Consider the following 56268-nt stretch of genomic DNA (forward strand, 5'->3'; position numbering starts at 1 on the left):
CGAAGTCGTAGAGCACCTTCGCGACCTGCAGACCGCCGACCTCAACACGCTCAGTCATGAAATGACTCACCTTCCGCTATCGGAGCACCGGACGGGTGCCATGAACCGCGACCAATGTTACCCGCTGGTAGGGATGCGGTGTGGCAGATGTCCGGCGGCTTCTCGATCGGGCGGAGGGTGAGGTGAGGTCAGGCCTTCTCGCCGGTCGACGGCTCCAGGGGCTGCGCTTCCGGCTCGCTGGGAGTGTTGATCTCGGCGTCGATCCGGTGCAGATCGCCCGCGGCCTCTGCGGCGCTGAGACGCGAACGGCGCCAGGCGACGACCAGCAGTCCGGCCCACACCGCCACGAGAGCGGCGTAGCCGAGGACGGCGACGGCCCCCGTCACGTCGAACGTCTTGAACAGCTTCTGCGCGTTGGTGATGATGATGATGCCGCCGACACCGGTGCCCAGCAGGGTCGCAGGCACCCGGCTGACGAGCCACGCGGCGACCGGTGCGGCGATGATTCCGCCGAGCGCCAGACCCGCAATGATCGGGATGTTGTCGAAGAAGTCGCTGCCGAGCCCGAAGATGAATCCGATGCTGGCCGCGGCGGACACCAGGAACTCCGACGCGCTGACCGAGCCGATGACGGTGCGCGGCGCGGTCTTGCCGCGCGAGAGCAGCGTGCTGGTGGTGATCGGTCCCCAGCCGCCGCCACCGCTCGCGTCGATGAATCCACCGAACAGTCCGAGCGGTGAGAGGAACTTCGCCGTGTGCGGCGACGTCCGGGCGTCGTTGACGGCGGGAGGGCGGATCGAGAAGCGGAGGAGGACGTAGACGCCGATTGCCAGCAGGATCGTGGATGTCACGGGGACGGCGGCGGCTGTCGACAACTGCGACAACACCGTCGCGCCGAGGAATGCGCCGATGGCGCCGGGAACGCCCAGGCGAAGGACGAGCGGCCAGTCGATGTTGCGGAACCGCCAGTGCGACGCGCCGGAGGCGAGCGTGGTGCCTACCTCGGCGAAGTGCACGGCTGCGCTGGCGTGGGCAGGCCCGACGCCGCTGAACACGAGCAGGGTGGTCGCAGTCACGCCGAACGCCATGCCGAGGGCGCCGTCGACCAGCTGGGCACCCACGCCGACCAGCGTGAAAATCAAGAGCTTGAACATCGAGACTCCGACCGAGAGAGCGAACCGTCAGGACAGCAATGACCAGCGAGCAGGCTGGTCAGCAACATCCCTGGTCGAAGGCATGGCCTCGGCGGGAGGGCCAGAAGGGCATGAGGGCGAGCGAGGCCGCGGGGCCTGCCTGCGCGCTCGTGCCGTTCACTCGAACTCCCGAATCTCTCGTCGTGTGCACGGCTGTCCGCGCACAGGGTTCGACATTAGCGGCAGGGGTGGGCGCGTGTCATCTTCACACGCGCCCGACCGCTCACAGTTTTCGCGCAGAGATCTCGAAGCCCGCGTCGCGCAGCCGAGTAACCAGCACGTCGCCGAGCGCCGTCGCCGGAGTGAGGACGCCCGCCGCGTCCGGCAGCGCGGCGCCGCCGAGGACGAGACTCAACGCGGATTCGCCGAGCATCACTGCGGTGGCGCGGTAGCCGGGGTCACCTTTCGCCTTCACCCGCGACGTGTAGTGCGCGCCCGTGGTGGTGGTCGTGTACACGTCGACGGTGAAGTGGCCGTTGCGTTGCGCCTCCTCGCTGGGACCGTCGCCCGGTGAGGGCAGGACGCGGTCGAGGACGTACCGGGTGGGCGGGAGGGCCATGCCGGCGATCAGCGCGCCGAGGCCGGCCGTCACCGCACCCGCGATCACCGGCGTGATCGGGGAACTGCCGACACTCATGACCTCGCGGTACTTGAATTCCCGGCCGTACGCCCAGTCGCGGAGCGCGTTGCTCCGCCGCACGACCCGCGTGTTGTAGGGGCCCATGAAGAACGGTGCCTTCCAACCCTTGACGCCGGGCGCGATGGTCTTGCCGTCGACCACGCCCATGTCGGTCTGCTTGCCGAGATCGGGTTCCTTCGACCGGTCGGGGCTCAGCGAGTACGGAGAGGCCGCGAGACGGCGCGACGCCGCGTCCTTCTTGGACACGTCCACCTGAGTGCGCAGCGAATCGATCGTGCCGCCGCTGACGCCGCCGCGCAGCGACGTGACCACCAGGGTGGTGTCGGTGAGTTCGCCGGCGCCGTCCTCCCGGACCTTCGCGTGCAGGACGTGCACCCCGAGGTCGGACGGGATGGAGTCGAAACCGCAGGAGTGGACGATCCGGGCGCCGGTCTCGCGGGCCCGTTCGTGGTTGGCGTCGATGCTCTCGCGGGCGAACAGCACCTCCCCGGTGAGGTCGACGTAGTCGGTGCCCGCCTCGGCGCAGGCGGCGGCGAGTGCGTGTCCGTACTTGGCGTAGGGCCCGACCGTCGTCGCGACCACGCGGGTGCGTCCCGCCAGGGCGGCGAGCGACGCGGCGTCGTCGGAGTTCGCGACGATGACGGGCCAGTCTGCCGCGCGCGGACCGAGCGAGGACCGCACCGCCTCCAGTTTGGCGGCGGTCCGTCCCGCGAGCGCGATCCGGACACCGTCCGGGGCGTGCTGAGCGAGATAGTCGGCGAGCAGTTTGCCGACGAAGCCGGTGGCCCCGTAGACGACGAGATCCAATTCACGCGTGTTGTCTGTCATGGCACGACCCTACTCGTCGGTAGGGAAGGGTGGGGTCAGAGTCCGGCACCGCCGGGGCGGGTCGGTGCGAGGGGTGTCCGGGTGCGGACCCGCAGCACGACGTAACCGGCCCACGACGTGACGACGCCCAGCGCCACGAGTGTTTGGATCGCTCCCGCGGCGGATTCCGGGTAGACCACGCCGGTGAGGTAGTGGGAGATGAACCCGGACGAGGGGAGCGGGTCCTGCCCGGCGCGGACCCGGGCCCAGCTCTCCAGATGCGTCAGCGGGCAGTCGATGCCGACGATCAGGCCGGTGAATCCCCAGGCGACCGCGGCCAGGTGGAGGGCGATGGTCCGCGGCCACCGCCAGGCGAGAAAGCCACCGCACACGACGTAGAGGATGAAGATCAGGTGTGCGACGACCGTCGCGCCGGCGACGACCTCGTAGAAGACCACGCTCCCCATCGATGCACCCCTGACCTTCGAAGTGTCCCCCCAAACGCCATCGTAGGCGCGGTCTGCCGGGTTCACGGGGTAACGGGCTCGGCGGCGGGATCAGGCCGAGCCGCGCGCCTCGTCCTTGACCACCAGGATCGGAATGTCGACCTCGAGCAGGAGCCGCTGCAGCCAACGTTCCAGGAGGAACTTGCCGACCGGGGACATGCGCCGGGTGCCCACGACGAGCAGGTCCGCGCCGCTGCTGTCGACCAGCGCGCGCAGTGCGCTCACCTGATCGCCGTCGTGTTCGCTGGTGCGCAGTTCCCACGACGACTCGCCGACCCCGCCACTCTCGAGCGTCGCCTGGATCTCGGCGCGCAGAGCGGACCGGTCGGACTCGGCATCCTGACCGGGGTCGTCGTCGAGGACGTGGAGGACTAGTAGCTGTTCCCGTCGTTGCACAGCCTCGCGGGCGGCGTGGACGATGGCCGCCCGGCCTTCCGGGCTGTCTCGGTGGACAACGGCTATCGCCATGAAGCGCCTCCATATTCAGGGATCGGTACCACGTCCATTATCCCCGTGCCGGAGAGTGCTCCTGCTGTGTCGATGCTCTCGAACGGGGAGCCGCGTGGTGCCCGATCACCAGGGTGAGGGCTCGTAGTCCTTCAGGAAGCAGCCGTGCAGATCGACGCCCTGCTCGCCCTGGACGATGGGGTCGTAGACGCGGGCGGCGCCGTCGACGAGGTCGAGGGGGGCATGGAAACCCTCGTCTGCCAGGCGCATCTTGGTGTAGTGCGGCCGCTCGTCCGTGATCCACCCGGTGTCCACCGCTGTCATGAGGATGCCGTCCTCGAGCATCTCCTTCGCGCTGGTGCGCGTGAGCATGTTCAGGGCGGCCTTCGCCATGTTGGTGTGCGGATGCCCCGGACCCTTGTAGGCGCGGCTGAACTGGCCCTCCATCGCGGAGACGTTCACCACGTACTTGCGGCGGGCACCTGCCGCCGACATCGCGGGACGCAGCCGGGAGACGAGGATGAACGGGGCGACCGAATTGCACAACTGCACTTCGAGCAGCTCGATCGGGTCGACTTCCTCGACCGTCTGGACCCAGCTGTTCGTGTGCGCGAGATCGGGCAGCAGACCGCCGGCGTCGATCGCGAGACCCTGGTCGATCCGGTCGGGAGACGCCGACTTCGCGACCAGCGCGAGCGAACTCACCGCGTCGGGGGACAGCGCGGCGCCCGCCATCACGGACACGTCGGACAGCGACCCGGCGAGCGCCGCCGGGTGGGCGTCGCTCGTCTTGCCGAACGTCAGGACGTCGGGAAGGTCGCCGGAGGGAAGTGCACCGGATTCGGCGTCCGCCAGCGCGCTGTAGGCGCCGGGCGAGCGTCGCACCGTCTGCGCGGCATTGTTGATCAGGATGTCCAGCGGGCCCTGGGCGGCGACGGAGTCGGCGAGCGCGACGACCTGCGCCGGGTCGCGCAGATCGATGCCGACCACGCGCAGGCGGTGGATCCACTCGCTGCTGTCCTCCATCGCCTTGAAGCGGCGGATGGCGTCGTTGGGGAAGCGGGTCGTGATGGTGGTGTGGGCGCCGTCGCGCAGCAACCGCAGGGCGATGTACATGCCGATCTTGGCGCGACCACCGGTCAGCAGCGCGCGGCGTCCGGTGAGGTCGGCGCGCGCGTCCCTCTTGGCCCGGCTCTTCGCCGCGCACTCGGGGCACAACTGGTGGTAGAACGCGTCGACCCGGGTGTAGCGCTGCTTGCAGATGTAGCACGGGCGGGGCCGGATCAGGGTGCCCGCGGACGCGCCGTCGGCGTTCGACGTCAGCAGAATGCCCGCGGTCTCGTCGTCGATCCGGTCGGGGGAACCCGTCGCGGTGGCGGCGACGACCTTGCGGTCGGCCTCGGAGACGGCGTCGCGGGCCGCGATGCGCCTGCGCTTTTTCAGCTTCTTGAAAAGGTGACCGACAGCACGCTGGACCGTGACGGAATCGGGATCCGCGTCGTCGAGGTCTGCGGCCAGATCGAGAACTTTCAGGCAGATCTCCAGATCCGCCGGATCGATCGTCGTTGTTTCGCCCATCGAACTTCGCCCTCTCACGAAGAAAGCCCCGGTTCAGTGAACCGGGGCTTTTTCGTCTGTCTCAACTCAGAGTGTCCGAGGGGGGACTTGAACCCCCACGTCCGTTAATAGGACACTAGCACCTCAAGCTAGCGCGTCTGCCATTCCGCCACTCGGACTTGCCTGCCCCCATTTCCTGGGTGCTGCAAAAGATTAACCGATGAACCGCCACGGCCCAAATCGCCCCTCTCACCTGAGCGTTTCCGCCTGACCGGTGGTAGGAAAGTGGAGTGCCAACTACACAGGAAACCCCAGGCCAGGGTCGCGCCGAAGCCGAGGTCGTGGATCTCGTCAGTTCACTGATCCGCTTCGACACGTCCAACACCGGAGAGCTCGCGACGACGAAGGGCGAGCGCGAGTGTGCGGAGTGGGTGGCGTCCCAGCTGCAGGAAGTGGGCTACGAGACCGAATATGTGGAGTCGGGCGCACCGGGCCGCGGCAACGTCTTCGCGCGGCTGAAGGGTTCGGACCCCGACCGCGGCGCACTGTTGCTGCACGGTCACCTCGACGTCGTCCCCGCCGAACCGGCAGACTGGCGCGTCCACCCGTTCGCCGGAGCCGTCGAGGACGGTTACGTGTGGGGTCGCGGCGCGGTCGACATGAAGGACATGGTCGGGATGATCCTGGCGGTCGCCCGCCAGTTCAAGGCGGAGGGCATCGTTCCTCCCCGCGACCTCGTGTTCGCGTTCGTCGCCGACGAGGAGGCCGGCGGCAAGTACGGCTGCCAGTGGCTGGTCGAGAATCGTCCCGATCTGTTCGAGGGGGTCACGGAAGCCGTCGGCGAGGTCGGCGGGTTCTCCCTGACCGTCGCCCGCCCGGACGGCACCGACCGCAGGCTCTATCTCGTCGAGACCGCGGAAAAGGGTCTCGGATGGATGCGGCTGACCGCGAAGGGCCGGGCCGGGCACGGTTCGTTCCTGCACGGCGACAACGCCGTCACCATCCTGGCGCAGGCGGTCGCCCGGCTGGGGGCGCACACATTCCCGTTGGTCATCTCCGATTCGGTGGCCGAATTCCTCCAAGTGGCCGGGGAGGAGACCGGACTCGACTTCGACCCGACGTCGCCCGACCTCGACGGCACCCTCGCGAAACTCGGCACCATCGCCAACATCCTCGGTGCCACGCTCCGCGACACCGCGAACCCGACGATGCTGTCCGCCGGCTACAAGGCCAACGTCATCCCGCAGACGGCGGAGGCCGTCGTCGACTGCCGGATCCTGCCCGGCAGGCAGGCCGAGTTCGAGGCGACGGTCGACGAGCTCATCGGACCGGACGTCCAGCGCGAATGGATCACGAAGCTCGACTCCTACGAGACCACGTTCGACGGGCACCTGGTCGACGCCATGAACGACGCCATCCTCGCGCACGACCCCGGCGCGAGGACCGTGCCGTACATGCTGTCGGGAGGAACCGACGCCAAGGCGTTCGCGAAGCTCGGCATCCGGTGCTTCGGATTCGCACCGCTGCAATTGCCCGCCGACCTGGATTTCAGCGCGCTGTTCCACGGCGTCGACGAACGGGTACCCGTGGACGCACTACTGTTCGGTACACGCGTGCTGGAACATTTTCTGCTCCACAGCTGATCGAAAACCGATACGCGACACGAGAGGAACCGCATGTCACACGACCCGTACGAGGCCCTTCCCGACCTGCCGAGTTTCGAGCTGACCTCCACCGACGTCACTGACGGGCAGCCGCTGAGCAAGGAACAGGTCAGCGGAATCTTCGGCGCCGGCGGCTACGACAACTCACCCCAGCTGTCGTGGTCGGGGTTCCCCGCCGAGACCAAGAGCTTCGCGGTGACGGTGTACGACCCCGACGCGCCGACGGCATCCGGGTTCTGGCACTGGGCGGTCGCCAACATCCCGGTCGACACGACCACGCTGGTGAGCGGCGCGGGCGACGACGACGGCACCGGGCTCCCGGCCGGTGCGATCACGCTGAAGAACGACGCCGGACTGAGTCGTTTCCTCGGCGCCGCCCCGCCGGCAGGTCACGGGCCGCACCGCTACATCTTCGTGGTCCACGCGGTCGACGTGGAGACCCTCGACGGGGTCACGGCCGACTCGACGCCCGCGTTCCTGGGGTTCAACCTGTTCTCCCACGCCATCGCCCGCGCGAAGATCCAGGGGACGTACGAGCAGTAACTCCGGTGGTTCCGGAAGACACGGGTGGCCGGCGAATCCTCGGGATTCGCCGGCCACCGGTCTCGGTGCGGGTTCCGTCAGCGCACGGCGCCGGCGCCGACCGCATCGGCGATCGAGGAGTGGCCGGCCTCGCGCACCTTCCGGGCCAGCCCCTTGTGGATGCGGCGAGCCCAGAACGGGCCGCCGTAGATGAAGCCGGTGTACCCCTGCACGAGGGACGCCCCGGCGAGGATGCGTTCCCACGCCTGGTCGACCGTCTCGATGCCGCCGACGGAGATCAGCACCAGACGATCCCCGACCCGCGCGTGCAGGCGGCGCAGGACCTCGAGGGATCGTTCCGCGACCGGAGGTCCGGACAATCCGCCCGCGCCGATCGCGGTCACCTCGTCATCCGGGGTGTTCAGCCCGTCCCGGCGGATGGTGGTATTGGTCGCGACGATGCCGGCGAGGCCGAGTTCGAGGGCGAGATCCGCGACCGCGTCGACGTCGTCGTCGGACAGGTCCGGTGCGATTTTCACCAGCACCGGGACGGTCACGGTGTCGAGAACCGCACGCAGCAGCGGCCGGAGAGATTCGACGGCCTGCAGGTCGCGCAGTCCCGGGGTGTTCGGCGAGCTGACGTTGACCACCATGAAATCGGCGAGCGGGCCGAGCAGTTGCGCGCTCGCCGTGTAATCGGCGGGGGCGTCCGCGGCGTCGACGATCTTGGTCTTGCCGATGTTCGCGCCGATCGGGACACCGGCCCGGCGCTGACGCAGGTGATTGGCCGCGTTGCCTGCGCCGTGGTTGTTGAACCCCATCCGGTTGATCAGGGCGCGGTCCGCGGGCAGCCGGAACAGGCGGGGAGCCGGGTTGCCGGGCTGCGCCTGGGCGGTGACGGTGCCCACCTCGGCGAACCCGAATCCGAGAGGACCCCAGGCGTCGACGCCGGTGGCGTCCTTGTCGAACCCGGCGGCCAGCCCGAGCGGCGCCGGGAAGTCGAGTCCGAACACGGTGTTCCGCAGAATCGGATCGTCCACCACGAGAACCCTGCCGACGAGTGGGCGCAGCGGCGAGAACCGCGTGACCAGGCGCATCGCAGCGAAGGCCAGGTGATGAATCCGCTCCGGAGGAAGGCGGAACATCACCTGTAAGAGCAGGTGGTACAAGGAGGTCTCCCTAGATTGCGGGGTCGGGGACATGGTGAGCGGTCTTCCTTCGTTTGAGCAGTACCCGGCGGCTTCCGTCGGAGTACAGGCGGACCCGCGACAGCTCCCAGCCGCCGAATTCCGCCTGGAGGGCCAAGCGCATCGATGCGCTGACGCGGGTGACGTCGGGTGGCAGCCGAAGCGGCACGTACTCGTAGTCCTCGGATTCGATCTCCCACCCGGAGGGGAGTCGACGTGAATGCGATGCCATCTACGAACTCCTCGTCGGGATCTGCTGCAAGCCGTCTCCCGTCGCGGAACCGATCAGGAGGTCACCGTTCACGGTATCCACAGTGACAGAATTCGGCTGCCGGACGGTGGGATACCGGGCTGTTTCCACGCCGACACCGCTGGACAGGTCGAATCCGACCACCTCGTTGGTTCCGGTCAGCGTGACCCATGCCCGGTCGGCGGTGTCGTCGTAGGCGACGGCGTACGGGGCGAGTCCGGCCGGGAACCGCTGGCGGAGCATCAGCGTGTCGGTGGTGTAGGCGAGCAGTTCGTCGCCGGTGGTGTCGGTGACGAGGATCCGCCCGTAGTGGTCGGTGGTGAGTTGCGTCGCGCCTTCGCCGGCGCGCAGCGCGACGCCGAGCGCGGAACCGGGGACGTCGACGGCGGTGACGGACGTCTGCCCGCGGTCGAGGGCGGTCAGCGAGTCGCCGACGACGGCCAGCCCGTCGACGGAGGTGAGGCCGTCGATCACCTGTGACTCGTTCGTCTCGGTGTTCACGATGTGAATCTCGCCATTGCCCAGACCCATCGCCAGCCGGCCGTCGGACAACTGCGCGACCGAACGGACATCGCCGTCGGCGGGGACGAACGTCACCTCACCCGTGCGCAGGTCGAGCCGTCCCACCTGCGTATTCATCGCGAGAAGGGCCACACCGCCGGGAGCCAGGGACACTTGGGCGACGGCCCCGTCCAGCGGGATCGTCCGCGGAGCCGCCGTGAAATCGCCGGCCGGGAACAGCAGGATCTCGTTGCCTTCGCCGCTGAGGACGACGGTCGTGCGGGTCTCGGGGTCGAAAGTGGTCGACTCGATCGGCAGGCCGACGGGGTGGACGACACCCGCGGGCGCGGTGCCCTGCGCCGGGGACTGCGCGGCGGTCGCGGGCGCGATCGTGATCGCCTGATCCTCATCGGAGTTCGACGAACAACCCGTGACCAGTAGAAATGCCGCTCCGATACACGAGGCGACGACGCGCGCTCCCGGTCTACCCATCTGCTGCTCCTCGGGGTTCTCTCAACGACCTACACCTGCACAACTGTCCACTAGCATCCCTGATCCGCGAAACGCCCACGAATGCGGTCGGTGCCGAGCGGGTGCCGAGGCGATACCGTGAGAACCATCGACCCCGCGCCCGGTGGTCTCCCGACCGCCGGCCCAGGTCATCGAGGAGCAGACCGTGGAAACACCCGAAACGCCGACGTTCACCGTCGAAGACATCTCGGTCGGACCGCACGCGCACGGCTTCGGCCGGACCGCCGAAGGTAACTCCTACGCATTCCGCGTGCGCAAGAGCACGATGCACGTCGAGGTGTACCGCGCCGACGTCGAAACCGAGGTCCCGGACCCGGACGACATCGTGGCGTCCGCGCGGCGCTCGGTCCGGGAGATCGACCTGACCGACGAGCGCAGCATCGTCGCCGTCGTGCGGGACGCCGTGTCCCATCCCGATTTCCTGGCGGCGGGGTCGCCCGATTCCCGGATGGCGAGTACGGAGGACGGCATTACCGTTCGTGCTGTCCTCAGCCGTCTGGGCGCGGTTATCGACGGACTGTGACCGCCGGCCACTAGCGGTGGTCGCGGCGGGGGAGGACGAGAGTCGCGCCGGTCACCGGGTGCGCGATGACCTCGACGGGGTGCCCGTACACCCGGGTCAGCAAGTCCTCGGACAGGACGTCTCCGGGCGGCCCGTCGGCGGCGATCCGGCCCTGCTCGAGGACCACGATCCGGTCCGCGTACGCGGCGGCGAGCGCGAGGTCGTGGAGGACGACCACCACCGCCGTGCCCTGTTCCGCGCGGGAGCGCGCGAGGCGCATCACCGTCTCCTGATGGCCGAGGTCGAGGGCGGCGGTGGGCTCGTCCAGCAGGATCGTCTCGGTGCGCTGCGCCAGGACCCGGGCCAGCGCCACGCGGGCGCGCTCGCCACCCGACAGCGCGGTGAACGGACGTTCGGCGAATGCCGCGACGTCACAGATCCGCATGGCCTCGGCGATCGCTGCGGTGTCGTCGTCGGTGCGGGGTGTGCGCGCCCACGGGGATCGGCCCATCGTGATCACCTGGCGTGCGGTGAACGAGAATCCGACCGTGTTCTGCTGGGGGAGGACCGCACGCCGCTGGGCCATGTCGAGTGCCGTCCACTCGCCGAGGTCCCGGTCGTCGAGTTGCACGCTGCCCGCGTGCACGTCCTGATCACCGGACAGCGCCGCGAGGAGGGTCGACTTGCCTGCCCCGTTGGGGCCGACGAGAACGAGGACCTCCCCGATCCGCACGTCCACGGACACGTTTTCGAGCACAGGTCTGCCACCGCGGGTGACGGCGATGCCGTCGGCGCGCAGCGTCACGGCCCCAGAGGGCCGCGGCGGGGGCACCGGATCGGTTCGCCGGAACAGGTTCTGCTCGAGGGCCTCGCCGACGCGCGTGCGGAACGACGGACTCATGCCCACCCGCCCTGACTGGCCCGGGTGCGGCGCAGCAACCAGAAGAAGAAGGGCCCCCCGACGAGGGCCGTCAGCATGCCGAGGGGGAGGTCCGCGTTGGCCACGAGCGACCGGGCGCCCAGGTCGGCGAGCAGCAGCACGAGGGAACCGCACAGGGCGCTCGCCGGAATCAGGGCCCGGTGACCCGGGCCGACGGCGATCCGCATCAGGTGCGGGACCACCAGTCCGACGAACAGGATGATGCCGGTGAACGCCACGCTGGACGAGACGAGCAGGGCGACGATCAGCACCGCGATCTGACGCAGCCGTTCGACGTCGAGGCCGAGGTGACGTGCCGCGTTCTCGCCGAGCGAGAGCAGGTCGAGTTTCCCGGCGATCATCATCGTGGCCGCGATCCCGGCGACCGTCATCGGGGCTGCCACCGCGACCGCGCCCCAGGTGGCCCCGTTGAGGCTGCCCAGTTGCCAGAAGACGATCTGATCGCGCGCCGCGGGGGACGCGACGAACGTGAAGAACGCGATGAGGCCGCCGGCGAACGCGTTGACCGCGACGCCGGTCAGGACGAGGGTGACGACCTCGGTCCGGCCCTCGTGCCGGGCCAGGAGATACACGGCGACGGTGGTGACCAGTCCGGCGACGAAGGCGGCCGCGGCCACCGTCCACCCGGCCGCGAACGCGCCGCCGACGACGATCGCGGCGCTGGCACCGACCGCGGCACCTGCGGACACCCCGATGACGCCGGGTTCGGCGAGCGGGTTGGCGAACACACCCTGCAGCAACGCTCCCGCACATCCGAGTGCCGCCCCCACCAGGATGGCGAGGATCACCCGCGGGAACCGGACCTCCCACAGCGTCACCTCACCGCTGGGGTGCGCGGGCATCGGCCCGAGATCCAGCCCGATGCGGTGCAGGATGCTGCCGACGACCTCCCCGGGGCCGGTCGGCACCTGACCGATGCAGGCCGAGAACACGGCGGCGACGGCGAGGGCGATCAGCAGACCGCCGAGGACGGCACCGGTCCGGGTGCGTGACGAGGGCTTGGAAGGAGCGTCGAGGTCTTCGACCGTCATGGAGTGGCGGCCGGGTAGACGGCGTCGGCCAGGGCGCCGAGGACGCGACCCGTGTTGGGGCCGAAACTCAGCAGCACCCCGTCCTGCATGTCCACGACCCGCTGGTTCCGGCCCGCCGGCGTCTGCGCCACGCCGGGGATCCTCTCCAGGCCGTCGATCCCGCCGATCGATTCGAGCCCACCGGTCATCATGAGGAGCACGTCGGGGGCGGCGGCGATCGATGCCTCGCTGGTGATCGGGGCGAACTGCTGGGTGATCCCCGAGGCGGTACCGGCGTCGACGGCGCCGAGCGCGTCGATCAGGGAATCGGCACCCGATCCCGGGCCGCCGATCATGGTGATCGCGGTGCCGCGCAGATAGAGGAACGCGATCTTCAGCGGATTCTCGCCCTGGGGGGCGCGACTGCGGGCCGCCGCGATCTCGCTCTCCGTGCGGGCCGCGAGTTCCCGGCCCTGCTCGGGCACCCCGAGCGCATTCGCCACCGCGGTGATCTGGCCGGGCACACCGTCGAGGGTGCGTGTCGGATCGAAATAGACGACCGGCACCCCGGCGGCCCGCAACTGGTCCTGCACCGCCTGCGGTCCGATGCTGGTGTCGGTGAGGATCACCGTCGGCGCCAGGTCGAGGATGGCCTCGGCGTTGAGGGATTGGCCGCCCGGTGTGACCACCGGCACGTCCTGGGCAGCCGGGAACTCGGACGCGATGTCCCGGCCCACAACGTTGTCGCCGAGCCCGAGCGCGAACACCGTCTCGGTGAGCGTTCCGTAGCGGTCCGCGGTCACGATCCGGCTCGCGTCCGTGATCGTCACGTCCACCCCGTCGAAGCTGCGGACCGTGACGGGCAGCGCCGGTGTCGCCGAGGACGCGAGAGGCTCCGGATTCAGGTCGTCGAGGACCGCCGTGCGCGCGCCGCCCGTGCCGCCCGCGCTGTCGCCGGAACTGCACGCCGACACTGCCACCGCGGCCACCAGGAGCAGGACGAGAACGGTGAACAGCGACCTGTCCGCGCGGGCCCGGAACATCGATTTCATCGTGCGCGATACCGGTCGATGTCGGCTTCGAGGTCGGCGAACAGGGCGCCGTTGAGGCGGTACGCGAGGTTGACCTCGTCGATCACCCGCTGCTGGTCCTCCGGAGACAGCGGCGCGGCGTCCAGTTTCGCCCGGTAGGTGTCCTTGAAGACCTTCGGTTTCGGGATGTCGTCGAAGATGTAGAACTGCAGGCCGTCGGTGCTGTACCCATAGGCGCGTTCGAGCATGCGCCGGATGATCTGCCCACCGGACAGGTCGCCCATGTACCGGATGTAGTGGTGCGCAACGAAACCGGCGGGCGATTCGTACGCCACCTCGCGGAGCCGTTCCACGTACCGGGTGGTGGCGGGCAGCGCGGAGACGGTGTCCCGCCACGACGGCCCGCGCAGGAATGCGAGATCCGCTTCCAGTGACGGAACCCGCAACAGCTCGTCGTGGAGAAACGGCGACACGACGGGGCTGCCGGTGTGGGTGCGCCCGGCGTCCTCGAGTTCGCGGTAGACGAGGTACGTCTGCGCGAGCAGTTCGGCGTAGCCGTCCGAGGTGAGTTCGCCGGCGAGCAGGGCCCCGACGAAGCGGGACTGCTCGGTCTCCCGGTGAGCGGCGTCCGTGCCCGCCTTGATGCGCTCGGCGAAGCCGACGGTTCCGCGGTCGGCCGCGTCGGCCTCGTTCAGCGTGGTCATGGACTCTCCTGCGGATCTACGGACGTCGGCCGGTGGGCACCAGGTTAGCCTGCCCTGCACGTGAACTGCAGGTGCACGTCCGCCGGCTCCCGCGCGCTACGCACTGACGTCGTCGAGCGCCGCCGCGATCGCGGCAGGCAATTCCAGCTCCTCGGCGACGAGCACTCCGGTCAGCTGGGCGATATCCCTGGCCCCGACGACCGCGCTCGCGACGCCGGGACGGTCGCGCGCCCAGGCGAGTGCGACCGCCAGCGGGGACGTGCCGAGACCGTCGGCGGCGGTCACGACCGCATCGACCACCCGCACGGAGGAGTCGGTGAGGTAGCTCTGGACGTCCTGCGCGTGCGCTTCGTCGGCACCGCGGGAATCGACGGGGATGCCGTTGCGGTATTTGCCGGTCAGCACCCCGCGGGCCAGCGGCACGGCCGCGAACACCCCGACGCCGTGATGGGCGGCGGCCGGAACGAGTTCCTCTTCGACGCCCCGGGCGAGGAGCGAGTACTCCACCTGGGTGGCGACGAGCGTGGTGCCCCGGGACGCGCCTGCCGCGGTGGCCAGCTGCCACCCCAGGTAGCCCCTCGCCCCGACATACCGGACCCGGCCGCTCGACACCGCGAAATCGAGTGTGGCGGCGATCTCGTCGACCGGCGTGAACGGATCCCACGTGGCGACCTGCCACATGTCCAGGTAGTCGGTACCGAGCTCGCGCAGGGTCGCGTCGAGCTGGGCGACGAGTCCCCGCCGCGAGCAGTCGATTCGCGAGGGTCCCGCCGGGTTGATGCCCGAACTCGAGCTCAGGACCAGTTCCGTGCGCGGCACCACGTCGTCGAGCAGTTCCGCCAGGATCCGCTGCGCCGCACCGTCGCCGTACGCGGGTGAGGTGTCGACGAGTGTTCCGCCCGCATCGACGAACGCCGCGATCTGCGCGGCGGCCTCGTCGCCGTCGGTGTCCCGACCCCAGGTGAGCGTGCCCAGGCCGAGACGTGACACTCGCAACCCGCTTGCTCCGACCGATCTCTGTTCCATAACCGCCTGCGTCTCGTACCGTAGCTGCAACCCGGGCCTCGGCCCGACGATGCTGGTGCCCCCCGGGAACGGCCACCACAGGAGCAGAGTAGTGGGGTTCCGCGTGGCAGGGGTCCTGCCACGCCGGATTCTGCCGGAGCACACCCACCCCGGTACCGTGGCGCCGGTGAATTACGAACGCGACATGGGAAATTGGCGTCAGAGCGGCACATTCGGCCTCGGGACCGGTGAGTGATGGGCGAGGCGATGACCTGGCTCCAGGCGATTGTCCTCGGTGCCGTCCAGGGATTGACCGAGTTCCTGCCCATCTCCTCGTCCGGCCATCTCCGGATCGTGTCGGAGGTCTTCTTCGGTGACGACGCCGGTGCCTCGTTCACCGCCGTCACCCAGCTCGGCACCGAAGCCGCGGTGCTCATCTACTTCGCCCGCGACATCGGACGGATCATCGCCGGCTGGTTCCGGGGACTGTTCCACGCCGAGCATCGCAGTGATCTCGATTACCGGATGGGCTGGTATGTGATCATCGGCACGATCCCGGTGGGTGTGCTCGGGTTCCTGTTCAAGGACCAGATCCGCACCGGCGCCCGCAACCTGTGGCTGATTGCCACCATGCTGATCGTGTTCGCGTTCGTCATCGCGGCCGCCGAGTACTACGGGCGGAAAGTGCGTCCCGTCGAGGACCTGCGCGCAAAGGACGGCATCATCATGGGTTCGGCCCAGGCACTCGCCCTGATCCCGGGGGTCTCGCGGTCGGGCGGCACGATCAGCGCCGGCCTCTTCCTCGGACTCACCCGTGAAGCCGCGGCCCGCTATTCGTTCCTCCTCGCCATCCCCGCGGTCGTCGCGTCCGGGCTGTTCAGCCTGCCGGACGCGTTCGAACCGGCCGGTGAGGGTCTCAACGCGAGCGGCCCGCAGCTCCTCGTCGCGACCGCGATCGCCTTCGCCATCGGCTACGCGTCGATCGCGTGGCTGCTGCGTTTCGTCGTCGACCACTCCATGTACTGGTTCGTCGGCTACCGCATCATCCTCGGCGTCATCGTCCTGTCGCTTCTCGCGACCGGCGTCGTGTCGGCCACCTGAGATCGGGCGGTCGGGGAGTGCGCGACACTAGGCTGGGCCAATGACAGTTGTGCTGCTGCGCCACGGGCGGTCGACCTCGAACACTGCACACACGCTTGCCGGCCGGTCACCGGGAGTCGAACTCGACGACCGCGGCCGCGAGCAGGCGCAGGCGATCGTGGCCCGGCTCGCGGACGTGGTGATCGAAGAGATCGTGCACTCACCGCTTGTGCGGTGCGAGCAGACGGTGGAACCGCTCGCCCGGGCACGGGGCCTGACCCCGGTGGTGGAACACCGGCTGGTCGAGGTCGACTACGGCGAGTGGACGGGTCGGGAGCTGAAGGTCCTGCTCGAGGAGCCGCTGTGGAAGATCGTGCAGCAGCACGCGTCCGCCGCCGTGTTCCCCGGCGGCGAAGGGCTCGCCCAGGTGCAGGCGCGGGCCGTCGCCGCGGTCCGGGAGCACGACGCCCGGCTCGCGGAACTCCACGGCCGCGACGTCGTGTGGGTGGCCTGCTCGCACGGCGACGTCATCAAGTCCGTCCTCGCGGACGCCCTCGGTGCGCACCTCGACGGATTCCAGCGGATCGTCGCGGAACCCGCCTCCATCAGCGTGGTCCGGTACACCGCCACCCGCCCCTACGTGCTGAAGATGAACGACACCGGGGCCGATCTGTCGGGGGTGAACGTGCCCCCGGCGTCGGGAGACGGCGCCCGGGCCGAAGTATCCGGATCGGTGCCCGGCGGGGAGGTCCGGTTGTGATGATTGGGCGGACACCGCCGGTAGCGATTAGGCGGACCCCGCCGGTATCGATTGACGGATAATGAACGCAGCATGCTGCGAGGAACAGTCCGAGACGGAACAACGAGTGGGCAGCGCCGCAGTAGGGCCCGGCTCCAGCTGAAGGAGGTGCAATGTCACGCGCAATTCACGTATTCCGCACTCCTGACCGATTCATTGCCGGGACGGTGGGTGAACCCGGCGACAGGTCGTTCTATCTCCAGGCCGTACACGAGGCGCGAGTGATCAGCGTCCTGCTGGAGAAACAGCAGGTACAGGTACTGGCCGACCGGATGGGACTTCTCCTCGAGGAAGTGCACCGCAGGTTCGGCACGGACGTACCCCCGGAAGGGGCCGAACTCGACGACGCCAGCCCACTCGTCACCCCGATCGACGCCGAGTTCCGCGTCGGGACGATGGGCCTCGGCTGGGACGCGGACGCCGGAGCCGTCGTCGTGGAACTGCTCGCCGTCAGCGAGACGGAATTCGACGAGTCCGTGGTCCTCGACGACTCCGAGGACGGACCGGACGCCGTGCGCGTGTTCCTCACCCCGCTGCAGGCGAGGGACTTCTCCCTGCGGTCCGAACGGGTCATCGCCGCCGGTCGCGCACCGTGCCCGCTGTGCGGCGAGCCGCTCGCCCCGGAGGGGCACATCTGCATCCGCACCAACGGGTACCGCCGCGGCCAGAGCTTCGGACTGACCCCGGAAATGGACGAGGAGGACTGACGGTTGCCTGCCGAGGAGTCCGATCCCCTGGAGTCCGGCGAGCTGACCCTCATCGGCCAGATCACCCACGCCAGTAACGCCACCCTGGTCTGCGACGCGGTCGCGGGTGAGAACACCGTTCGCTGCGTGTACAAGCCGGTCCGCGGGGAACGCCCGCTGTGGGATTTCCCGGACGGCACGCTCGCCGGACGCGAGGTCGCGTCGTATCTCGTGTCCGAGCAACTCGGGTGGGGTGTGATTCCCCGCACTCTGCTGCGGGACGGTCCGTTCGGCCCGGGGATGGTGCAGCGGTGGATCGACACCCCCGACCGGCACGCCGACGACACCGGCGGTCTCGACCTGGTCGACATCTGCGCCCCCGACGCCGTCCCCGAGGGGTGGTTCGAGATCCTGCGCGCCACCGACATGGACGGCGAACCGGTCGCGCTGATCCATGCGGACGATCCGCGGCTGCAGCGGATGGCCGTCCTCGACGTGCTGATCAACAACGCCGACCGCAAGGGCGGCCACGCGCTCGAGGGTCTCGACGGTTCCGTCTACGGCGTCGACCACGGCATCTGCCTGCACACGGAGAACAAACTGCGGACCGTGCTGTGGGGGTGGGCCGGGACGGAGGTGCCGGGCGCCCTCGTCGTCGACATCGCCGAACTCATCTCCTCGCTCGAGGGCGACTTCGGTGCGCGGCTCGGCGAGCACATCACGTCCGACGAGGTCGCCGCGCTGTACGAGCGCGCCGTGGATCTGCTCGCCGCACCGGTGATGCCCCGGCCGAACGGTCACCGGCCCATCCCGTGGCCCGCGTTCTGAGCGACCCGTTCGAACCACGGCGGGCGGCGGCTCCCTCCGAGGCGGAAACGCGGGTCCATTAGGCTCGCTGTCATGCAGTCTTGGTCCGAAACCGCTGTCCCGTCCGTTCCAGGCCAGGGGCCTCCGCTGCGGTTGTTCGACACCGCCGACCGGCAGGTGCGCCCCGTCACCCCCGGACGCACGGCCACGATGTACGTGTGCGGTATCACCCCCTACGACGCGACCCACCTCGGTCACGCCGCCACGTATCTGACGTTCGATCTGGTGAACCGGATCTGGCGTGACGCCGGGCACGACGTGCACTACGTCCAGAACGTCACCGACGTGGACGAACCGCTGTTCGAGCGCGCCAACCGCGACGGCGAGGACTGGGTCGTCCTCGGCATGCGTGAGACGGCACTGTTCCGCGAAGACATGGAAGCCCTCCGGGTCATTCCCCCGCGCGACTACATCGGCGCGGTGGAATCGATCGGCGAAGTGATCGAGATGGTCGAGAAGTTCGTGGCGTCCGGCGCCGCCTACGTCGTCGACGACCCCGAGTTCCCCGACGTCTACTTCCGCGCCGACGCGACGGAACAGTTCGGGTACGAGTCCGGCTACGACCGCGCGACGATGGACAAGTTCTTCGCCGAACGCGGCGGCGACCCCGACCGCCCCGGCAAGCAGAATCCCCTCGACGCGCTGGTGTGGCGTGCGGTCCGGCCGGGTGAGCCGTCCTGGCCGTCGCCGTTCGGACCCGGGCGTCCCGGCTGGCACATCGAGTGCTCGGCCATCGCACTCAACCGCATCGGTTCGGGTTTCGACGTCCAGGGCGGCGGCAGCGACCTGATCTTCCCGCACCACGAGTACTCCGCGGCGCACGCCGAGTCGGCCACCGGGGACCGTCGCTTCGCACGCCACTACGTGCACACCGGCATGATCGGCCTCGACGGCGAGAAGATGTCGAAGAGCCGCGGCAACCTCGTGTTCGTGTCGAAACTGCGCGGCGAGGGCGTCGACCCGGCCGCCATCCGCCTCGGACTGCTGTCCGGGCACTACCGGCAGGACCGCCCGTGGACCGAGCAGGTTCTCGCCGACGCCCACACCCGGCTCCAGTTGTGGAAGGACGCCGCCGCGCTCGAGTCGGCGCAGTCCGCCACCGACACGATCGCCCGGCTCCGCCAGCATCTCGCGGACGACCTCGACACCCCGAAGGCGCTCGACGCCCTCGACGGCTGGGCCCGCCGCGCCCTCGACAACGGCGGTTCCGACACCAACGCGCCGAGCGAATTCGGCGCGGCGGTGGATGCCCTTCTCGGTGTGCGGCTTCGCCGCCCGTGAGTACTTCTTAACCGCCCGCGGTTAAGAAGTACTCACGGGTCAGGCGAACTCGAACGCGCCCTCCGCCGGCGTCGGGACGCGCCGGCGCAGGGGCGAACCGAGCGCCTGCGCCAGGTCGGTGCCGTCGTGTTCGGCGAGTAGTTCACCGTCGGACCACACGAGCAGGGTGGCGCTGACGCTCTGCTCGGCCGTCGAGTGCGCCAGGTCGTAGTGCGCGCAACCCGGGACGCCGCCGTACGTGATCCACAGGTCGAACCCGGTCATGAACAGGTCGAGGTCGAATTGCACGCTGAGGCCGAGCAGTTCGGCCCGGCCGTTGTCGTCGACGCCGGCGAACGCCTCGTCCAGCGCCAGCAGTCGCGGGGCGTGCGGGTCGGCCGAGTCGAGCATGACGTGTGCTGCGGCGAACAGCGGCAGGTGCAGTGAGACGGACTGCTCGCCGCCGGAGAGTGCGCTGTGCCGGGCGACCGTCAGCCTGTCCTCGTTGCCGTTCCCGCTGATCAGGGTGAACGAGAACACCCGCCACCGCCGGTAGTCGAGGGCGGACGCCAGGATCTCCGGGTACGACCGTTCCGGGTGGGCGGCGCGGGCGGTCCTGATCTGGTGGGCGAAGTGGGCGCGCATCGTGGCGAGTTCGTCCGGGCCGAGCGCCGAGGTGTCGCGCTCGAGCAGCTTGGAGATGGCCTTCGCGCTGTCGTCGAGGTTGTCGGCGAGAACCCAGTGGACGCCGATGGTGTTGCCGGACGACATCCGCCGCTCCCGCATCTCGGTGCCCATCCGGGCGATGAGTTCGCGGGCGTCGACGGTGCGTTCGTGGATCTGCTGGGCGAGACCGGTGAGCAGCGCGTCCTCCAGGATGCGACGCTCGGATTCGGTGAGCAGCAGTTCCTGGTCGGAGCGCGCGGACGCGATGCGGGCGGCGAACTCGCCGATCGACGAGTACCCCTCGTCGTCCTGTACCTGGACCACCGTCAGGCCGTCCGGCGCGTCCCACTGCAGGCGGTAGTCCTGGCCGGCGGCCGCGAGTTGTGCGTCGAAGTCCTGCAGCGCGGTGGTGAGCGCCGTGCGCGTCGACTTGCGTGCCGAGTCGCTGACCCGGACCGATTCGGTGGCGCCGTCCAGTGCGCGGAACAGCGCGTCCGCTTCGGGCGGCAGGATCGGGGTGTCCTGGTCGGCGTTCTGGATGCGATACACCAGCTGTTCGGCGCTCATCCACGCGGCCGCGCTGGCCGGCCAGGTGTGGCCGCCGTCGACGCCGAGGAGTTCGAGCAGGTCGCGCCTGGCGTACGGCGCGAGGTGGGCGGCGTCCGCGTGGGTTTCGGTGAGCGCCAGCCGGAGCGTCTGGACGGCGGTGTTGTACGCGCCCTCGGCCTTACCGATCGCCTCGCCCGCATCCTTGTCCGCTTTGCGGGCGTCGCGCTGCTCCTTCTTGCACGCCTCGATCCGCGCATGCGCCTCCTCGAGTTGCCGGTCCAGTTGCTCGGCCCCCGCGCCGAGCGTGTCGCGGAGCGTCTCGAGGCGCTGGATCTGTTGCGCGAGTACCTCTTCGGCGATGGCGGCCTCCTCCGCGAATTCCTCCGCGTTGCCGCGCGCCTCGTGCAGGCGGGCCTCCGACTGGCGTGTGTGCTCGACCTCCTTGCCGTGTTCGCGCCTGCAGCGCTGCACCATCTCGCCCTGCTTCTCGAAATGCCGCACTGCCGCGGCGAGCGAGTCGATCTCTCGGGCGATGTGGGGAGTCCGGTGCGTGGATGCGGTGGCCCGGAGTTGTTTTTCCTTCGCGGACAGGTCGGCGATGGCCTGGTCGAGTTCGCGGCCGACGGCTGTCGCGGTGTCGGTGCGGCTGCGGAGCGCGCCTGCCGATTCGGTGACCTTCTTCAGCGCGGCGAGGATCGATCCGGTTCGGGGCAGGGCCTGCGCTGCCGCGGTCGTCCGCGTCAGCAGCGCTGCCACCGCATCCGCGGATGCCCTCGTGTCGTCGAGCCACGCCCGTGCTTCTTCCAGCGTCCTGTCGAGTTCGGTGATGCGAGCGGCACGCCTGCGGGCCCGCGCCGTGGTTCCGATGTACTCCGCATCCGATTTCGTGTGGCGTCCCCGCTGGATCCCCTGGCGGTACGCCCCGTCCCCAGCGACTCCGACCGGACCCTCGGCGAGGTCGAGGGATTCGAGGGCGATGGATTCGAGGATTGCGCGCACGCGCTCGTCGGGGACACCGGTGTCCTGCTCGACGTCGAGGACGTCGGCGAGAGTTCTGCCGGCCGGCCGCGCTTCGGAGGGGAGGGCCACGAGGAAGTGTTCGGATTCGACGTCGGGGAGCGCGTCGTCGACGGTGACCCAGCCGTCGAGGAGATTCGCGGCCTCCAGTGCGGCCTCGATTCCCGCCGCGACCGTGGCGTCGACACCGTCGGCGAACCGGACCAGACGCCACAGCGGCGCACCGGTCAGCCGGGACCGCGTGTCGTGCCTGCCTGCCGGGAGCGGCGGGGCGTCGTCATGCTCGGATTCGATTGACGCGCGCGCCGATTCGTGTTCGGCGATCGCCGCGGCCGCGGCGGCGCCGTCCCGGTCGGATTGCTGACGACGCATCCGGAGTGCGTCGACGGCGTCCGTGATCTGCTCCGTCAGCGTCTCCGACAGAGTGGCGGCGTCGTCGTCACCGATCCCGCGGAGGGCGGTGTCCAGTGCGTCGAACAGTGCAGCGGGCGCCTCGATCTCGGCGTAGAGAGACGAGTGTTCCGTCCACCAGGAGCGGAGGTCGGTGGCGCATCGGCTGCGGGCCGATTCGACCGCGGTCTCGGCTTCGAGGACGGCCACCTTCGCGGTGTCGAGTTGCTCCTGGCCGCGACGTGCTGCGTCGTCGGCGCGGGTCCGCTCGGTGGCGGCCTTCTCGACGGTGGCGAGCGCGGCCCGGACCGCGCGCAGGTCGCCGTCGCGTTCCTCGGCGTGCCCGCGCAGCGCCGCGGTCAACTGGTCGGCGCGCGCGTCTTCGGGGAGTGCGGTCCAGGTGATTCCGGCGTCCTCGGCGGCGGCGTGAAGTTCGTCCTCGGCGTGCGCGAGCGCCTCGACGGCGCGGGTGACGGCGTCGCCCGCCTTCGCGTGCTCCTCGGACCGCTGTTCGAGGGCCGCCTTGGCCTTGCGTGCCTTCTCGGCCTGCAGTTCCGTCGACTTCTCGAGCGTCGACACGGCCTGCGCCAGGTCGTCGAGTTGCGTCCGCCCCTCGTAGGCGGTCGAGCGCTTCAGCGCGTCCAGGGTGGCGTTGGCCTGGTCGAGTGCGCGGTCGGCGGCGGTGAAGCGTTCTTCGGCGGCCTCCCGGCTCGCCTGGCTGCGCGCCCGGTCGGCTGCCGCCCCGTGGAGGGCGGTAATGCCGGACCGCACCGCGTCGAGACGGGTCGCGAGTTGGTCGACGTCCGTACGCGCCTGCTGGCGAAGGTATTTCGCGTACACGTCGACGAAGCTCTGCGCCGCCTGGTCCGCCGCCGCCAGCCCCTCGAGTGCCCGGCCGACCTCCTCCATGTCGCTGAACGAGCGCGCCGCCTCGAGGACCAGTTGTTCGTCGAGGGGGCGCAGACCGTCGGTGAGTGCCTGCGACAGTCCCTTGGGGTCGAGATTCTTCGCGAGCTGTGGGCGGCGCAGGGTGAGGATGAGGTTGATCAGCTGGTCGTAGCGCTGGACACCGAGCCCGAACATGCGGGCGTCGATGGCGGCGCGGTAGTCGAGCGGCCGGTCGGTGATGGAGTCGGTGCCGATCTGCTCGCCGAGTTGCTTCTTCGTGAGCGGACGGTCGTCGCTGCCGAGCAGGGAGAAGTCGACGCCGACCCGGCCGTCGGCCACGAAGTACCAGCGCGTGACCTTGTCGTTGGTGCGGGAGGCGCGCATGCCGATGCCCACGGTGACGGCCTCGGGGTCGTCCTTCGCGCCGCGGCAGAACTCCATCCAGACGTACGAGTGCGCGCTCTCCTGTCCGCGGTACAGGAGGTTCGACTTCATGGTCCGTTCCTCGCCTGCGAACGGGTTGAGACGACGCGGTTCGATCCTGCCGTCGAAGACGAACGGGAACAGCACCTCGAGCGCCTTGGTCTTGCCGGAACCGTTGGGGCCGCGGAGAACGAGGCGGCCGTCGGCGAAGGAGAACTCCTGATCCCGGTAGTCCCAGAGGTTGATGATCCCGGCGCGGGTGGGCCGGAAACGCGCACTCGTCATGCTGTGATGTCCTCGCTGTCGTTCGCTGAGCTCTGGAACAGGTCGATCTCCGGTGTGCGGTCGCGGATCGTGACCACCACACCCCGGTAGCGGGCGAGCGCCGGGAGCGCGAGCACGCCGCCCGGCACCGCCGCGGTCAGACGCAGCCGCTCGAGCAACGCCAGCGCGGCGCGGCCCAGGCCGTCCGGGTCTGCCTGCCACCCGGCGGCGAACGTGCGCCCGAATCTGTCGGTCAGGGTCCGGACGATGCCGGTGATCCACTCGTCCTCGACGACCGGGAAGAGCCGGTCGGCGGGGGCGGGCTCCGCGGGCTCGACTCCGTCGTGGCCTGCCAGGCTGTCGAAGATCCCGGACTGCGGAATCGCGCTGTCGACCTGTTCGACCAGGTCCTCGGACCGGCCCCGCGGCAACGGCATCCGGGCGATCTCCGGGGTGTCGGGATCGAGGACGCGATCGGCGATCTCCCCGGCGAGCAGCAGCGCGACCTGCGCGACCGTCCCCGTCCCCGGGAACCGGACGTCGGAGAGCCGTCCGGACGAGTCGATCATCGCGACGCCCTCCTCGCGCCGTTCCGCGACCAGTCCGGTGAGCAACTCGACATCGGCTGCGGTCCGGGGGAGCGCGAGTTGCACCAGTTCGTGGTCGTCCAGGTCGGCGGCGTAGACGACGGGCCGTTCGACGAGAGCGCGCCGGACCCGCCGCGTCGTCTCCTTCACGTCGACCGTTCGAGATGTCCCGAACTCCGCGGTGTCGTCGTCGGTCACCGATTCCGCGCCGGCGAGCAGACCGCGAATGGAGCGGAGATGCTGCAGCGCGCGCGGCGGCCGGAACAGGGCGATGACGACGGACCGGTCGATGTCGTAGAGCGCTTCGCCCGCATCGGGATTGGCGGCCCAGCCGCCCGCGTCACCGTCGGCGAGTTCGATCGCGCCGCGGGCCGCGAGCCAGCCGACGGCGTCGACGAACGCGTCCCGGTCGGACGCGCGTTCGGTGGACAGGTCCACCCCGTCGACCTGCGCGGCGTCGGCGGCGACGTGGTCGGCGAGTTCGGACAGAGTGATCTGGTTCCCGGCGCGACCCAACGCGGCCAGCGCCAACGCGAGGTAGGCGTAGCGGTACCGGTCGAACGTGCGGTCGGTGGCCGTCTTGGCCGGGGTCCCGGCGTCGAGTCGGTCGCTGACCGTGAACAGGCGGGCGGTCGTCTCGGTGACCTCGAGCCGGTACCCGAAGAGCGTCATCAGATCTTCGCGCAGTTCGGTGGCCCACCGGCGGAGCAGGGGAAGCGCGATGCGATCCGGATAGGTCTGCGTCACCAGATGATTCGACAGGATGACGCGGGCGGCGCGCTGATACGAATCGAGGGCGAGCGGTGAGATCTCCCGTGCCTTCACCGAACGCTCACCTGCAGTCCGTCGAGGTGCAGACGTCCGCGGGCGGTGTGCACCACCGTCGATTCGCTGTGCGGGCTGAGGGTGAGCTTCACGCCGTTCTCCGATCCGGTGCTGCTCTTGACGCGGCCGCTGACCGGTACCCGCGCCGTCAGTGCGGCGTTCAGCAGGCTCAGCAGCACGTCGGTTTCGGCCTCGTCGAGTTCCCGCTCGTAGACTCCGCCCCGGGCCAGCGACTGGGCGGCGGCCGCGCGATTTCGTTGTGCGGTCAGCTGTTCCTCCCGCAGACGGCGCACGCTGCCCTCGTTGCGCTGCACCCGCGCGGGCAGGCCCGGGGACGGGGGACGTCCGGTCTCGGCCAGCGTGCGGGAGATCTCCACGGGCTGCGCCTCCCACCACGACCGGGTGTCGGGGATGATGTCGGCGTCCGGATGCACCATCGAGAGATGGCGCGGACGCCCGAGGTCGAACACGGCCTGGAACAACGCGTGCGCGGCGTCCTCGTTCGGAGTCGCGGCGAACCAGCCTGCGAGGTGCCGCAATTGGCTCTCCCTGCTGACGCCGCCCTTGCGGGTCTCGGTGACGCGGCGCAACAGCGACAGGACGGCGGCGATGGCGCTCATCGTGCCCTCGCGCAGGCGTTCCGACTCGCTCGGACCCGCCTCGCTCCCGACGAACCAATGCGTCAACCCGGCCCACCGCGCGCGCCAATCGGCTTTGCGCTCTTCGACATCGAGGAACATCCGCTCGTCGCTGGCGGCGGCCCGCGTCACCATCGCCTCGACGTCGGTGCCTTCCACGAGCGCAATGGCCGCGGCGAGCTTCGGCGCATACCTCGACAGGTCGGAGCTGAATTCGCGCATGTGCGTGAGGAGAGCGTCCTTGTGGGACATGAACGTCTCAGGGGTGATCTCCGTGGTCCGGACGAGATCGCCCAGCGTCAGATAGAACTGGGCCGCCCGTCCGGCCATGTCGGACAGCGTCGCATCGAGACGGTTGAGTTTCCGGTACACCAGGTCGTTGTCGGCGGCGCGATTCGCCGCGGCCAGGTCGTTCATGTCGGCGAGGAGGTCGGGAAGCGCCAGCCGGGACAGCGACGCGTCGTCGAGGCGGGCGGCGAGTGCGTCCTCGACGGCCCGGAACACCTGGTAGCCGGCCTGACTGAACTGGTACACGAAGTGCCGGTTCCGGTATTCGGCGAGCGTCGCGGCGCGCGTTCCGTCGTAGCTGCGCTCGAGCACTTCCCAGACGTGGAGTTGCTCGAGCAGGGGAGTGACGTCGCCGGCCCCGAGCTGCCCGGCCGGGTCCTCGGTGGCGAGGCCGTCCAGGATGCGGGCGACGTCGCCCGCGTGGAGCAGCACGATGTAGTTGGCGCGGGCGTGGTCGAAGGCCCGCAGCACCCACAGGTACTCCGCCCGCTTCTCCGCGGTGGCGAAGGAGAACAGTTTCAGCCGGTCGTCCCGGAGCGGGGGAGCGACCGCCGGACGCGGGGCGCGCAGCCCCGACGGGGACCGACCTGGATCGCTGCCTGATTCACTCACCGTGACAGGTTATGCGGTCGTGCAGCGGTCGAGCGAACGCCGTGCCGACCTGCACCGACATCTCCCGACGACGAGCGGCGGGCAATCAGAGGACGAACAGCACGAAGACGATCGCGACCAGCACGAGCGCCAGCCCGACCGCCGCGGCGACGAGCCAGGACGCCCGGGAGGCACTGTCGGAATCGTCCCCGGACTGCTCGACGGCGCGCGGTTCCGGCGGCGTCGCGACCGCCGTTCCGCCCGACGCCCGTGCGGGGGAGGTGCCCACCGCCGCGGCGGGCGCGGGGTTCTGCGTGCGGGGGGCGGGCCGGTTCGGGGTTGTGGAGGTAGACGGCACGGGCTCGCCGACGACGGCGTCGATCACCTCGGTGACGTCGTACGACGGCGGCAGGCCGATCGGGGTGACCCGGTGGGTGGTCGGATTGAACCCGGCGGCGCGGATGGCGGCGCCGAGCGCCGAGGTCTGCTCGGGGCCCGGGCCGACGACGCACCGGACGTCGAACTTCTCGCCGATCGTGGCCGCGAATCCGTGAACGGCCGCGGAGTCCCTCGCGATCAAGCCGTCGCCCGTGACGACCACGGCATCGAGGTTGCCGGGCAGCCAGCCGAACGCACCGAGCGCGGTGGCGATCTGGGCCGTCGGAGAGCCCCCCGAGGAGAACCGGAACGCCTTGCCTGCCTCGACACCCGAGCGAATCAGCGCGACCGTCGATCCGGTGTCGTCGACGTGATAGATGCCGACCAACTGCCCGGGGCGCTCGGCGATCTCGGATTCGAACCAGGCCGCGGCCGCTTCGGCGTCCGAGACCAGGGACAGGTACGACATGTCGGCGTAGTCCAGCGCGTCGCGGAGCGCTGCGACCGCGGCCGAGTCCCAGCGGGTCGGATAGGTGGCCATGATGTCGGGGGCGCCGCCCGTCCGGCCACCGTGGTCGGGGAGAGGTTCGCACTCGCGGAGCAGGCAGCGCATCGCACCCGCGACCAGGTCTTCTGCGCGATACCGCGATCCGTCGCCCACCGCGACACCGGCCGGGTCGCCGACGCGGGGAAGAAACCCCGACACGGTGTGGGTGTCGCCGATCGTGTGCGGCGCCGATCCGCCGAGAATTGCGGTGCCGTCCGGGCACATGTGCAGGACGGTGTCGCGGACGATGACGACCGGATCCGGGGACCCTGGATCGTTCGACGCCACCACCGCGGTGGACACGACACTGCCGATCCTGAGCCCGACTCCCATGGACATGCAAGAACCCCTATTCGTGTTGCGAACGGATTGCGACTTCCGTCAGGCCCGTCCGACTCGGTCGGTGAGGCCACAAGATGTACATCCTGCTACCAGAGGGTGCTTGTGCGCGCCATCACGCGCGGCGTGGCGTGGTCGTATTGCACACAGTCGGCGAGTTTCCGCCTGCGGCGAGTGATCGGTCAGGTCACCGTCGGGCGATCCAGGCCGTCCGGCTGCCGCGGACCGTCAGGTCGCCGCGGTGCAGGACGCAGTCGGGGCCGTCGTCCGAGAGGAGGCGATCGAGAGTGTCGCGGTCGTCGGCGGCGAGTTGTCCGTCGAGGGCGGAGCGAACACGGCTCAGAAAGGTGCGTGCGTAGCGTCCGGCGTTCGGCGGCGCCGAAGTTGCCTCGCTGGTGAAATTGCGTTCCTCGACGTCCACGAAACCGGCCCGCTCGATGTGGCCTCGCCAATTGGGGTGCGCGTTCCAATCCATCCGCGCCAGGGCGTCGTGGCAGCGCGACTCCAGGCCCGGGCGGCCCATGCCCAGGTTTTCGGGCAGGAGGCGGGGCAGAGCGTCCATCTCGACGACCACCAGCACGCCGTCGGGGTTCATCGCGGCGTGCATGTCGCGGAGCACCCGGTCGGGGTCGGCGACCTCGTGCAACGAGGAAGCCGCCCACACGACGTCGGCGGCCTCGACCGCGGGCCATCCGGCATCCAGATCGGCGTGCACGACGCTCACCCGGTAAGGCAGGCCCTGCTCGCGCGCGGCTGTGCGGATGCGGTCGAGCATCACCTCCGACCTGTCGATCGCGATGACCTCGGCGGCGGGGAACCGCCGAGCCAGCGTCAGGCTGCCGACGCCCGTTCCCGCGCCCACGTCGACGACCCGGCGCGGGGTCTCCCGGACCCGCAGCTCGGCCCAGTCGGCCACCTGGTCCAGATAGGAGCCGAAGATCTCGGCGTCCAGATCGAGGAGGTCCGGCAGAGCGGCTTCATGGGCCGATGTGTGCCCGCCGTGGTGCCCGCCATGGTGATGCGAGTGCTGTGTCATGGCTCCAGGCTAGCCGCGTTCTGCTCTATGCGCATACACTCTTGCGTATGACGCAAGAACTGGGATTGGACAGTGTGATCCGGCAGCGCATCCGGGGCCTACGACTGGCCCGCGGTTGGTCCCTCGACGCGCTCGCCGCCCGCTGCTTCCTCAGTCCGTCCACCCTGAGCCGCATCGAGACGGGTCACCGACGGATCGCCCTCGACCAGCTGGTTCCGATCGCGCGGGCTCTCGGCACCACGCTCGATCAGCTCGTCGAGTCCGTCGACGACGAGGACGTGGTGATCCGGCCGATGCCCGAACAGACGCGCGGCCTCACGACCTGGCTCCTGTCCCGCGAACGCGCCCTCCACGGCGCGACCGTGGCGAAGATGCGTATCACCCCCGAACGGCCCGCGGGCCCGGACCACGTGTGCGTGCACCCTGGTCACGAGTGGTTCACGGTTCTGTCGGGGACGGCCCGCCTGCAACTGGGTGAGCGGACCATCCTGATCGAAGCGGGTGCCGCAGCGGAGTTCTCGACCATGGTGCCGCATTCCATCGGCGCTCACGACGGTCCGGTGGAGATCCTCACGATCTTCGACCACGACGGGGAGCGGGCACACCTGCACGCCGCGGACGACGCGCCGCCGGCGTGACGTACGCGCCGGTGACATACGGCCCCATACGATGTGGGCGGCATCGGCGCACGCCGAGGAGAAAGGACGGACATGTCGTCTTCCGACACCGCGGGCGAGACGGAGTTCCCGGCGAGCATGGGGAAGGTCTCCCGTCGTGAGCTCGCGTCCCACGGCTACACGCGTTTCGATCAACTGACGACGGTCACCGCCGAGGAGCTGTTGAAGATCCACGGCGTCGGACCGAAGGCGATCCGGATTCTCGGGGAGGAGCTCGCGGAGCGGGGTCTCGGCTTCGCCGGCTGATCGGCGGAGGCGCTACAGCAGGCCGTGCGCGCGCTGATACGTGGCGGGCGGTGTGCCGACGACCTGCGTGAAGGCCCGGGTCAGGTGGGCCTGGTCGCTGAACCCCAATTCGTAGGCGAGCGCGGACCAGTCGATCCTCTCGCCCGAGTGGGCGGCGGCGGCCGCGTCGAGGATGCGAAACCGCTGGATCACCCATTTCGGGCCGATGCCGACGTATTCGGTGAACAGCCGTTGCAGGGTGCGCAGGCTACAGCCGGCGTGTGCGGCGAGCTGGTCTGCACGGACGACGTCCCGGCGGCGCTGGGCGTCGCCGACCAGGGCCGTGACCTCCCGTCCCGTGGGATCCGGAACCGGATCGGTGCGCAGAAGGTACCGCTCGAAGGCGTCGATCATTTCCGCGCTGTCGGTGCCGGCGAGGATCCGTTCCGCGACCGGGCGATCGTCACCGGTGAGCAAATCCCGTCCGGGCTGGACGGTTCCCGAGATCGCGCCGAGACTGCCCTTCAACAGCGGCCGGAAGCCGCCGGCGTGAAAGGCGGCTCCCAGCACGTGGCCGTGCCCCGTCAACGTGCGGTAGAACGGCGACCGGGAGATCCCGTGCACCAGCAACTGCCCGTCCTCGGCGGCGATGTGAACGCGAGGCTGAGGCACGACCTGCTGCCGATGGGGTTTCGGCACCGACCACCTCACCAGCCAGTGGTAGTCGACGAACTCGGCCAAATCTGCTCGGGGAGCGACCCGTTCGACCTCGAACCCCGGTGCGGCGGCGGTCGGGCGGACGATCGCCTCGGGATGTCCTGGCATGTTCGGCACTCGACCATCCTAGTGTCGCGAATGTTCAAGAACGCCATGCCGTCGTGGACCTAAAGTCTCCTGACATGAGCTACTCACACACTGCTCGAAGCAAATTCACCATCGCCGCGTGGTCCGAATCGGTGATCACCGACATCGACGGCGAAGGTACGACCGCCGGCGACACCTACTACCCCGCACGCGGCGCCACCCGAGCGGCCGTCGAATATTCGTACTCCGGGGACATCGAGGGAACGAGCACCGTTGCCTACCTGATCGCGTACAAGGCCGATGCTGCCCCGGTGCTCGGCCTCGAGCGCTTCGAGGGTTCGATCGGCGGGCACGACGGAACGTGCGTGTTCCAGCACCTCGGCAGCCAGGACCAGGGTTCCGTGTCGGCACGGATCGAGGTGGTGCCGGGTATGGGCACGGGCGGTCTGACCGGCCTGCGTGGCAGCGCGGACCTGTCCATCGCCGGACCCGGCGAGGGCGGCTACGAATTCGTCCTGTCCTACGACGTCGGCTGAGTTCGGGTCGTCGGGCGTTCGCTCAGTGGTTTCAGGCCACACGACGCCGCGAGGCCCTGCGACTCGATGCCCATCGCGGTGTTGGAGCGGGTCATGAAGTTCGTCAGTGCGATGAACGCGGTCAGTTCCACCATCGCGGCTGGGCCGAGCGCCTCCAGGAGCCTGGCCGACAGTTCGTCGGTGACCGTCGGCGGGGTCAGCGTCATCGCCTCGGCGTACTCCAGCACGTCACGCTCCAACGGGGTGAAGACGTCGGACTCACGCCATCGGGGCACCTCGCGTGCCTTCGTCTCGTCCAGCCCCTTGTTGTGGGCTTGGAAGTAGCCGTAGTCCAGGCAGAAGGCGCAGCCGACCATGCTCGCGACCGCCATGTGGGCGAACGATTTCAGATTCTCGTCGCACCGGTCCCACTTCTGTACCTGCCGGCCGACGCTGAAGCTGAAGTTCGTCACCTTGCGGTTGTGCCACACGACCCCCACCCCCTCGGGCACGTCCCCGAGCATCTTGCGGGACATCCGCTTGACGACCGCACCGTAGACGCCGGTCAATTCTGCCTGCGGGATTCTGGCCATGATTTCCTCCTCGGTTCGAATGTTCTCGGCATAGAGACACCGGCCACGCGCCGAATGTGACATCCGAACCGGAAATTTTTTCGCCGGCCGCCCCTCAGCCCTGCGCGAGTGCGCGGTCGGCCAGCGCGGCGATCACGGGGGAGAGTGCCTGCGCGTGTTCGAGCGTCAGGTGGTTGTCGTCGCGGTACACGAGGTCGTTGCCGACGACCACCGGGCAGCGCTCGGTGGTGCAGAACAGGGTGGTGAGATCGGCGTACCGTCCGCCGCCTGCCGCGGTGGCGGCCGCCTCGGCCGCGACCCCGGCGTCGTTGACCGCGACCGGCCGCGGCGGCGCGCAGGCAGTCGCGTCGTCGAGGTGCGCGGACAGGCACGTCGGCACTGTCGACTGCGGATCCGGGACGGGCCCGAGGACCAGGACGGCCGCACCCGTGGCCCGGAGTTCCGTGACCAACCGGGTCAGGCTGTCGAGCCAGGGCCCGCCATAGACGCTGAAACCGAAATCGGCGCCGTACCGCCGGGACATGTTCAGCACGACCAACCGGGGCCGCTCGGTCCGCAGCCGGTCGAGGATCTCGCCGCGCCACTGCTCGCACTCACTGTATTCCCGCCCGAGGTAGGGGCTGGTGAGGGGAAGGTCGAGGAGTGGGCAGGTGACCTTGCCCATCGTCTCCAGCCGCCAATGATTCTGTTCGGCTGCCGTTTCGAACGCCGGCGCCCACATCGCGGCATGCGAATCACCGACGAGCGCCACCGTCGTCGCAGATGTCACGTCACCCGATGCGCACTCGTCCTGCCCCACCTCGAGCCACGACCGTACGCAGCCGTTGACGAACACGGCAGGCTTGTCGGCCGGTGCGTCGGCGAGCGGTGGCGACAGGTTCGACGGAACCGCCTGCAGTCCCGCCGATTCCGCAACCGCCGCCTGCACCTGCGCGGTCATGTCGTGCACTGCCGCGTCGCGCGGATCGACTGCGGGAGTGGCCGATTCGACCGGTGCCGTCACGGTGAGGGCCGCGGCCGCGGCGCCGTGTCCGACCGGGACCGGCCGGGCCACCAGCAGTACCAGTGCCGCGCACACGGCGACGGCGGTGACGGCGCCGCCGAGGACGAGGCTGCGCGAGGCCGAGCGACGCAGCGGAGCCGCGAAGCGGACCGGGTTCTCGACCAGGGCCAGTGTCAAGCCGGCCAGACCTGCGGACACCATGACCATCGCCAGCCGATCGGTCAGATCGAGAGAACGGCCGAGCACGATCGGCGCGAGCAACAGCACCGGCCAGTGCCAGAGATACCAGGAATAGGACACCTGACCGACCGCCCGCATCGGTGGCAGGGACAGGCCCCGGCCGACTCCCAGCCGCGGTGTGGCACAGCCCGCACCGATCACCAGCACCGTGCCGAGAACGGGCAGCAGCGCGGCGGTGCCGGGGTAGGGCGTCTTCTCGCCCAGCCGAAGACAGGCGAAGACGATCAGTGCGAGACCCGCCCATCCGGCGGCTGCGGCGACCACCGGCGGCAGCCGCCGCCAGTGCCGAACCGACAGCGCGACCAACCCGCCCGCGGCCAGTTCCCAGGCGCGGGCGGGCAGAGAGAAGAACGCCCACGGCGGCAGCGTGCGGGTCCAGTCGAGCGAGAGCGCGAACGACACCGTCGCGACCAGCGCGAGGACCACCAGATACGGGGTCGTCGACGGTGCGTGGTCCGGGCCCCGGCGTCGTGTTCTGCGCCGCACGAGCCAGGCGACCCCGATGATCAGCGCAGGCCACAGCAGGTAGAACTGCTCTTCGACGCCCAGCGACCAGTAGTGCTGGAACGGTGACGGGGGTGTGTCGGCGGCCAGGTAGTCGGTGCCGTGCAGCGCGAGCCGGTAGTTGCCGACGTAGAGCGCGCTGGCGATGCCGTCGCCGAGGACCGCACGGGCCTGCAGCGGGGGAAGGAGCAGGGCGGCGCCTACTGCGGTGGCCACCAGCACGACGCACCCGGCGGGCAGCAGCCGCCGGGCACGCGCACCGTAGAACTCGGCCAGCCCCACGCGGCCGGTGGCCGCCACGTCCCGCCACAGCACTCCGGTGATGAGAAACCCGGAGACGACGAAGAAGATGTCGACACCCGCGAATCCGCCGTCGATGCCGGGCACACCCGCGTGAAAGAAGACCACGGCCAGCACCGCGACGGCCCGCAGACCCTCGATGTCCGTACGGAACACGGTTCCCGCGGTCCGGTCACGGGCCTGAGGGTGGTCACCGGATCGGCCCCGTTGTTCCGGACTGGCGACGGTACTCATTCGATCTGCGATCTGTCCACGCGACGATCCCCTTCAGCTGCAGCACTGGCCTCATGATGACAGCGGTGCCGCAACTTTCCCGAAAGGCACGCCGTACCAGGGCAGAGCGCAATCGGGCGAACTTTCACACGTGCACGACGACCGACCCGTCGCGGACCGAGGCGGGGTACGTGCGGACCGAGCCCACACTCTCGGATCCGCAGGCGCCCGTGTCGAAGGCGAACGCGTACTGGTGGAGCGGACACATCACGCCGGTGGCGTCGATCTGTCCGTCGGCGAGGGGACCGCCCTTGTGCGGGCACACCGCGTCCATTGCCCGAACCGTGCCGTCCGACAGCAGGAATACGGCCACCTGCCGATTCTGCACGACGTACGTCCGGCCCTCGCCCGGTGTCAGGTCGCTGACCGGTCCCACCGCGACCTCGGCGGGACCCTCGATCAGGGCGGTCATCGGACCGGCACCTGGGGGAGCGGCAGCAGCGGAAGCGAGGGAGCGAACTGTGCGGGTGATTTCGGCGCGCTGCGCTCCTTCCAGGGATCCCGGTAGCCGTCGACCGCCGTCTGGATCCGCTCGTCCAATCCCGTCACGATGTCCTCCTCGTCTCGGACCAGTAGCGCCTGAAGATGTTCGAGCCCCACCCGCGGCACGAAATCGTAGGTGCGTTCGAGCCATTTCGCGTTCTCGCGGTAGTACTGGATGAATCGCCCGCCGAGTTCGATCACGGCGTCCGGTGATTCGACCGTGGCCAGCAGATCGCCCTTGCGGATGTGGGCGCCGGCGGCGCCGCCGACGTAGATGTCCCAGCGGCCGTCGCCGACCGCGACCACACCGAAGTCCTTGCACAGGGCCTCCGAGCAGTTGCGGGGGCAGCCGGCCACCGCGAGCTTCAGCTTCGCGGGCGTCTCCAGGCCCTGGAACCGCTCTTCGAGTGCGATGCCGAGGCTCGTCGAATCGCCGAGACCGTAGCGGCAGAAATCGGTTCCGACGCACGTCTTCACCGTGCGCATGCTCTTGCCGTACGCGAACCCGGACGGCATGTCGAGGTCGCCCCACACCTTGGGGAGATCCTCCTTCTTGATGCCGAGCAGGTCGATGCGTTGCCCGCCGGTGACCTTCACGAGCGGCACACCGTACTTGTCGGCCACGTCGGCGATCTTGCGGAGCTGATCCGGCGTGGTGACGCCGCCCTTCATCTGCGGGACCACCGAGAACGTGCCGTCGCGCTGGATGTTGGCGTGCACGCGGTCGTTGATGAACAGGGCGCCGCGCTCGTCCACCCAGTCGGGACCCCAGATCGTGCGGAGCAGGGACGCGAGCGGCATCTTCGCGGACGCGTCCTCCTGCGCGTCCGTCGCGAGTTCGGCGAACACCTGGGACACGGCACGCAGATCGCGGTCCCGGATGGTCGCGATGAGTTCGGGCTTGCTCATCGGGATGCACGGCACGTACCAGTCGGCGGAGGGATCGGCTTCGAGTTCGCCGCCGGCGGCGCAGGCCACGATGTCGGCGACGAGTCCCTTGCACGACCCGCAGCCCTTGCCCGCGCGGGTCTGGGCGCAGACGTCGGTGAGGGTCTTGGCGCCGGAGTGGACGCAGGCCACCAGGTCGCCCTTGCTCACGCCGTTGCAGTTGCACACCTGCAGGTCGTCGGGAAGGTCGGCGACACTCGTCGCGGCGCCCGGCGCCCCGACGTCGAAGAGCATGCTGATGCGCTCCTCGGGCAGCGGCACCTTGCCGTCGAACGCCTGCGTGAGGAAGCCTGCCTTGCTGATGTCGCCCATCAGGGTGGCGCCGATCAGCTTTCCGTCCCGGACGACGAGGCTCTTGTACGTGCCGCTGCGCGGTTCGTAGTACTGGACGAACTCGTCGTCCGCGGTCTGGGGTCCCTTGACGCCCATCGCGGCCACGTCCACCCCGGCGACCTTCAGCTGGGTGGTGGTGCGCGAACCGACGTAGGCCGCTTCCGGATCGGAGCCGGTGAGCACGTCCGCGAGGATGACCGCCTGCTCCCATACGGGGGCGACCAGGCCGTACGTCTCTCCGCGGTGCTGCGCGCACTCGCCGACGGCGTACACGGAACCCTCGTCCTCGCAGCGCATCTGGTCGTCGACGACGATCCCGCGCTCGACCACCAGGCCGGCGGCCCGCGCCAGTTCGGTGTTGGGTCGGATTCCCGCGGTGACGACCACCATGTCGGCGTCCAGTGTGGAGCCGTCGACGAACGACACGCCGGTCACCAAGCCGGCGTCGTCGCGCAGCACGGCGGTGGTCCGCATCGAGGTGTGGACGCCGACGCCGAGTTTCTCGATCTCGGCGCGGAGGACGCTGCCGCCGCGTTCGTCGAGTTGCTGGTTCATCAGGTGCCCGGGGGAGTGCACGACGTTGACGCTGAGTCCCTGGGTCCGCAGCCCGTACGCGGCCTCGAGCCCGAGCAGCCCGCCGCCGATCACCACCGCGGACACGTCGTCGCGTGCCTGCGCCATCTGCAGCATGCCGTTGGTGTCGGCGATGTTGCGGAATCCGAACACCCCGCGGGCCAGGCGTCCGTCGTGCTCCCGCAGTCCGTCCATGTTGGGAAAGAACGTGTTGCTTCCCGTGGCGACGATCAGCACGTCGTAGTCGACGACGCGGCCGCTCTCGCACGTGACGGTCTTCGCGAACCGGTCGAGTGAGACCGCCCGGTCACCGGCGTGGAGTTTCACACCGTTCGCCGTGTACCAGCCCATGGGGTTGAGGATCAGGTTCTCGTCGTCGACCGCCGCCTCCCCGGACAGCACGTGCGAGAGCATGATCCGGTTGTAGTTGCCGTACGGCTCGTCGCCGATCATGGTGATCTCGAACCGCTCGCGCCCGCCACGGTTCAGGATCTCCTCGACGGTGCGGGCGCCGGCCATACCGTTGCCGACGACCAGCAGCTTGCTCGAACTCGGTGTGTGGGCCATGCAAAGAGGCTGCGCCCCGGGAGTGTCGTAACGGCTGCGTGCACGTTACGTCGGTATCAGGAACACCTCACAGCACTCCCGGAAAGCGTGTCAGACAGGTGGTCGGTCGCGGGGCATCAGCAGAGGGGCCAGCACGGCGAGGAGCAGGGCCGGCAGAAGGAAGCCGGCCGGGGGCGACACCGCGTACACCGGGGTGAGGGTGATCGGCGCGAGCGCGTTGCCGGTGAACCGCAACGCCTGCACGACGGACACCGCGCCGCCCCGGTTCGGGCCCGGCGATCCGAGGACGGCGGCGTTGACGCCGACCAGGATGAACTGACCTGCGGTTCCGGCCGCGAACCACGCCACGGCGACGACGGCGAGGAGCGATACGGTCCCGGCGACGGCGACCAGAGCCGCCCCGACGAATGCGCCGATCAACACGGCGGCCCGGGCTCCGATCTTGTCGATGACACCGCCGACGAGTCGTGCGGTGAGGATGCCGGCAATTCCGAACCCGGTGAGCAGCAGGCCGCGCTGGGTGGGGCTCAGACCGAACACGTCCTCGGCGCGGAAGGCGACCAGGAAGCTCAGCCCACCGAGAGCGCCCCAGCCGAGCAGTGCGACCACCCCGATTCTCAGCACCGACGGGGTGAGGGCGTCCCGCAGTCGCGGGCGCGCCGCCCCCGGCTCGGCGGGCGGGCTGTCGGGAACGCCGACGAGACCCAGCACCGCGGCCACGAGGGCGATGACGAGGAACGCGAGTCGCCAGTCGACCTCCGCCGCGAGGCCGCCGACGAGCGGGGCACTCGACTGTCCCGCGGCCTGGAAGGCGCCGAAGATCCCCAGCGCGCGGCCGAGGTGCTTCTTCGGCGTCGAGGCGGCGAGCGCGGCCAGCAGCAGCGGCGTCGTGAACGAGTTGGAACAGCCCTGGAGCACGCGGGCGCCGAGGAAGAGCGGCAGCGTCGGCGCCGCGAAGCAGGCCAGCGACGACAGCAGGTAGACGCCGTACGCGATCCGCACAGTCCGCATCTGTCCCCACCGGGCGCCCAGCGTGCCCGACACCAGCATCAGCAACGCGAACGGCAGCAGGTACGCCGTCAGCGACCCCGCCGCGGCGGATGCGCTCACGCCGAGGTCGTCACCGATCTCGGGGAGGATCGAGGCGACCACACCGCCGCCGAAGGGGCCGAGGAAGCCACCGGCGTAGAGGGCCGTGCGCTGGAGCGAGGAACGAAGCGACTCGGACGAGTTCTTCGTCACAGCCCGAAGCTGCCGGGCCCACGCCTGCGGAGATACCGTTCGAACTCGGCCGCGAGCGCGTCACCGTCGATCTTCGAGATGGCGTCGGAGATGTCGGTCTCGGCGTCGCCGCGCTCCTCGAGGGAGCGGACGTAGTCGCCGATCTCCTCGTCGTCCGCGGTCATCTCGGTGACGGCTTCCTGCCAGTCGTCGGCCTGAGACGGGAGTTCCCCGAGGGGCACCTCGATGTCCAGGACGTCCTCGACGCGCTGCAGCAGTGCCACCGTCGCCTTGGGGTTCGGCGGCTGGGACACGTAATGGGGCACGGCCGCCCAGAACGACACGGCAGGCACACCCGCCCGGACACACGCGTCCTGCAGCACCCCGGTGATCCCGGTCGGCCCCTCGTAGCGGGTCTGCTCGAGCTTGAACCGCTCGGCGGCCTCGCTGCTGTACGCGCTGCCCGTCACGGGGACCGGCCGCGTGTGCGGGGTGTCCGCGAGCAGCGCCCCGAGGATCACCACGGTGTTGATCTGCAGTTGATCGATCAGCTCGAGAAGGTCGTCGCAGAAGCTGCGCCAGCGCATGTTCGGCTCGATTCCGCGCAGCAGCACCACGTCGCGGTCGCTGCCGGGGGGCGAGCACACCGACAGCCGGGTGGCCGGCCACACGATCTCCCGGGTGACACCGTCGACCTGCCGGACCGTGGGGCGATTGACCTGGTAGTCGTAGTATTCCTCGGAATCCAGCTCGGCCAGCGGCTGGGCGTCCCAGGTCAGTTCGAGGTGCTCGACGGCTCCGCTCGCGGCGTCGCCGGCGTCGTTCCAGCCTTCGAAGGCGGCGACGAGAACAGGGTCACGAAGTACGGGCACGGCGCTGTCGATGGCACCGTCGTCGGCGGTGTCGGGGGTGTCGTCGTCGGGGCCCGCAGGCGTGACGGGGAACTCACTGGAACTCACCCACCCAGCCTACGGCCAGCATTGGTTCGCGCGCCCACTAGTCTGGACGGCATGTCTGCGCCATTTCACTCTGCCCTGCTCGATGCGTTGAACCAGCGCGTTGTCATCGGCGACGGCGCCATGGGCACCATGTTGCAGGCCGCGGACCTCACGCTCGACGACTTCCTCGGGCTCGAAGGCTGCAACGAAATCCTCAACGACACCCGCCCTGACGTGCTGAAAGAGATCCACCGCGCGTATTTCGAGGCCGGGGCCGACGCCGTCGAGACCAACACGTTCGGGTGCAACCTCCCCAACCTCGCCGATTACGACATTTCGGACCGTATCCGGGAACTGGCCGAGAAGGGCACCCGGCTGGCGCGTGAGGTCGCCGACGAGATGGGGTCGGGACGCGACGGCATGGGCCGGTTCGTCCTCGGTTCGATGGGGCCCGGAACCAAGCTGCCGACGCTCGGCCACGCTCCGTTCGCGATCCTGCGCGACGCCTACGCGGAGGCCGCGATGGGCATGATCGACGGCGGCGCCGACGCGATCCTCGTCGAGACCTGCCAGGACCTGCTTCAGGTGAAGGCGGCCATCCTGGGAAGTCAGCGGGCGATGGAGACGCTCGGGTCGCGGCTGCCGATCATCACCCACGTCACGGTCGAGACCACCGGCACGATGCTGCTCGGTAGCGAGATCGGTGCCGCGCTGACCGCGCTCGAGCCGCTCGGCATCGACATGATCGGACTCAACTGCGCGACCGGTCCCGCCGAGATGAGCGAACATCTCCGCCACCTGTCCAAGTACAGCTCCCTGCCCGTGTCGGTGATGCCCAACGCCGGACTGCCGCAACTCGGCCCGAACGGCGCCGAGTACCCGCTCACCGCGGAGGAACTCGCCGAGGCGCTCAGCGGCTTCGTCACCGAGTTCGGTCTCGGTCTGGTGGGCGGCTGCTGCGGCACCACCCCGGAGCACATCCGGCAGGTGGCCGAAGCGGTCCGCCTCGTCGAGAAGGCCGCGCGCAACCCGGTGCACGAGTCGGGGACGTCGTCGCTGTACTCGGCGGTGCCGTTCGAGCAGGACGCCAGCATCCTGATGATCGGTGAGCGCACGAACTCCAACGGCTCCAAGGCATTTCGTGAGGCGATGCTCGCCGAGGACTACCAGAAGTGCCTCGACATCGCGAAGGATCAGACCCGCGACGGCGCCCACATGCTCGACCTCAACGTCGACTACGTCGGGCGCGACGGCGCCGCCGACATGGCCGCCCTTGCTAGCCGGTTCGCGACGTCGTCGACGCTGCCGATCATGCTCGACTCCACCGAGCCCGCGGTTCTGCAGGCCGGCCTCGAACACCTCGGTGGCCGGTGCGCCGTCAACTCCGTCAACTACGAGGACGGCGACGGACCGGACTCGCGGTTCCAGAAGATCATGCGGCTCGTCAAGGAGCACGGTGCCGCCGTCGTCGCGCTGACCATCGACGAGGAGGGCCAGGCACGCACCGCCGAGCACAAGGTCCGCATCGCAGAGCGTCTGCTCGACGACATCACCGCGAACTGGGGCCTCGACGAGTCCGACATCATCATCGACGCACTGACCTTCCCGATCTCCACCGGTCAGGAAGAGGTCCGCCGCGACGGCATCGAGACGATCGAGGCGATCCGCGAACTGAAGAAGCGGCACCCGCGGGTGCACTTCACCCTCGGCGTGTCCAACATCTCGTTCGGCCTCAACCCCGCCGCCCGTCAGGTGCTGAACTCCGTGTTCCTGCACGAGTGCACCGAGGCGGGCCTGGACACGGCCATCGTGCACGCCTCGAAGATCCTGCCGATGGCACGGATCCCCGACGAACAGCGCGAAACAGCCCTCGACCTGGTCTACGACCGTCGGCGCGAGGGCTACGACCCGCTGCAGAAGCTGATGGAACTGTTCGAGGGCGTCTCCGCGGCGTCGGCGCGCGAATCCCGCGCCCAGGAACTGGCGGCGCTGCCGCTGTTCGAGCGGCTGGAACGGCGCATCGTCGACGGTGAACGCAACGGCCTCGACGACGACCTCACCGCGGCGATGGAAGAAAAGCCGCCGCTCGCGATCATCAACGAGACCCTGCTGTCCGGCATGAAGACCGTCGGCGAACTGTTCGGGTCCGGGCAGATGCAGTTGCCGTTCGTGCTGCAGTCCGCCGAGGTGATGAAGGCGGCCGTGGCGTACCTCGAACCGCACATGGAGGCCACCGACGAGGACGGCAAGGGCCGCATCGTCATCGCCACCGTGAAGGGCGACGTCCACGACATCGGCAAGAACCTCGTCGACATCATCCTGAGCAACAACGGGTACGACGTGGTGAACCTCGGCATCAAGCAGCCGATCGCGACGATCCTCGACGCGGCGATCGAGCAGAAGGCGGACGTCATCGGCATGTCCGGTCTGCTCGTGAAGTCGACCGTGGTGATGAAGGACAACCTGCAGGAACTCAATTCCAAGGGCGTCGCGGAGAAGTTCCCCGTCCTCCTCGGCGGTGCCGCGCTGACCCGCTCGTACGTGGAGAACGACCTGGCCGAGGTGTACGAGGGCGACGTCAGCTACGCGCGCGACGCGTTCGAGGGCCTGCACAAGATGGACGAGATCATGGCCGTCAAGCGCGGCGGCGGGCCCGACCCGGACAGTCCGGAAGCGATCGCGGCCCGGGAGAAGGCGGCCGAACGCAAGGCCCGCCACGAACGGTCCAAGCGGATCGCGGAGAAGCGCAAGGCCGCCGAGACCCCGGTCGAGGTGCCGGAACGGTCCGACGTGGCCACCGACATCGTCGTCCCCAGCCCCCCGTTCTGGGGAAACCGGATCGTGAAGGGGGTCTCGCTGTCCGACTACGCCGGGCTGCTGGACGAGCGCGCCCTGTTCCTCGGGCAGTGGGGTCTGCGCGGGCAGCGTTCCGGCGACGGTCCCACCTACGAGGAACTGGTGGAGACGGAGGGCCGCCCCCGCCTGCGGTACTGGCTCGACCGGCTGAGCACCGAGGGAATCCTCGCCCACGCCGCCGTCGTGTACGGCTATTTCCCCGCGGTGTCCGAGGGCGACGACGTGGTCGTGCTCACCGAACCGGCGCCCGACGCGGAGGAAAGCTTCCGGTTCACCTTCCCGCGCCAGCACCGGGACCGGTTCCTGTGCGTCGCGGACTTCGTGAGGTCCCGCACCGAGGCGAAGGAGACCGGTCAGGTCGACGTGTTCCCGATGCAGCTGGTCACCATGGGGCAGCCGATCGCGGACTTCGCGAACGAACTGTTCGCCGCCAACTCGTACCGCGACTACCTCGAGGTGCACGGCATCGGCGTGCAGCTGACGGAATCGCTGGCCGAGTACTGGCATCGACGGGTCCGTGAAGAACTCGTGCTGCCCGGCGGCCACAACGTCGCCGAGCAGGACCCGTCCGACGTGTCCGGATTCTTCGACCTCGCCTACCGCGGCGCCCGCTACTCCTTCGGGTACGGCGCCTGCCCCAACCTGGAGGACCGCGCGAAGATGGTCGCTCTCCTCGAACCGGAACGAATCGGTGTGAAGTTGTCGGAGGAACTGCAGTTGCATCCCGAGCAGTCGACGGATGCGTTCGTGCTGCACCACCCCGAAGCCAAGTACTTCAATGTCTGACGCATTCGACGGTCTCGCAGGCGTGCTGTGGGACATGGACGGAACGCTGCTCGATTCCGAGAAGATGTGGGACGTCGCGGTCCGAGAGTTGTCGCTGCACCTCGGCGGGCCGATGACCGAGGAGACCCGGCTGAAGACGATCGGTGCGTCCAGCGCCAACGCGCTCGGTGTCATCTTCGACGCCCTCGGACTGGACCGGGATCCGGCCGCACTCGCCGAGGCCAAGGAATGGATGTTCACCCGCGTCGAGGAACTGTTCGGCGACGGCATCCCGTGGCGGCCGGGCGCCCACGACGCACTGCGGACCGCCCGGGCCCACGGCCTGAGGTCGGCGCTGGTGACCAACACCGAGCGCCGCCTCACCGAGCGGGCACTGGAGACGCTCGGCAGGCACCACTTCGACCACTCCGTGTGTGGCGACGAGGTGCCGGCAGGCAAACCGCATCCCGACCCGTACCTGCGGGGCGCCGAACTGCTCGGGCTGCATCCGTCGCAGTGCCTCGCCATCGAGGACTCGCCCACCGGCGCGGCGTCCGCGCAGGCCGCGGGATGCGTCGTCCTGATCGTCCCGTGCGAGATCCCGGTGGCCGACGGCCCCGGGCGGGTGTTCCGGGACAGTCTCGAAGGTCTCACCGGTTCCGATCTCGCCGAGGCCTGGGCGCAGCCGAGCGGTGTGCGTCTCTAGGTAGTCTGGATTCCCGTGGCTGTCCCGAAAATCGTGCTGTTCTACGTGTTCACCCCGCTCGCCGACCCGGAGGCGATCCGGCTGTGGCAGTACACGCTCGCCGAGGCACACAACCTGACCGGACGGATCCTCGTCTCCGAGCACGGCATCAACGCGACCGTCGGCGGCGACATCCGCGACGTCAAGCGGTACGTGAAGGGGACACGAGGCTACGCGCCGTTCAAGGACGCCGACATCAAATGGTCGGACGGGCTCGGGGACGACTTCCCGCGGCTCAGCGTGAAGGTGCGGTCGGAGATCGTGACGTTCGGTGCGCCGGGCGAGCTGAAGGTGGACGCGGACGGCGTCGTCGGCGGCGGTACCCACCTGGCGCCGGAAGAAGTGCACCGATTGGTCGAGGGGCGCGGCGACGATGTCGTCTTCTTCGACGGACGCAACGGCTTCGAGGCGGAGATCGGCCGCTTCCGGGACGCCGTTGTGCCGGACGTGTCCACCACCCGCGACTTCGTGCACGAACTCGACAGCGGCAAGTACGACCATCTCAAGGACAAGGCCGTCGTCACCTACTGCACCGGGGGAGTGCGGTGCGAGGTCCTGTCCTCGCTGATGCGCTCGCGTGGGTTCGGCGAGGTCTACCAACTCGACGGCGGCATCGTCCGCTACGGGGAGGCGTTCGGTGACACGGGTCTGTGGGAGGGGTCGCTGTACGTCTTCGACAAGCGGATGACCATCGAGTTCAGTGATCAGGCCAAGACCCTGGGACGCTGCACCCGTTGCGGCGGTCCGACGTCCCGGTACGAGAATCTGCCGGACGACCGGGGCCGCGAACTCGTGCTCGTGTGCGCGGGCTGCACCGAGAACCGGGCCGGCTGAGGTGGCCGGGGCGCCGCTGCCCGTCCGCAACGGTCTCGGTCCCGATCGCATCCGGATGCCGGCCGGGCTCGGCGCGAAGACCGTCGCCGAATTCCTGGTCGACACGTACCCGGAGGAGCGGGCGCACTGGCTGTCGCTGATCGACGGTGGGGAAGTCGTCGACGAACACGGCCGGGTCGTCGACCGCGCCACCCGCTATGCGCCGACCCGATTCGTGTACTTCTACCGCGACCCCGCACCCGAGATCCCGGTTCCGTTCGAGATCGACATCCTCCACCGTGACGACCACCTCGTGGTGATCGACAAGCCCCATTTCCTGGCGACCATCCCGCGGGGCGCGCACATCACCGAGACAGCGGTCGTGCGGTTGCGGCGCGCACTCGACCTCCCCGATCTCACGCCGGCGCACCGTCTCGACCGGATGACGGCCGGTGTGCTGGTGTTCCTGATCCGGCCGGAAGACCGAAGGCCGTATCAGGAACTGTTCGTCTCCCAGCAGGTCACCAAGGAATACGAGGCCGTCGCCGGGCACGATCCCGCGCTGCAGTTTCCGCGCACCATCCGCAGCCGCATCGTCAAGGAACACGGGATCATGACGGCGACGGAGGAACCGGGCGAACCGAACAGCGAAACCGCCGTCGACCTGATCGAGACCCGAGATGGTCGCGCCCGCTACCGGCTGCTGCCGAAGACCGGCCGGACGCACCAACTGCGGCTGCACATGTCGTCGCTGGGGCTGCCGATCGAGGGCGACAACTACTACCCGGACTTCCGGCGATCCGAGCCCGGCGACTTCTCGACGCCGTTGCGGTTGCTGGCGCGGGCCATCGAGTTCACCGATCCCCGTTCGGGCCGGGTCCGCCGGTTCGAGAGTCGCCGCACACTCGGTTGGTGACCGGTTCCGAGAGGTCCGCGGCGGCGTGAAACAATGGGTCCTCGTGAAGACCTTCGAATCCCTGTTCGCCGAGCTGACCGAGCGTGCCGCTACCCGCCCCGAGGGGTCCGGCACCGTTGCCGCCCTCGACGCCGGCGTCCATTCGCAGGGAAAGAAGATCCTCGAAGAGGCGGGTGAGGTGTGGATCGCCGCCGAGCACGAAAGCGACGAGGCGCTCGCCGAGGAGATCTCCCAACTGCTGTACTGGACGCAGGTGCTGATGGTGGGTAAGGGCCTGAAACTCGAGGACGTCTACCGACATCTGTGATCGGTGATCGAGACTCCTCCACCCGCTCCCGAAAGGAACCCTCAGCCATGCTGCGCGTCGCAGTCCCGAACAAGGGCTCGCTGTCCGAGTCCGCCGCCGAAATCCTCTCCGAGGCCGGCTACCGCCGTCGCACCGACTCCCGCGACCTGACCGTCCTCGACCCGTCCAACCAGGTCGAGTTCTTCTTCCTGCGCCCCAAGGACATTGCGATCTACGTCGGATCCGGCGAACTCGATCTGGGCATCACCGGCCGCGACCTCGCCCGTGACTCGGGCGCCCCGGTCGCCGAGCGGCTGTCGCTCGGCTTCGGCCGCTCCACGTTCCGGTACGCCGCCCTCGCGGGCAAGGACTGGAAGGTCGAGGACCTCGCCGGGCTCCGGATCGCCACGTCCTACCCCAACCTGGTGCGCGACGACCTGTCCGCACGCGGGATCGAGGCGTCGGTCATCCGCCTCGACGGCGCCGTGGAGATCTCCATCCAGCTCGGGGTCGCCGACGCCATCGCCGACGTCGTCGGGTCCGGCCGCACGCTGCGCCAGCACAACCTGGTCGCGTTCGGCGACACCCTGTGCGACTCGGAGGGTGTGCTCATCGAGCGCGCCGGTTCGCCCGCCGACGATTCCGCTCGCAACCAGTTGGTCGAGCGGGTGCGCGGCATCGTCTTCGCGCAGCAGAATCTGATGCTCGACTACGACTGCCCGAAGACGATCCTCGATGATGCGCTGAAGATCACCCCCGGACTGGAGTCGCCGACGCTGTCCCCGCTCGCCGACGAGAACTGGGTCGCGGTCCGGGCGATGGTGCCGATCAAGGGTCACAACGGAGTGATGGACGAACTCGCGGATCTCGGCGCGAAGGCCATCCTCGCGTCGAACATCCGGTCCTGCCGCGCACTCTGATCTCGTTCCGCCGCAAGACGATCCGCGCCCGTTCCGATCAGGAGCGGGCGCGGACCTGTACGGTCTGGGCGATCCGGCCGACCGCGCCGGTCTCGTCGTACAGCACGCCCGCGCACATTCCCACGCCGTCGGGGCCGATGGACGTTTCGGAACCGACGCCGACCCACTCGCCCTCGGGGACCCGGAAGATGTGCACGGTGAGGTCGGTGTTGAGGAACGTCCAGTCCGCCGGGTCCAGTTTCGATCCCACACCGTTGGCGACGTCCGCGATGGAGAAGAGCCGCTCGAGCGGCGTCATGGTCTCGCCGAGGACCAGCGCGGGCCGCGGCCTCGCCCACAGCTTGCCGGGACCCTCGCACCCCATCTCGGCGATCCACCGCCAGTCGAGGGTCGTCAGATAGCCCGAATTCCAGCCCTCGCTGAACTTGCCCTCCCGGCCGGTGGACCGCGGTTCGAGTGGCGGGTCGACGACGTGGACGGCGTCGCCGGTGTCGACGGTCTCCATCCGCCACGCCGAGCCCCGCGCCACGGCACGCGGCCGGTCGCCGACGGTCCACAGTTCGGCGACCACCAGTTCCACCCGGCGGCCCGGCCGCTGCACCCAGGACCGGACCTCGAGTTCGGCGATCGGGATCGGGCCGAGGATCTCGACCACGACCCGCGTGATGCGCGCGTCGTCACGAGGGGCGCACCGTTCGAGTGCCCGCACGAGCAGCGCGGACGGGGGAGCGCCGTGCTGCATCGTCTCGGCCCACACGCTGATCGTCAGGTCCGTGCTGTCGAATCGCTCGACCGTGACCTTCTGGTCCGAGTCCACTTCCGGCGCACCCAGTGCTTCCGAACCGAGTGGTACGTAGTAGGACTCGGAACTCATTCGACAATCTCCTCGAAACCTGGTGCGTCTTCAGCGGGCCCCTCCGGCCATCCCGGGTAGGGAGGCGGCGTTCCTCCGAACGAGGGGCACAGGGACTTATGATCACACCAGTCGCAGAGCCGGCTCGGCTTGGGTCGGAAATCGCCGGTGACGCCCGCCGCCAGGATGGCCTTCCAGATCGCCGACAGCGTGCGCTCGAACCGCAGCAATTCGTCCTCGTCGGGCGCGTAGGTGAGGACCGTCCCGGACGCGAGGTACAGCAGCCGCAGCTGCGCGGGGACGATGCCGCGGGTGCGCAGCAGGACCAGCGCGTAGAACTTCATCTGGAACAGCGCCTTGGACTCCGACATCTCGCGGGGTGCGCGACCGGTCTTGTAGTCGACCACCCGCACCTCACCGGTGGGGGCGACGTCGATGCGGTCGACGAATCCGCGGAGCAGCACCCCGTCGGCGAGTTCGGTCTCGACGCGCTGTTCGCACGATTCGGCCTCGAACCGGGTGGGGTCCTCCAGCTGGTAGTAGGCGGTGACGAGCGACCGTGCCTCGTCGAGGAACGACTCGCGCTGGTCCTCGGGGACCAGGTCGATCAGGTCGGGCGCGTCGGCCAGGAGGCGCTCCCAGGACGGGAGGATCAGCTCGACCGCCTTCTGCGGGACCCGTTCGGCGGCGGGCAGCCCGAACAGGGATTCCAGGGCGGCGTGCACCACCGTTCCCTTCACCTGCGCGCGCGACGGCGCCTCGGGGAGCCGGTCGACGGCGCGGAAGCGGTAGAGGAGCGGGCACTGCTTGAAGTCGCCGGCCCGGGACGGTGACAGGGCGGGGCGCCTGCGGGTGACCGAAGTGTCGCCGGGCTGTGACGGGGAACCCTTTGTGACGGGGGCTGGCGACTCTGAGATGCTCACACCTGGCAGGGTAGGCCCCCGGTCCGACAGTCGTGTCGGGGCTGCGGGGCGGGCGCCGGACGGCGCCGGACGAACAGGCTGAGGAGTCGGTGACGATGGTGGGACGCGAAACGCGACCGAGTGGACCGTTTCGGGTGGGCGATCGCGTCCAGTTGACCGACAGCAAGGGTCGGCATTACACGGTCAACCTGGAGGCGGGCAAGGACTTCCACACGCACCGCGGCGGAATCCTGCACGACGACCTGATCGGCACCGACGAGGGCAGCGTGGTCAAGTCGACCAACGGCACCCCGTACCTCGCGTTGCGTCCGCTGCTCGTCGACTACGTCCTGTCGATGCCGCGCGGGGCGCAGGTCATCTACCCGAAGGACGCCGCGCAGATCGTCCACGAGGGCGACGTCTTCCCCGGCGCCCGCGTTCTCGAAGCCGGCGCCGGCTCGGGCGCACTGACGTGCTCCCTGCTGCGCGCGGTCGGGCCGGAAGGCCGGGTCATCTCGTACGAGGTGCGCGACGACCACGCCGAACACGCGGTGCGGAACGTCGAGACGTTCTTCGGGGAACGCCCCGCGAACTGGGACCTGACCATCGCCGACGTCGCCGAGTTCGACGCCGACGCGGCGGGCGGCCAGGTCGACCGGGTGGTCCTCGACATGCTGGCCCCCTGGGACGCGCTGCCCGCGGTGTCCAAGGCGCTGGTGCCAGGCGGTGTGCTCGTGGTCTACGTCGCGACTGTGACGCAGCTCTCCAAGGTCGTCGAGGCGATGCGCGAGCAGGAGTGCTGGACCGAGCCGCGGTCGTGGGAGTCGATCGTCCGGGGCTGGCACGTCGTCGGGCTCGCCGTGCGGCCGGAACACCGGATGCAGGGCCACACCGCGTTCCTGGTGAGCGCCCGGCGTCTCGCCGAGGGAACCGTCACACCCAAGCCGCAGCGCCGGTCGGGTAAGGGCTGAGACACGCCTTCGGCGGCGCCCGGAGCGGGCGCCGCCGAAGGACGAAGAGTCAGCTGCAGCTCGCGCGTGCCATGCCGAGGAGGGTGCACGTGCTCTCGTCCGACACCTTCCACACGCCGTCGACGTTCTCCCACGTCCACGCCGTCGGAGCGGCTGTGCCGTGCGGGCTCACGATCGCGACGTTCGCCGTCGCCGTATCGCCTTCCACCTGCACGTCCGTGACCGTGAAGGAGACCGGGTAGTTGGCCATGGCGGCGGTCATCGCCTCGAGATTCGGGCGGCGTTCGTCGCCGTCGACGACCACTGCCGTCTTGTCGTCTACCGGCCGCGCCGGGTCCACGAGCAGCTGGAGCGTACCGAGCAGTTCCTCCGACGTGGGGGCGGCGGCGGCCGCCTCTACCTGGGACGATGCCGCCGCGGACGTCGCCGCGGCGGTGTCGGAACCGTCGTCGGACGAGCACGCCGATATCCCGAGCGCGAGAACCACCGCGCCCACGGCAATCACGGACCTACCGGTGAAGGATGTGCCGTTCAGGGACTTGCGGATTATCACGACGAACCCTTTCGTTACACAGAATAGAGAGGAAACTGCTCGACAGGTAGGTAAGGCTAACATGAGAGTTTCGGTGGCCCTGGGTGTCGCGTATGCCGATTCGCAATCGGCAGAATCCGTGTCACGGCGCAGAATTCGGGCAGTGCCGGTAGCGTTGATAGATCTCATTGGGAGGAGACGCACATGAGCTCGACAGAGAACCCCGATTCGGTTGCGGCCGCACGAGAGCTCGAGGCGTTGCGCGCAGAGGCGTCGGCACTGCGCAGGCAGCTCGCGGAGTCGCCGGAACAGCTGCGTGAGATGGAATCGCGAGTGGACTCGCTGTCCATCCGGAACACCAAGCTGATGGACACCCTCAAGGAGGCCCGTCAGCAGCTCATTGCGCTTCGAGAGGAAGTCGATCGCCTCGGCCAGCCGCCGAGCGGATACGGCGTGCTGCTCGGAGTGCACGACGACCAGACCGTGGACGTGTTCACCTCCGGACGCAAGATGCGGTTGACCTGCTCCCCTAACGTCGACGCCGAGACCCTCAAGCTCGGCCAGACCGTGCGCCTCAACGAGGCCCTCACGATCGTGGAAGCGGGCACTTTCGAGCGCGTCGGTGAGATCAGCACGCTGCGCGAGGTCCTCGACGACGGTCATCGCGCCCTCGTGGTCGGCCACGCCGACGAGGAACGGATCGTTTGGCTGGCCGAACCCCTCGCCACCGTGTACGCGGACAGCGAGAGGGAGTCGGTCGCGTACGACGCCGAATCGCCCACCCGCAAACTGCGGCCGGGCGACTCCCTCCTCGTCGATACGAAGGCCGGGTACGCGTTCGAGCGGATCCCCAAGGCCGAGGTCGAGGATCTCGTCCTCGAAGAGGTCCCCGACGTCCACTACGACGACATCGGCGGCCTCGGCCGGCAGATCGAGCAGATCCGCGACGCCGTCGAGTTGCCGTTCCTCCACAAGGACCTGTTCCACGAATACGAGCTCCGCCCGCCGAAGGGTGTTCTCCTCTACGGTCCTCCCGGGTGCGGCAAGACGCTCATCGCGAAGGCGGTCGCCAACTCGCTCGCGAAGAAGATCGCCGAGGCCCGGGGGCAGGACAGCAAGGAAGCCAAGTCCTACTTCCTCAACATCAAGGGCCCCGAGCTGCTGAACAAGTTCGTCGGCGAGACCGAGCGGCACATCCGGCTGATCTTCCAGCGGGCCCGGGAGAAGGCGTCCGAGGGCACCCCGGTGATCGTGTTCTTCGACGAGATGGATTCGATCTTCCGCACCCGCGGATCGGGTGTCTCCTCCGACGTCGAAACCACCGTCGTGCCGCAGCTGCTCAGTGAGATCGACGGTGTCGAGGGACTCGAGAACGTCATCGTGATCGGCGCATCCAACCGCGAGGACATGATCGACCCCGCGATCCTGCGTCCCGGCCGCCTCGACGTGAAGATCAAGATCGAACGCCCCGACGCCGAGTCGGCGCAGGACATCTTCTCGAAGTACCTCGTCGAGACGCTGCCGGTGCACGCCGACGACATCGCGGAGTTCGGTGGCGACCGCACGGCCTGCATCCGGGTGATGATCGAACGGGTCGTCGACCGCATGTACGCCGAGAGCGAGGAGAACCGCTTCCTCGAGGTCACGTACGCCAACGGCGACAAGGAGGTCCTGTACTTCAAGGACTTCAACTCGGGGGCGATGATCCAGAACATCGTCGACCGCGCCAAGAAGTACGCGATCAAGTCGGTGCTCGACACCGGTGCCCCGGGCCTGCGCGTCCAGCACCTGTTCGACTCCATCGTCGACGAGTTCTCGGAGAACGAGGACCTGCCGAACACCACCAACCCCGACGACTGGGCCCGGATCTCGGGCAAGAAGGGTGAGCGGATCGTCTACATCCGCACGTTGGTCACCGGCAAGAACGCGAGCGCGAGCCGCGCCATCGACACCGAGTCCAACACCGGCCAGTACCTGTAGGCCGATCGGCACGACCCGCGCGGCGGGAACCCGGATGCGGTTCCCGCCGCGCGGGTCGTCGTGTCAGCGGTCCCGTGCGACGAGGTAGTCCTCGAGGAGTGCCCTCGTGTCCGGGACGAACGGCCACTGCGGGTCGCGCAGATGCGTCACCAGTTCGTGGGGTGTCCACCACCAGCCCGAAGCGATCTCGCTTGCCTGGTGGACGACGGGCCCGTCCCAGTGCGTCTCGTAGGCGTACAGGTGGCAGCGCAGCCGCAGGCCCTGCCACTCGCCGTCCCACGCCACCCTCGCGATGGGGCTGAGGCCGACCCCGGTGATGCTCAGTTCCTCCGCCAGTTCCCGCGCTGCGGCCTCCTCCGGGGTCTCCCCGGGATCGACCACCCCGCCTGCCAGGCAGTCGTGGTGTCCGGCGAACACCGTCTTCGTGTCCGACCGTCGGTGCACGTAGAGGCGCTGTTCGTCGCCGGATCGGACGAGGACCCCGGCGCTCGCGTGCCACAGTCCCTCGGCGTAGACGCGGGAGCGCGCGGCGGACCCCACCGGCCGCCCGGAACTGTCGAACACCGCCACCACTTCGTCCGTGCCGGGTGGGGTGTTCGGTGCGGAATCCATGAGTCGATCCTGCCAGCACCCCGGCGAACGTCGGTACTGTCGAGGTCGGTTGCTCGTGCCGGTGCCGAAGGGGTGAGAGTTCATGGCGTTGCCGCGTTCGATCGCCCTATTCAACCGGGTCGTCACCAACCGGGTGAGCCGCCACGTCGCGACATTCCTGCCCGGTTTCGCCATCGCCGAGCACCGCGGCCGTACGTCGGGCAAGACGTACCGCACACCCGTCAACGTGTTCGTCGTGGACGGCCGCTACCGGTTCGCCCTCACGTACGGGGCGCACAGCGACTGGGTGCGAAACGTGGTGGCGGCGGGCGGATGCACCATCGTGACGCGCCGCCGGACGGTGCACCTGACGGACCCTCGAATCGGCACCGACGGCACCCACTCCTGGGCGCCGCCCGGGGTCCGGACCGTGCTCGAGGCGATCTCGGCGGACCAGTACCTGGAGTGCTCGCCGGGCTAGTCGCGGGACACCGACGGCTCGCGCGGCAGGAGTGTGCCGCCGGGTGACGTGGGTGATCGCATAGGCTCGGCAGCATGCAGCGGATCATCGGTGTCGAAGTCGAGTACGGAATCTCCTCACCCAGCGAGCCTTCGGCCAATCCGATCTTGACGTCCACCCAGGCGGTGCTGGCCTATGCGGCGGCAGCGGGAGTGCCGCGCGCCAAGCGCACCCGATGGGATTACGAGGTGGAATCCCCGCTGCGGGACGCCCGCGGATTCGACCTGGGCCGGCTCAGCGGCCCGGCGCCGGTGATCGACGCGGACGAGGTCGGCGCGGCCAACATGATCCTCACCAACGGCGCCCGGCTGTACGTCGACCACGCGCATCCCGAGTACTCGGCCCCGGAGGTCACCGACCCGCTGGACGCCGTCATCTGGGACAAGGCCGGTGAACGCGTGATGGAGGCGGCCGCCCGGCACGCGTCGAGCGTGCCCGGCGCCCCGCGACTCCAGCTGTACAAGAACAACGTGGACGGCAAGGGCGCGTCGTACGGCACCCACGAGAACTACCTGATGTCCCGGGCCACGCCGTTCTCCGCGGTGATCAACGGGCTGACGCCGTTCTTCGCGTCCCGTCAGGTGATCTGCGGGTCGGGCAGGGTGGGCATCGGCCAGTCCGGTGACGAGGCCGGCTTCCAGCTGTCCCAGCGGGCCGACTACATCGAGGTGGAGGTCGGGCTCGAGACCACACTCAAGCGCGGCATCATCAACACCCGCGACGAACCGCACGCGGACGCGGACAAGTACCGGCGCCTGCACGTCATCATCGGCGACGCGAACCTCGCCGAGATGTCGACGTACCTGAAGGTCGGGACGACGGCGCTGGTCCTCGATCTCATCGAGGCCGGTGTCGACCTCACCGACCTGCAGCTGGCCCGGCCGGTCACCGCCGTGCACCACATCAGCCACGACCCGACGCTGCGCGCCACGGTCGCGCTGGCCGACGGCCGGGAACTGACCGGGCTTGCGTTGCAGCGGATCTACCTGGACCGGGTCGACAAGTTCATGTCCGCCGAGGGCAACGACGACCCCCGCGTGGCCGACCTGCTCGAGAAGTGGGCGATGGTGCTCGACCTCCTCGAGCGGGACCCGATGGAATGCGCCCACCTGCTGGACTGGCCTGCCAAGCTGCGCCTGCTCGAGGGTTTTCGGAACCGGGAGGGCCTCAACTGGTCCGCGCCGCGACTGCATCTCGTCGACCTGCAGTACTCGGACGTGCGCCTCGACAAGGGGCTCTACAACCGGCTCGTCGCCCGCGGGTCGATGGAACGCCTGGTGTCGGAGCAGGCGGTGCTCGACGCCGTCGACACCCCGCCGACCGACACCCGCGCCTACTTCCGCGGCGAGTGCCTGCGCAAGTTCGGCGCCGACATTGCGGCTGCGAGCTGGGATTCGGTGATCTTCGATCTCGGTGGAGACTCCCTGGTCCGCATTCCCACCCTGGAGCCGCTGCGGGGCAGCAAGGCGCACGTGGGGAGGCTGCTGGAGTCGGTGGAGACCGCGAAAGAGCTCGTCGACGAGCTCACGAACTGACATCTCCGCCGTTCGCGGACAGATCTGCCCCGAACTCACCGTCGCGTCGGCACACGTGGGGCGGCGACGCTCGGTAGGGTGAAGGTCCGAGCGGATGATGTAGTCAGACTGCTTGGCAGGACAGGACGCTCGGAAGAAGAGCTCCCTTCACACAAGGAGGTCGGCGGCGATGGCACAAGAGCAGACCAAACGAACTGGCGGCGGCGACGAGGACGACACCCCGGGCGGTGACGGTGCCGCTGGTCAGGAACGTCGCGAAAAGCTGGCCGAGGACACCGACGACCTTCTCGACGAGATCGACGACGTGCTCGAGGAGAACGCCGAGGACTTCGTCCGGGCCTATGTCCAGAAGGGCGGCCAGTGACGGCGGATCGACCGGCATTGCGGACAGGCGACGGTGACACGAGGCTCAGTTTCGGTTCGAATCTGAGCTCGTTCACCGAGTATCTGCGTGGTCACGCACCAGAATTGCTGCCGGAGAATCGGATCGGCCATCGTTCGCACTCGACACGGGGTGGTGACGGGATGGAGAGCGGTGATCTCGCACCGCACGGAACGACGATCGTGGCGCTCACCTACAAGGGTGGCGTCCTGCTCGCAGGCGACCGGCGCGCGACCCAGGGCAACCTGATCGCCAGTCGGGACGTCGAGAAGGTGTACGTCACCGACGAGTTTTCGGCGGCCGGTATCGCCGGCACCGCGGGCATCGCCATCGAACTGGTGCGCCTGTTCGCCGTCGAACTCGAGCACTACGAGAAGATCGAGGGCGTTCCGCTGACCTTCGACGGCAAGGCCAACCGGCTTGCGTCGATGGTGCGGGGCAACCTCGGGGCGGCGATGCAGGGTCTCGCGGTCGTCCCGCTGCTGGTCGGCTACGACCTCGACGCGGACGACGAGGCACGGGCGGGCCGCATCGTCTCGTACGACGTCGTCGGTGGCCGGTACGAGGAACGCGCCGGATACCACGCGGTCGGTTCGGGATCGTTGTTCGCGAAGTCGGCGCTGAAGAAGATCTACTCGCCGGACAGCGACGAGGAGACCGCCCTGCGGGCGGCCATCGAATCGTTGTACGACGCGGCCGACGACGACTCGGCCACCGGTGGGCCCGACCTGACCCGCGGCATCTACCCGACCGCGGTCACGATCACCCAGGCCGGTGCCGTGCACGTGTCGGAGGAGACGACGTCCGAGTTGGCTCGGCGCATCGTCGCCGAGCGCACCGAACAAGGGGGGTCTGCGCGATGACCATGCCGTATTACGCCTCCGCCGAGCAGATCATGCGGGACCGCTCGGAACTGGCGCGCAAGGGAATTGCCCGGGGACGCAGCGTCGTGGTGCTCACGTTCCGCGACGGCGTGCTGTTCGTCGCGGAGAATCCCTCGACCGCCCTCCACAAGGTCAGCGAACTGTACGACCGGCTCGGCTTCGCGGCCGTCGGCAAGTACAACGAGTTCGAGAACCTGCGGCGCGCCGGGATCGTCCACGCAGATATGCGCGGCTACTCCTACGACCGCCGTGACGTGACGGGCCGATCGCTCGCCAACGCGTACGCGCAGACCCTGGGCACGATTTTCACCGAGCAGCCCAAGCCGTACGAGGTGGAGATCTGCGTCGCCGAGGTCGGGCGGGTGGGCAGCCCGAAGGCTCCCCAGCTGTACCGCATCACGTACGACGGATCCATCGTCGACGAACAGCATTTCGTGGTGATGGGTGGCACGACCGAGCCGATCGCGACCGCTATGCGCGAGTCGTACCGTGCCGACCTCGACCT

53 protein-coding genes and 1 tRNA gene (1 of these 54 only partly in view) are annotated in these 56268 nt (G+C 69.1%); 24 read left to right on the forward strand and 30 right to left on the reverse strand.

The annotated features are described in order from the left end of the window. Positions 1–188: 188 nt before the first annotated feature. From MLGJGCBP_RS16740 to MLGJGCBP_RS16765, 6 genes are all read right to left on the reverse strand, one after another. On the reverse strand, positions 189–1154 hold the full coding sequence (locus MLGJGCBP_RS16740) for a sulfite exporter TauE/SafE family protein (protein WP_160097021.1): 966 nt from the start codon (positions 1152–1154) through the stop codon (positions 189–191). A gap of 262 nt (positions 1155–1416) precedes the next feature. Further along, positions 1417–2661 carry a saccharopine dehydrogenase family protein gene (locus MLGJGCBP_RS16745; protein WP_160097023.1) on the reverse strand — a complete coding sequence of 415 codons (1245 nt, stop codon included), beginning with the start codon at positions 2659–2661 and terminating at the stop codon, positions 1417–1419. A 35-nt stretch (positions 2662–2696) separates the two neighbouring features. Then, positions 2697–3107 carry a DUF2784 domain-containing protein gene (locus MLGJGCBP_RS16750; protein WP_160097025.1) on the reverse strand — a complete coding sequence of 137 codons (411 nt, stop codon included), beginning with the start codon at positions 3105–3107 and terminating at the stop codon, positions 2697–2699. Between the two features lie 90 nt (positions 3108–3197). Further along, a complete protein-coding gene (locus MLGJGCBP_RS16755; RefSeq protein ID WP_087557020.1) occupies positions 3198–3614 on the reverse strand; it encodes a universal stress protein in 417 nt (138 codons plus the stop codon). Positions 3615–3719: 105 nt separating this feature from the next. Beyond that, positions 3720–5171 (reverse strand): SDR family oxidoreductase, encoded by a 1452-nt coding sequence (locus MLGJGCBP_RS16760; protein WP_087557019.1) that lies wholly within the window; start codon positions 5169–5171, stop codon positions 3720–3722. A 72-nt stretch (positions 5172–5243) separates the two neighbouring features. After that, a tRNA-Leu gene (locus tag MLGJGCBP_RS16765) sits at positions 5244–5329 on the reverse strand. Between the two features lie 111 nt (positions 5330–5440). Between MLGJGCBP_RS16765 and MLGJGCBP_RS16770 the strand changes: the two genes are divergently transcribed. Together MLGJGCBP_RS16770 and MLGJGCBP_RS16775 are read left to right on the forward strand one after the other, a co-directional pair. Then, positions 5441–6793: a M20/M25/M40 family metallo-hydrolase gene (locus MLGJGCBP_RS16770; protein ID WP_160097027.1), complete on the forward strand. Its 1353-nt coding sequence runs from the start codon at positions 5441–5443 to the stop codon at positions 6791–6793. Positions 6794–6826: 33 nt separating this feature from the next. Beyond that, positions 6827–7357: a YbhB/YbcL family Raf kinase inhibitor-like protein gene (locus tag MLGJGCBP_RS16775; protein ID WP_160097029.1), complete on the forward strand. Its 531-nt coding sequence runs from the start codon at positions 6827–6829 to the stop codon at positions 7355–7357. 77 nt (positions 7358–7434) lie between these two features. Here MLGJGCBP_RS16775 and MLGJGCBP_RS16780 read toward each other — a convergent pair whose 3' ends face one another. Genes MLGJGCBP_RS16780 through MLGJGCBP_RS16790 form a run of 3 tightly spaced genes read right to left on the reverse strand, consistent with a single transcriptional unit; the run spans position 7435 to position 9766 of the window. Continuing rightward, on the reverse strand, positions 7435–8505 hold the full coding sequence (locus MLGJGCBP_RS16780) for a quinone-dependent dihydroorotate dehydrogenase (protein WP_160097031.1): 1071 nt from the start codon (positions 8503–8505) through the stop codon (positions 7435–7437). A 10-nt stretch (positions 8506–8515) separates the two neighbouring features. Continuing rightward, the gene (locus tag MLGJGCBP_RS16785; RefSeq protein WP_087557015.1) at positions 8516–8755 is read right to left on the reverse strand and encodes a DUF5703 family protein; all 240 of its coding nucleotides are present in this window, start codon (positions 8753–8755) and stop codon (positions 8516–8518) included. Beyond that, positions 8756–9766 (reverse strand): hypothetical protein, encoded by a 1011-nt coding sequence (locus MLGJGCBP_RS16790; protein ID WP_087557014.1) that lies wholly within the window; start codon positions 9764–9766, stop codon positions 8756–8758. A gap of 184 nt (positions 9767–9950) precedes the next feature. On the opposite strand from MLGJGCBP_RS16790, the gene MLGJGCBP_RS16795 reads away from it, so the two are divergent. Then, positions 9951–10328, forward strand: coding sequence for a hypothetical protein (locus tag MLGJGCBP_RS16795; RefSeq protein ID WP_160097033.1), 378 nt, complete (start codon positions 9951–9953; stop codon positions 10326–10328). A 10-nt stretch (positions 10329–10338) separates the two neighbouring features. On the opposite strand, the gene MLGJGCBP_RS16800 is transcribed toward MLGJGCBP_RS16795, so the two are convergent. The 5 genes from MLGJGCBP_RS16800 to MLGJGCBP_RS16820 all read right to left on the reverse strand — a co-directional run bounded on the left by MLGJGCBP_RS16800 (position 10339) and on the right by MLGJGCBP_RS16820 (position 15018). Next, entirely contained in the window at positions 10339–11208 is an 870-nt protein-coding gene (locus MLGJGCBP_RS16800) for a heme ABC transporter ATP-binding protein (protein ID WP_160097035.1), read from the reverse strand. Continuing rightward, positions 11205–12278 (reverse strand): FecCD family ABC transporter permease, encoded by a 1074-nt coding sequence (locus MLGJGCBP_RS16805; RefSeq protein WP_160097036.1) that lies wholly within the window; start codon positions 12276–12278, stop codon positions 11205–11207. The genes MLGJGCBP_RS16800 and MLGJGCBP_RS16805 overlap by 4 nt, the downstream gene beginning before the upstream one ends. Then, entirely contained in the window at positions 12275–13309 is a 1035-nt protein-coding gene (locus tag MLGJGCBP_RS16810; RefSeq protein WP_160097037.1) for a heme/hemin ABC transporter substrate-binding protein, read from the reverse strand. Before MLGJGCBP_RS16810 ends, MLGJGCBP_RS16805 begins: the two co-directional genes overlap by 4 nt. Then, positions 13306–13992, reverse strand: coding sequence for a biliverdin-producing heme oxygenase (locus MLGJGCBP_RS16815; protein WP_160097039.1), 687 nt, complete (start codon positions 13990–13992; stop codon positions 13306–13308). The genes MLGJGCBP_RS16810 and MLGJGCBP_RS16815 overlap by 4 nt, the downstream gene beginning before the upstream one ends. A 96-nt stretch (positions 13993–14088) precedes the next feature. After that, positions 14089–15018 carry an aldo/keto reductase gene (locus MLGJGCBP_RS16820; RefSeq protein WP_087557010.1) on the reverse strand — a complete coding sequence of 310 codons (930 nt, stop codon included), beginning with the start codon at positions 15016–15018 and terminating at the stop codon, positions 14089–14091. A 234-nt stretch (positions 15019–15252) separates the two neighbouring features. On the opposite strand from MLGJGCBP_RS16820, the gene MLGJGCBP_RS16825 reads away from it, so the two are divergent. The 5 genes from MLGJGCBP_RS16825 to mshC all read left to right on the forward strand — a co-directional run bounded on the left by MLGJGCBP_RS16825 (position 15253) and on the right by mshC (position 19710). Then, entirely contained in the window at positions 15253–16098 is an 846-nt protein-coding gene (locus MLGJGCBP_RS16825; protein WP_072941787.1) for an undecaprenyl-diphosphate phosphatase, read from the forward strand. A gap of 40 nt (positions 16099–16138) precedes the next feature. Then, on the forward strand, positions 16139–16837 hold the full coding sequence (locus MLGJGCBP_RS16830; RefSeq protein WP_087557008.1) for a histidine phosphatase family protein: 699 nt from the start codon (positions 16139–16141) through the stop codon (positions 16835–16837). A 152-nt stretch (positions 16838–16989) separates the two neighbouring features. Further along, positions 16990–17583 carry a DUF3090 domain-containing protein gene (locus tag MLGJGCBP_RS16835; protein WP_087557007.1) on the forward strand — a complete coding sequence of 198 codons (594 nt, stop codon included), beginning with the start codon at positions 16990–16992 and terminating at the stop codon, positions 17581–17583. Positions 17584–17586: 3 nt separating this feature from the next. Continuing rightward, the gene (locus tag MLGJGCBP_RS16840; protein ID WP_087557006.1) at positions 17587–18390 is read left to right on the forward strand and encodes an SCO1664 family protein; all 804 of its coding nucleotides are present in this window, start codon (positions 17587–17589) and stop codon (positions 18388–18390) included. Positions 18391–18462: 72 nt separating this feature from the next. Continuing rightward, positions 18463–19710: a cysteine--1-D-myo-inosityl 2-amino-2-deoxy-alpha-D-glucopyranoside ligase gene (mshC, locus tag MLGJGCBP_RS16845; RefSeq protein WP_160097041.1), complete on the forward strand. Its 1248-nt coding sequence runs from the start codon at positions 18463–18465 to the stop codon at positions 19708–19710. Positions 19711–19749: 39 nt separating this feature from the next. Here mshC and MLGJGCBP_RS16850 read toward each other — a convergent pair whose 3' ends face one another. From MLGJGCBP_RS16850 to MLGJGCBP_RS16870, 5 genes are all read right to left on the reverse strand, one after another. After that, positions 19750–23907 (reverse strand): TIGR02680 family protein, encoded by a 4158-nt coding sequence (locus tag MLGJGCBP_RS16850; RefSeq protein ID WP_160097043.1) that lies wholly within the window; start codon positions 23905–23907, stop codon positions 19750–19752. Then, a complete protein-coding gene (locus MLGJGCBP_RS16855) occupies positions 23904–25298 on the reverse strand; it encodes a TIGR02678 family protein (protein ID WP_160097045.1) in 1395 nt (464 codons plus the stop codon). Before MLGJGCBP_RS16855 ends, MLGJGCBP_RS16850 begins: the two co-directional genes overlap by 4 nt. Beyond that, the gene (locus MLGJGCBP_RS16860) at positions 25295–26746 is read right to left on the reverse strand and encodes a TIGR02677 family protein (protein ID WP_087557042.1); all 1452 of its coding nucleotides are present in this window, start codon (positions 26744–26746) and stop codon (positions 25295–25297) included. The genes MLGJGCBP_RS16855 and MLGJGCBP_RS16860 overlap by 4 nt, the downstream gene beginning before the upstream one ends. 175 nt (positions 26747–26921) lie before the next feature. After that, positions 26922–28079, reverse strand: coding sequence for a hypothetical protein (locus MLGJGCBP_RS16865; protein ID WP_087557002.1), 1158 nt, complete (start codon positions 28077–28079; stop codon positions 26922–26924). Between the two features lie 187 nt (positions 28080–28266). Next, complete coding sequence (locus MLGJGCBP_RS16870; protein ID WP_160097047.1) at positions 28267–29115, reverse strand: class I SAM-dependent methyltransferase; 849 nt, start codon at positions 29113–29115, stop codon at positions 28267–28269. 47 nt (positions 29116–29162) lie between these two features. Here MLGJGCBP_RS16870 and MLGJGCBP_RS16875 point away from each other — a divergent pair, with 47 nt between their 5' ends. Together MLGJGCBP_RS16875 and MLGJGCBP_RS16880 are read left to right on the forward strand one after the other, a co-directional pair. Further along, a complete protein-coding gene (locus MLGJGCBP_RS16875; RefSeq protein ID WP_087557000.1) occupies positions 29163–29753 on the forward strand; it encodes a helix-turn-helix domain-containing protein in 591 nt (196 codons plus the stop codon). A 72-nt stretch (positions 29754–29825) separates the two neighbouring features. After that, positions 29826–30038, forward strand: a complete 213-nt coding sequence (locus MLGJGCBP_RS16880; RefSeq protein ID WP_087556999.1) for a hypothetical protein — start codon at positions 29826–29828, stop codon at positions 30036–30038. A gap of 12 nt (positions 30039–30050) precedes the next feature. Here MLGJGCBP_RS16880 and MLGJGCBP_RS16885 read toward each other — a convergent pair whose 3' ends face one another. Then, positions 30051–30851 (reverse strand): helix-turn-helix domain-containing protein, encoded by an 801-nt coding sequence (locus tag MLGJGCBP_RS16885; protein WP_160097049.1) that lies wholly within the window; start codon positions 30849–30851, stop codon positions 30051–30053. Positions 30852–30916: 65 nt separating this feature from the next. Here MLGJGCBP_RS16885 and MLGJGCBP_RS16890 point away from each other — a divergent pair, with 65 nt between their 5' ends. After that, positions 30917–31357, forward strand: a complete 441-nt coding sequence (locus tag MLGJGCBP_RS16890) for a DUF3224 domain-containing protein (protein WP_087556997.1) — start codon at positions 30917–30919, stop codon at positions 31355–31357. On the opposite strand, the gene MLGJGCBP_RS16895 is transcribed toward MLGJGCBP_RS16890, so the two are convergent. The 6 genes from MLGJGCBP_RS16895 to MLGJGCBP_RS16920 all read right to left on the reverse strand — a co-directional run bounded on the left by MLGJGCBP_RS16895 (position 31342) and on the right by MLGJGCBP_RS16920 (position 39333). After that, complete coding sequence (locus MLGJGCBP_RS16895; protein WP_160097051.1) at positions 31342–31929, reverse strand: carboxymuconolactone decarboxylase family protein; 588 nt, start codon at positions 31927–31929, stop codon at positions 31342–31344. The two genes, MLGJGCBP_RS16890 and MLGJGCBP_RS16895, sit on opposite strands and share 16 nt — an antisense overlap. 94 nt (positions 31930–32023) lie before the next feature. Then, the gene (locus MLGJGCBP_RS16900) at positions 32024–34210 is read right to left on the reverse strand and encodes an acyltransferase family protein (RefSeq protein ID WP_160097053.1); all 2187 of its coding nucleotides are present in this window, start codon (positions 34208–34210) and stop codon (positions 32024–32026) included. A gap of 124 nt (positions 34211–34334) precedes the next feature. Then, positions 34335–34661 carry a Rieske (2Fe-2S) protein gene (locus MLGJGCBP_RS16905; protein WP_160097055.1) on the reverse strand — a complete coding sequence of 109 codons (327 nt, stop codon included), beginning with the start codon at positions 34659–34661 and terminating at the stop codon, positions 34335–34337. Beyond that, a complete protein-coding gene (gene nirB / locus MLGJGCBP_RS16910; protein ID WP_160097057.1) occupies positions 34658–37153 on the reverse strand; it encodes a nitrite reductase large subunit NirB in 2496 nt (831 codons plus the stop codon). The genes MLGJGCBP_RS16905 and nirB overlap by 4 nt, the downstream gene beginning before the upstream one ends. Positions 37154–37243: 90 nt before the next feature. Next, a complete protein-coding gene (locus MLGJGCBP_RS16915) occupies positions 37244–38395 on the reverse strand; it encodes an MFS transporter (protein WP_160097059.1) in 1152 nt (383 codons plus the stop codon). Beyond that, positions 38392–39333 (reverse strand): PAC2 family protein, encoded by a 942-nt coding sequence (locus tag MLGJGCBP_RS16920; protein ID WP_087556992.1) that lies wholly within the window; start codon positions 39331–39333, stop codon positions 38392–38394. Before MLGJGCBP_RS16920 ends, MLGJGCBP_RS16915 begins: the two co-directional genes overlap by 4 nt. Positions 39334–39384: 51 nt before the next feature. On the opposite strand from MLGJGCBP_RS16920, the gene metH reads away from it, so the two are divergent. From metH to hisG, 6 genes are read left to right on the forward strand one after another with little or no spacing between them, the layout of a single operon-like run. Continuing rightward, on the forward strand, positions 39385–42954 hold the full coding sequence (metH, locus tag MLGJGCBP_RS16925; protein ID WP_160097061.1) for a methionine synthase: 3570 nt from the start codon (positions 39385–39387) through the stop codon (positions 42952–42954). Then, the gene (locus MLGJGCBP_RS16930) at positions 42947–43639 is read left to right on the forward strand and encodes an HAD family hydrolase (RefSeq protein ID WP_160097063.1); all 693 of its coding nucleotides are present in this window, start codon (positions 42947–42949) and stop codon (positions 43637–43639) included. Before metH ends, MLGJGCBP_RS16930 begins: the two co-directional genes overlap by 8 nt. Before the next feature lie 15 nt (positions 43640–43654). Then, positions 43655–44512, forward strand: a complete 858-nt coding sequence (gene trhO, locus MLGJGCBP_RS16935; RefSeq protein ID WP_160097065.1) for an oxygen-dependent tRNA uridine(34) hydroxylase TrhO — start codon at positions 43655–43657, stop codon at positions 44510–44512. 1 nt (position 44513) lies between these two features. Beyond that, complete coding sequence (locus tag MLGJGCBP_RS16940; protein ID WP_160097067.1) at positions 44514–45407, forward strand: pseudouridine synthase; 894 nt, start codon at positions 44514–44516, stop codon at positions 45405–45407. A 25-nt stretch (positions 45408–45432) separates the two neighbouring features. After that, entirely contained in the window at positions 45433–45714 is a 282-nt protein-coding gene (locus MLGJGCBP_RS16945; RefSeq protein WP_009473527.1) for a phosphoribosyl-ATP diphosphatase, read from the forward strand. A gap of 47 nt (positions 45715–45761) precedes the next feature. Continuing rightward, a complete protein-coding gene (gene hisG, locus MLGJGCBP_RS16950; RefSeq protein WP_160097069.1) occupies positions 45762–46613 on the forward strand; it encodes an ATP phosphoribosyltransferase in 852 nt (283 codons plus the stop codon). A gap of 37 nt (positions 46614–46650) precedes the next feature. Here the strand turns inward: hisG and MLGJGCBP_RS16955 are convergent, their stop codons facing one another. Both MLGJGCBP_RS16955 and MLGJGCBP_RS16960 read right to left on the reverse strand, forming a co-directional pair. Continuing rightward, positions 46651–47487, reverse strand: coding sequence for a thioesterase family protein (locus MLGJGCBP_RS16955; RefSeq protein WP_160097071.1), 837 nt, complete (start codon positions 47485–47487; stop codon positions 46651–46653). Next, complete coding sequence (locus MLGJGCBP_RS16960; RefSeq protein ID WP_087556986.1) at positions 47484–48389, reverse strand: RecB family exonuclease; 906 nt, start codon at positions 48387–48389, stop codon at positions 47484–47486. The genes MLGJGCBP_RS16955 and MLGJGCBP_RS16960 overlap by 4 nt, the downstream gene beginning before the upstream one ends. Before the next feature lie 95 nt (positions 48390–48484). On the opposite strand from MLGJGCBP_RS16960, the gene MLGJGCBP_RS16965 reads away from it, so the two are divergent. Beyond that, positions 48485–49339, forward strand: coding sequence for a tRNA (adenine-N1)-methyltransferase (locus tag MLGJGCBP_RS16965; protein WP_087556985.1), 855 nt, complete (start codon positions 48485–48487; stop codon positions 49337–49339). Between the two features lie 49 nt (positions 49340–49388). Here MLGJGCBP_RS16965 and MLGJGCBP_RS16970 read toward each other — a convergent pair whose 3' ends face one another. Further along, positions 49389–49892 (reverse strand): hypothetical protein, encoded by a 504-nt coding sequence (locus tag MLGJGCBP_RS16970; RefSeq protein WP_160097073.1) that lies wholly within the window; start codon positions 49890–49892, stop codon positions 49389–49391. Positions 49893–50075: 183 nt separating this feature from the next. Between MLGJGCBP_RS16970 and arc the strand changes: the two genes are divergently transcribed. Beyond that, a complete protein-coding gene (arc, locus tag MLGJGCBP_RS16975; RefSeq protein ID WP_087556983.1) occupies positions 50076–51851 on the forward strand; it encodes a proteasome ATPase in 1776 nt (591 codons plus the stop codon). A 63-nt stretch (positions 51852–51914) separates the two neighbouring features. Here the strand turns inward: arc and MLGJGCBP_RS16980 are convergent, their stop codons facing one another. Beyond that, on the reverse strand, positions 51915–52463 hold the full coding sequence (locus MLGJGCBP_RS16980) for an NUDIX domain-containing protein (RefSeq protein ID WP_160097075.1): 549 nt from the start codon (positions 52461–52463) through the stop codon (positions 51915–51917). Between the two features lie 82 nt (positions 52464–52545). On the opposite strand from MLGJGCBP_RS16980, the gene MLGJGCBP_RS16985 reads away from it, so the two are divergent. The 5 genes from MLGJGCBP_RS16985 to prcA form a co-directional block, all read left to right on the forward strand. Then, positions 52546–52923, forward strand: a complete 378-nt coding sequence (locus tag MLGJGCBP_RS16985) for a nitroreductase family deazaflavin-dependent oxidoreductase (RefSeq protein ID WP_160097077.1) — start codon at positions 52546–52548, stop codon at positions 52921–52923. Positions 52924–52997: 74 nt separating this feature from the next. Further along, entirely contained in the window at positions 52998–54497 is a 1500-nt protein-coding gene (gene dop, locus MLGJGCBP_RS16990; protein ID WP_087556980.1) for a depupylase/deamidase Dop, read from the forward strand. 169 nt (positions 54498–54666) lie between these two features. Further along, positions 54667–54861, forward strand: coding sequence for a ubiquitin-like protein Pup (locus tag MLGJGCBP_RS16995; protein WP_005242990.1), 195 nt, complete (start codon positions 54667–54669; stop codon positions 54859–54861). Then, entirely contained in the window at positions 54858–55742 is an 885-nt protein-coding gene (prcB, locus tag MLGJGCBP_RS17000; RefSeq protein WP_087556979.1) for a proteasome subunit beta, read from the forward strand. Before MLGJGCBP_RS16995 ends, prcB begins: the two co-directional genes overlap by 4 nt. Further along, positions 55739–56268 carry the 5' portion of a proteasome subunit alpha gene (prcA, locus tag MLGJGCBP_RS17005; protein ID WP_087556978.1) on the forward strand. It continues 250 nt past the right edge of the window, so the window shows 530 of its 780 coding nt (coding positions 1–530); the start codon lies at positions 55739–55741; its stop codon lies beyond the right edge, outside the window. Before prcB ends, prcA begins: the two co-directional genes overlap by 4 nt.

It is taken from the genome of Rhodococcus sp. T7 (assembly GCF_009872365.1).
GTDB lineage: Bacteria > Actinomycetota > Actinomycetes > Mycobacteriales > Mycobacteriaceae > Rhodococcus_F.

Coding starts and splice junctions, on each gene's coding strand:
- MLGJGCBP_RS16895 (WP_160097051.1), bottom strand. CDS start 31,929: ATGGCCAGAATCCCGCAGGCAGAATTGACCGGCGTCTACGGTGCGGTC.
- MLGJGCBP_RS16890 (WP_087556997.1), top strand. CDS start 30,917: ATGAGCTACTCACACACTGCTCGAAGCAAATTCACCATCGCCGCGTGG.
- MLGJGCBP_RS16980 (WP_160097075.1), bottom strand. CDS start 52,463: ATGGATTCCGCACCGAACACCCCACCCGGCACGGACGAAGTGGTGGCG.
- arc (WP_087556983.1), top strand. CDS start 50,076: ATGAGCTCGACAGAGAACCCCGATTCGGTTGCGGCCGCACGAGAGCTC.
- MLGJGCBP_RS16745 (WP_160097023.1), bottom strand. CDS start 2,661: ATGACAGACAACACGCGTGAATTGGATCTCGTCGTCTACGGGGCCACC.
- MLGJGCBP_RS16930 (WP_160097063.1), top strand. CDS start 42,947: ATGTCTGACGCATTCGACGGTCTCGCAGGCGTGCTGTGGGACATGGAC.
- MLGJGCBP_RS16995 (WP_005242990.1), top strand. CDS start 54,667: ATGGCACAAGAGCAGACCAAACGAACTGGCGGCGGCGACGAGGACGAC.
- MLGJGCBP_RS16875 (WP_087557000.1), top strand. CDS start 29,163: ATGACGCAAGAACTGGGATTGGACAGTGTGATCCGGCAGCGCATCCGG.
- MLGJGCBP_RS16965 (WP_087556985.1), top strand. CDS start 48,485: ATGGTGGGACGCGAAACGCGACCGAGTGGACCGTTTCGGGTGGGCGAT.
- MLGJGCBP_RS16835 (WP_087557007.1), top strand. CDS start 16,990: ATGTCACGCGCAATTCACGTATTCCGCACTCCTGACCGATTCATTGCC.
- MLGJGCBP_RS16740 (WP_160097021.1), bottom strand. CDS start 1,154: ATGTTCAAGCTCTTGATTTTCACGCTGGTCGGCGTGGGTGCCCAGCTG.
- MLGJGCBP_RS16800 (WP_160097035.1), bottom strand. CDS start 11,208: ATGAGTCCGTCGTTCCGCACGCGCGTCGGCGAGGCCCTCGAGCAGAAC.
- metH (WP_160097061.1), top strand. CDS start 39,385: ATGTCTGCGCCATTTCACTCTGCCCTGCTCGATGCGTTGAACCAGCGC.
- MLGJGCBP_RS16985 (WP_160097077.1), top strand. CDS start 52,546: ATGGCGTTGCCGCGTTCGATCGCCCTATTCAACCGGGTCGTCACCAAC.
- MLGJGCBP_RS16760 (WP_087557019.1), bottom strand. CDS start 5,171: ATGGGCGAAACAACGACGATCGATCCGGCGGATCTGGAGATCTGCCTG.
- nirB (WP_160097057.1), bottom strand. CDS start 37,153: ATGGCCCACACACCGAGTTCGAGCAAGCTGCTGGTCGTCGGCAACGGT.
- MLGJGCBP_RS16755 (WP_087557020.1), bottom strand. CDS start 3,614: ATGGCGATAGCCGTTGTCCACCGAGACAGCCCGGAAGGCCGGGCGGCC.
- MLGJGCBP_RS16865 (WP_087557002.1), bottom strand. CDS start 28,079: ATGTCCATGGGAGTCGGGCTCAGGATCGGCAGTGTCGTGTCCACCGCG.
- MLGJGCBP_RS16815 (WP_160097039.1), bottom strand. CDS start 13,992: ATGACCACGCTGAACGAGGCCGACGCGGCCGACCGCGGAACCGTCGGC.
- dop (WP_087556980.1), top strand. CDS start 52,998: ATGCAGCGGATCATCGGTGTCGAAGTCGAGTACGGAATCTCCTCACCC.
- MLGJGCBP_RS16880 (WP_087556999.1), top strand. CDS start 29,826: ATGTCGTCTTCCGACACCGCGGGCGAGACGGAGTTCCCGGCGAGCATG.
- mshC (WP_160097041.1), top strand. CDS start 18,463: ATGCAGTCTTGGTCCGAAACCGCTGTCCCGTCCGTTCCAGGCCAGGGG.
- MLGJGCBP_RS16870 (WP_160097047.1), bottom strand. CDS start 29,115: ATGACACAGCACTCGCATCACCATGGCGGGCACCACGGCGGGCACACA.
- MLGJGCBP_RS16905 (WP_160097055.1), bottom strand. CDS start 34,661: ATGACCGCCCTGATCGAGGGTCCCGCCGAGGTCGCGGTGGGACCGGTC.
- MLGJGCBP_RS16775 (WP_160097029.1), top strand. CDS start 6,827: ATGTCACACGACCCGTACGAGGCCCTTCCCGACCTGCCGAGTTTCGAG.
- MLGJGCBP_RS16830 (WP_087557008.1), top strand. CDS start 16,139: ATGACAGTTGTGCTGCTGCGCCACGGGCGGTCGACCTCGAACACTGCA.
- MLGJGCBP_RS16825 (WP_072941787.1), top strand. CDS start 15,253: ATGGGCGAGGCGATGACCTGGCTCCAGGCGATTGTCCTCGGTGCCGTC.
- MLGJGCBP_RS16750 (WP_160097025.1), bottom strand. CDS start 3,107: ATGGGGAGCGTGGTCTTCTACGAGGTCGTCGCCGGCGCGACGGTCGTC.
- MLGJGCBP_RS16810 (WP_160097037.1), bottom strand. CDS start 13,309: ATGAAATCGATGTTCCGGGCCCGCGCGGACAGGTCGCTGTTCACCGTT.
- MLGJGCBP_RS16820 (WP_087557010.1), bottom strand. CDS start 15,018: ATGGAACAGAGATCGGTCGGAGCAAGCGGGTTGCGAGTGTCACGTCTC.
- MLGJGCBP_RS16900 (WP_160097053.1), bottom strand. CDS start 34,210: ATGAGTACCGTCGCCAGTCCGGAACAACGGGGCCGATCCGGTGACCAC.
- hisG (WP_160097069.1), top strand. CDS start 45,762: ATGCTGCGCGTCGCAGTCCCGAACAAGGGCTCGCTGTCCGAGTCCGCC.
- MLGJGCBP_RS16790 (WP_087557014.1), bottom strand. CDS start 9,766: ATGGGTAGACCGGGAGCGCGCGTCGTCGCCTCGTGTATCGGAGCGGCA.
- MLGJGCBP_RS16955 (WP_160097071.1), bottom strand. CDS start 47,487: ATGAGTTCCGAGTCCTACTACGTACCACTCGGTTCGGAAGCACTGGGT.
- MLGJGCBP_RS16850 (WP_160097043.1), bottom strand. CDS start 23,907: ATGACGAGTGCGCGTTTCCGGCCCACCCGCGCCGGGATCATCAACCTC.
- MLGJGCBP_RS16785 (WP_087557015.1), bottom strand. CDS start 8,755: ATGGCATCGCATTCACGTCGACTCCCCTCCGGGTGGGAGATCGAATCC.
- MLGJGCBP_RS16805 (WP_160097036.1), bottom strand. CDS start 12,278: ATGACGGTCGAAGACCTCGACGCTCCTTCCAAGCCCTCGTCACGCACC.